This is a genomic window from Agreia sp. Leaf244, assembly GCF_001422695.1.
GTDB lineage: Bacteria > Actinomycetota > Actinomycetes > Actinomycetales > Microbacteriaceae > Agreia.
Genome location: NZ_LMLX01000002.1, coordinates 1,025,101 through 1,078,586 on the forward strand (window position 1 = coordinate 1,025,101; position 53,486 = coordinate 1,078,586).

At 68.0% G+C, this 53,486-nt stretch carries 62 protein-coding genes (2 of these 62 only partly in view); 35 read left to right on the forward strand and 27 right to left on the reverse strand.

The features are described 5' to 3' along the window. From ASF06_RS09525 to ASF06_RS09535, 3 genes are all read right to left on the reverse strand, one after another. A protein-coding gene (locus ASF06_RS09525; protein WP_055945924.1) for an aldehyde dehydrogenase family protein crosses the window boundary here: on the reverse strand, positions 1–1,266 show its 5' portion. 189 nt of this gene lie to the left of the window's left edge; 1,266 of the gene's 1,455 nt are visible here — the first part of the coding sequence; the start codon lies at positions 1,264–1,266; its stop codon lies off the left edge, out of view. Between the two features lie 26 nt (positions 1,267–1,292). Then, positions 1,293–2,315: a hypothetical protein gene (locus ASF06_RS09530; protein ID WP_055945927.1), complete on the reverse strand. Its 1,023-nt coding sequence runs from the start codon at positions 2,313–2,315 to the stop codon at positions 1,293–1,295. A gap of 68 nt (positions 2,316–2,383) precedes the next feature. Then, positions 2,384–3,250, reverse strand: a complete 867-nt coding sequence (locus ASF06_RS09535; protein WP_055945929.1) for an SDR family oxidoreductase — start codon at positions 3,248–3,250, stop codon at positions 2,384–2,386. A gap of 88 nt (positions 3,251–3,338) precedes the next feature. Between ASF06_RS09535 and ASF06_RS09540 the strand changes: the two genes are divergently transcribed. Then, a complete protein-coding gene (locus ASF06_RS09540; RefSeq protein ID WP_055945932.1) occupies positions 3,339–4,061 on the forward strand; it encodes a TetR/AcrR family transcriptional regulator in 723 nt (240 codons plus the stop codon). 1 nt (position 4,062) lies between these two features. Here ASF06_RS09540 and ASF06_RS09545 read toward each other — a convergent pair whose 3' ends face one another. Further along, positions 4,063–5,238, reverse strand: coding sequence for a sensor histidine kinase (locus tag ASF06_RS09545; RefSeq protein ID WP_082500822.1), 1,176 nt, complete (start codon positions 5,236–5,238; stop codon positions 4,063–4,065). Between the two features lie 152 nt (positions 5,239–5,390). On the opposite strand from ASF06_RS09545, the gene ASF06_RS09550 reads away from it, so the two are divergent. The 7 genes from ASF06_RS09550 (at position 5,391) to ASF06_RS09580 (ending at position 9,449) form a co-directional block, all read left to right on the forward strand. After that, positions 5,391–5,822: a hypothetical protein gene (locus ASF06_RS09550; protein ID WP_055945936.1), complete on the forward strand. Its 432-nt coding sequence runs from the start codon at positions 5,391–5,393 to the stop codon at positions 5,820–5,822. Continuing rightward, positions 5,819–6,127: a winged helix-turn-helix domain-containing protein gene (locus ASF06_RS09555; protein ID WP_055945939.1), complete on the forward strand. Its 309-nt coding sequence runs from the start codon at positions 5,819–5,821 to the stop codon at positions 6,125–6,127. Before ASF06_RS09550 ends, ASF06_RS09555 begins: the two co-directional genes overlap by 4 nt. 228 nt (positions 6,128–6,355) lie before the next feature. Continuing rightward, positions 6,356–7,108, forward strand: coding sequence for a hypothetical protein (locus ASF06_RS09560; RefSeq protein WP_055945941.1), 753 nt, complete (start codon positions 6,356–6,358; stop codon positions 7,106–7,108). 121 nt (positions 7,109–7,229) lie between these two features. Continuing rightward, positions 7,230–7,478, forward strand: coding sequence for a type II toxin-antitoxin system Phd/YefM family antitoxin (locus ASF06_RS09565; protein ID WP_055945944.1), 249 nt, complete (start codon positions 7,230–7,232; stop codon positions 7,476–7,478). Further along, entirely contained in the window at positions 7,475–7,732 is a 258-nt protein-coding gene (locus tag ASF06_RS09570) for a type II toxin-antitoxin system RelE family toxin (RefSeq protein ID WP_055945947.1), read from the forward strand. The genes ASF06_RS09565 and ASF06_RS09570 overlap by 4 nt, the downstream gene beginning before the upstream one ends. 55 nt (positions 7,733–7,787) lie before the next feature. Next, a complete protein-coding gene (locus ASF06_RS09575; protein WP_055945950.1) occupies positions 7,788–8,612 on the forward strand; it encodes an SDR family oxidoreductase in 825 nt (274 codons plus the stop codon). Positions 8,613–8,663: 51 nt separating this feature from the next. Beyond that, complete coding sequence (locus tag ASF06_RS09580) at positions 8,664–9,449, forward strand: FadR/GntR family transcriptional regulator (protein WP_055945953.1); 786 nt, start codon at positions 8,664–8,666, stop codon at positions 9,447–9,449. Between the two features lie 8 nt (positions 9,450–9,457). On the opposite strand, the gene ASF06_RS09585 is transcribed toward ASF06_RS09580, so the two are convergent. The 3 genes from ASF06_RS09585 to ASF06_RS09595 all read right to left on the reverse strand — a co-directional run bounded on the left by ASF06_RS09585 (position 9,458) and on the right by ASF06_RS09595 (position 15,599). Beyond that, positions 9,458–11,572 carry a beta-galactosidase gene (locus ASF06_RS09585; protein WP_055945956.1) on the reverse strand — a complete coding sequence of 705 codons (2,115 nt, stop codon included), beginning with the start codon at positions 11,570–11,572 and terminating at the stop codon, positions 9,458–9,460. Positions 11,573–11,664: 92 nt separating this feature from the next. Continuing rightward, positions 11,665–14,148 carry a right-handed parallel beta-helix repeat-containing protein gene (locus ASF06_RS09590; RefSeq protein ID WP_235500960.1) on the reverse strand — a complete coding sequence of 828 codons (2,484 nt, stop codon included), beginning with the start codon at positions 14,146–14,148 and terminating at the stop codon, positions 11,665–11,667. 287 nt (positions 14,149–14,435) lie between these two features. Beyond that, on the reverse strand, positions 14,436–15,599 hold the full coding sequence (locus ASF06_RS09595; RefSeq protein ID WP_055945961.1) for a mandelate racemase/muconate lactonizing enzyme family protein: 1,164 nt from the start codon (positions 15,597–15,599) through the stop codon (positions 14,436–14,438). Positions 15,600–15,719: 120 nt separating this feature from the next. Here ASF06_RS09595 and ASF06_RS09600 point away from each other — a divergent pair, with 120 nt between their 5' ends. Beyond that, complete coding sequence (locus tag ASF06_RS09600) at positions 15,720–16,688, forward strand: aldo/keto reductase (protein WP_055945964.1); 969 nt, start codon at positions 15,720–15,722, stop codon at positions 16,686–16,688. Next, positions 16,685–17,548 (forward strand): amidohydrolase family protein, encoded by an 864-nt coding sequence (locus ASF06_RS09605; protein WP_055945969.1) that lies wholly within the window; start codon positions 16,685–16,687, stop codon positions 17,546–17,548. Before ASF06_RS09600 ends, ASF06_RS09605 begins: the two co-directional genes overlap by 4 nt. A 7-nt stretch (positions 17,549–17,555) precedes the next feature. Here ASF06_RS09605 and ASF06_RS09610 read toward each other — a convergent pair whose 3' ends face one another. From ASF06_RS09610 to ASF06_RS09620, 3 genes are all read right to left on the reverse strand, one after another. Next, positions 17,556–18,431: a carbohydrate ABC transporter permease gene (locus tag ASF06_RS09610; RefSeq protein ID WP_055945971.1), complete on the reverse strand. Its 876-nt coding sequence runs from the start codon at positions 18,429–18,431 to the stop codon at positions 17,556–17,558. Between the two features lie 25 nt (positions 18,432–18,456). Further along, positions 18,457–19,299, reverse strand: coding sequence for a carbohydrate ABC transporter permease (locus ASF06_RS09615; RefSeq protein WP_157439133.1), 843 nt, complete (start codon positions 19,297–19,299; stop codon positions 18,457–18,459). A 131-nt stretch (positions 19,300–19,430) separates the two neighbouring features. Continuing rightward, on the reverse strand, positions 19,431–20,804 hold the full coding sequence (locus ASF06_RS09620) for an ABC transporter substrate-binding protein (RefSeq protein WP_055945978.1): 1,374 nt from the start codon (positions 20,802–20,804) through the stop codon (positions 19,431–19,433). A 250-nt stretch (positions 20,805–21,054) separates the two neighbouring features. Here ASF06_RS09620 and ASF06_RS09625 point away from each other — a divergent pair, with 250 nt between their 5' ends. From ASF06_RS09625 to ASF06_RS09655, 7 genes are all read left to right on the forward strand, one after another. Further along, complete coding sequence (locus tag ASF06_RS09625; protein ID WP_055945981.1) at positions 21,055–22,083, forward strand: zinc-dependent alcohol dehydrogenase; 1,029 nt, start codon at positions 21,055–21,057, stop codon at positions 22,081–22,083. Further along, entirely contained in the window at positions 22,080–22,835 is a 756-nt protein-coding gene (locus ASF06_RS09630; protein WP_055945984.1) for an SDR family oxidoreductase, read from the forward strand. Before ASF06_RS09625 ends, ASF06_RS09630 begins: the two co-directional genes overlap by 4 nt. Next, the gene (locus ASF06_RS09635; RefSeq protein WP_055945987.1) at positions 22,832–23,467 is read left to right on the forward strand and encodes a bifunctional 4-hydroxy-2-oxoglutarate aldolase/2-dehydro-3-deoxy-phosphogluconate aldolase; all 636 of its coding nucleotides are present in this window, start codon (positions 22,832–22,834) and stop codon (positions 23,465–23,467) included. Before ASF06_RS09630 ends, ASF06_RS09635 begins: the two co-directional genes overlap by 4 nt. Next, the gene (locus ASF06_RS09640) at positions 23,464–24,417 is read left to right on the forward strand and encodes a sugar kinase (protein WP_055945990.1); all 954 of its coding nucleotides are present in this window, start codon (positions 23,464–23,466) and stop codon (positions 24,415–24,417) included. Before ASF06_RS09635 ends, ASF06_RS09640 begins: the two co-directional genes overlap by 4 nt. 79 nt (positions 24,418–24,496) lie before the next feature. Then, on the forward strand, positions 24,497–25,228 hold the full coding sequence (locus ASF06_RS09645) for a FadR/GntR family transcriptional regulator (RefSeq protein WP_082500823.1): 732 nt from the start codon (positions 24,497–24,499) through the stop codon (positions 25,226–25,228). 50 nt (positions 25,229–25,278) lie between these two features. After that, the gene (locus tag ASF06_RS09650; RefSeq protein WP_055945997.1) at positions 25,279–25,866 is read left to right on the forward strand and encodes a winged helix-turn-helix domain-containing protein; all 588 of its coding nucleotides are present in this window, start codon (positions 25,279–25,281) and stop codon (positions 25,864–25,866) included. Beyond that, on the forward strand, positions 25,863–27,203 hold the full coding sequence (locus tag ASF06_RS09655; RefSeq protein WP_055946000.1) for an MFS transporter: 1,341 nt from the start codon (positions 25,863–25,865) through the stop codon (positions 27,201–27,203). The genes ASF06_RS09650 and ASF06_RS09655 overlap by 4 nt, the downstream gene beginning before the upstream one ends. Here the strand turns inward: ASF06_RS09655 and ASF06_RS09660 are convergent. After that, positions 27,166–28,140, reverse strand: a complete 975-nt coding sequence (locus tag ASF06_RS09660) for a nuclear transport factor 2 family protein (protein WP_055946003.1) — start codon at positions 28,138–28,140, stop codon at positions 27,166–27,168. The genes ASF06_RS09655 and ASF06_RS09660 overlap by 38 nt on opposite strands. A gap of 144 nt (positions 28,141–28,284) precedes the next feature. Between ASF06_RS09660 and ASF06_RS09665 the strand changes: the two genes are divergently transcribed. The 5 genes from ASF06_RS09665 (at position 28,285) to ASF06_RS19490 (ending at position 31,871) form a co-directional block, all read left to right on the forward strand. Next, entirely contained in the window at positions 28,285–28,824 is a 540-nt protein-coding gene (locus ASF06_RS09665; RefSeq protein WP_055946006.1) for a cysteine hydrolase family protein, read from the forward strand. A gap of 104 nt (positions 28,825–28,928) precedes the next feature. Further along, complete coding sequence (locus ASF06_RS09670) at positions 28,929–29,933, forward strand: intradiol ring-cleavage dioxygenase (RefSeq protein WP_055946009.1); 1,005 nt, start codon at positions 28,929–28,931, stop codon at positions 29,931–29,933. A 110-nt stretch (positions 29,934–30,043) separates the two neighbouring features. Then, the gene (locus ASF06_RS09675) at positions 30,044–30,289 is read left to right on the forward strand and encodes a twin-arginine translocase TatA/TatE family subunit (protein ID WP_055946012.1); all 246 of its coding nucleotides are present in this window, start codon (positions 30,044–30,046) and stop codon (positions 30,287–30,289) included. A gap of 68 nt (positions 30,290–30,357) precedes the next feature. Beyond that, positions 30,358–31,158: a twin-arginine translocase subunit TatC gene (gene tatC / locus ASF06_RS09680; RefSeq protein WP_055946014.1), complete on the forward strand. Its 801-nt coding sequence runs from the start codon at positions 30,358–30,360 to the stop codon at positions 31,156–31,158. A 104-nt stretch (positions 31,159–31,262) separates the two neighbouring features. After that, positions 31,263–31,871, forward strand: a complete 609-nt coding sequence (locus ASF06_RS19490; protein WP_157439134.1) for a hypothetical protein — start codon at positions 31,263–31,265, stop codon at positions 31,869–31,871. Here ASF06_RS19490 and ASF06_RS09690 read toward each other — a convergent pair. Next, the gene (locus ASF06_RS09690; RefSeq protein ID WP_055946017.1) at positions 31,820–32,713 is read right to left on the reverse strand and encodes an SDR family oxidoreductase; all 894 of its coding nucleotides are present in this window, start codon (positions 32,711–32,713) and stop codon (positions 31,820–31,822) included. The two genes, ASF06_RS19490 and ASF06_RS09690, sit on opposite strands and share 52 nt — an antisense overlap. Positions 32,714–32,885: 172 nt before the next feature. Here ASF06_RS09690 and ASF06_RS09695 point away from each other — a divergent pair, with 172 nt between their 5' ends. Next, complete coding sequence (locus ASF06_RS09695) at positions 32,886–33,179, forward strand: hypothetical protein (protein WP_055946020.1); 294 nt, start codon at positions 32,886–32,888, stop codon at positions 33,177–33,179. A 42-nt stretch (positions 33,180–33,221) separates the two neighbouring features. Here ASF06_RS09695 and ASF06_RS09700 read toward each other — a convergent pair whose 3' ends face one another. The 4 genes from ASF06_RS09700 to ASF06_RS09715 all read right to left on the reverse strand — a co-directional run bounded on the left by ASF06_RS09700 (position 33,222) and on the right by ASF06_RS09715 (position 36,182). Further along, the gene (locus tag ASF06_RS09700) at positions 33,222–34,025 is read right to left on the reverse strand and encodes an anti-sigma factor (protein WP_082500824.1); all 804 of its coding nucleotides are present in this window, start codon (positions 34,023–34,025) and stop codon (positions 33,222–33,224) included. Continuing rightward, a complete protein-coding gene (locus ASF06_RS09705) occupies positions 34,012–34,566 on the reverse strand; it encodes an RNA polymerase sigma factor (RefSeq protein ID WP_235500961.1) in 555 nt (184 codons plus the stop codon). The genes ASF06_RS09700 and ASF06_RS09705 overlap by 14 nt, the downstream gene beginning before the upstream one ends. Before the next feature lie 51 nt (positions 34,567–34,617). Further along, positions 34,618–35,271, reverse strand: coding sequence for a class F sortase (locus tag ASF06_RS09710; protein WP_055946029.1), 654 nt, complete (start codon positions 35,269–35,271; stop codon positions 34,618–34,620). 80 nt (positions 35,272–35,351) lie between these two features. Continuing rightward, complete coding sequence (locus ASF06_RS09715; RefSeq protein WP_055925632.1) at positions 35,352–36,182, reverse strand: DUF4397 domain-containing protein; 831 nt, start codon at positions 36,180–36,182, stop codon at positions 35,352–35,354. Positions 36,183–36,339: 157 nt separating this feature from the next. On the opposite strand from ASF06_RS09715, the gene mgrA reads away from it, so the two are divergent. After that, positions 36,340–37,365 (forward strand): L-glyceraldehyde 3-phosphate reductase, encoded by a 1,026-nt coding sequence (gene mgrA, locus ASF06_RS09720; RefSeq protein WP_055946032.1) that lies wholly within the window; start codon positions 36,340–36,342, stop codon positions 37,363–37,365. Here mgrA and ASF06_RS09725 read toward each other — a convergent pair. Next, positions 37,362–38,201 carry an HpcH/HpaI aldolase/citrate lyase family protein gene (locus tag ASF06_RS09725; RefSeq protein WP_055946035.1) on the reverse strand — a complete coding sequence of 280 codons (840 nt, stop codon included), beginning with the start codon at positions 38,199–38,201 and terminating at the stop codon, positions 37,362–37,364. The genes mgrA and ASF06_RS09725 overlap by 4 nt on opposite strands. A 157-nt stretch (positions 38,202–38,358) precedes the next feature. Here ASF06_RS09725 and ASF06_RS09730 point away from each other — a divergent pair, with 157 nt between their 5' ends. After that, positions 38,359–38,739 carry a hypothetical protein gene (locus tag ASF06_RS09730; RefSeq protein ID WP_055946038.1) on the forward strand — a complete coding sequence of 127 codons (381 nt, stop codon included), beginning with the start codon at positions 38,359–38,361 and terminating at the stop codon, positions 38,737–38,739. Positions 38,740–38,840: 101 nt separating this feature from the next. On the opposite strand, the gene ASF06_RS09735 is transcribed toward ASF06_RS09730, so the two are convergent. Beyond that, positions 38,841–39,287, reverse strand: coding sequence for a MarR family winged helix-turn-helix transcriptional regulator (locus ASF06_RS09735; protein ID WP_055946041.1), 447 nt, complete (start codon positions 39,285–39,287; stop codon positions 38,841–38,843). Between the two features lie 58 nt (positions 39,288–39,345). On the opposite strand from ASF06_RS09735, the gene ASF06_RS09740 reads away from it, so the two are divergent. Both ASF06_RS09740 and ASF06_RS09745 read left to right on the forward strand, forming a co-directional pair. After that, positions 39,346–39,711 (forward strand): VOC family protein, encoded by a 366-nt coding sequence (locus ASF06_RS09740; protein ID WP_055946453.1) that lies wholly within the window; start codon positions 39,346–39,348, stop codon positions 39,709–39,711. Between the two features lie 3 nt (positions 39,712–39,714). Next, positions 39,715–40,554: a DNA-3-methyladenine glycosylase family protein gene (locus ASF06_RS09745; protein WP_055946044.1), complete on the forward strand. Its 840-nt coding sequence runs from the start codon at positions 39,715–39,717 to the stop codon at positions 40,552–40,554. A 12-nt stretch (positions 40,555–40,566) separates the two neighbouring features. Here the strand turns inward: ASF06_RS09745 and ASF06_RS09750 are convergent, their stop codons facing one another. Both ASF06_RS09750 and ASF06_RS09755 read right to left on the reverse strand, forming a co-directional pair. Beyond that, on the reverse strand, positions 40,567–41,244 hold the full coding sequence (locus ASF06_RS09750) for an NADPH-dependent F420 reductase (RefSeq protein WP_055946047.1): 678 nt from the start codon (positions 41,242–41,244) through the stop codon (positions 40,567–40,569). A gap of 11 nt (positions 41,245–41,255) precedes the next feature. Beyond that, entirely contained in the window at positions 41,256–42,284 is a 1,029-nt protein-coding gene (locus ASF06_RS09755) for an LLM class flavin-dependent oxidoreductase (RefSeq protein WP_055946051.1), read from the reverse strand. Positions 42,285–42,333: 49 nt separating this feature from the next. Between ASF06_RS09755 and ASF06_RS09760 the strand changes: the two genes are divergently transcribed. Continuing rightward, positions 42,334–42,936 carry a MarR family winged helix-turn-helix transcriptional regulator gene (locus ASF06_RS09760; RefSeq protein ID WP_235500962.1) on the forward strand — a complete coding sequence of 201 codons (603 nt, stop codon included), beginning with the start codon at positions 42,334–42,336 and terminating at the stop codon, positions 42,934–42,936. 29 nt (positions 42,937–42,965) lie between these two features. Here ASF06_RS09760 and ASF06_RS09765 read toward each other — a convergent pair whose 3' ends face one another. Further along, positions 42,966–44,711 (reverse strand): alkaline phosphatase family protein, encoded by a 1,746-nt coding sequence (locus tag ASF06_RS09765; protein ID WP_055946053.1) that lies wholly within the window; start codon positions 44,709–44,711, stop codon positions 42,966–42,968. A gap of 161 nt (positions 44,712–44,872) precedes the next feature. After that, positions 44,873–45,565, reverse strand: coding sequence for an SDR family NAD(P)-dependent oxidoreductase (locus tag ASF06_RS09770; protein ID WP_055946056.1), 693 nt, complete (start codon positions 45,563–45,565; stop codon positions 44,873–44,875). Positions 45,566–45,667: 102 nt separating this feature from the next. Here ASF06_RS09770 and ASF06_RS09775 point away from each other — a divergent pair, with 102 nt between their 5' ends. Next, positions 45,668–46,525, forward strand: a complete 858-nt coding sequence (locus ASF06_RS09775; protein ID WP_055946059.1) for a helix-turn-helix transcriptional regulator — start codon at positions 45,668–45,670, stop codon at positions 46,523–46,525. Positions 46,526–46,604: 79 nt separating this feature from the next. On the opposite strand, the gene ASF06_RS09780 is transcribed toward ASF06_RS09775, so the two are convergent. Further along, the gene (locus ASF06_RS09780; protein WP_055946061.1) at positions 46,605–47,351 is read right to left on the reverse strand and encodes a DUF429 domain-containing protein; all 747 of its coding nucleotides are present in this window, start codon (positions 47,349–47,351) and stop codon (positions 46,605–46,607) included. 89 nt (positions 47,352–47,440) lie between these two features. On the opposite strand from ASF06_RS09780, the gene ASF06_RS09785 reads away from it, so the two are divergent. Further along, the gene (locus ASF06_RS09785) at positions 47,441–47,980 is read left to right on the forward strand and encodes a DUF4870 domain-containing protein (RefSeq protein ID WP_055946065.1); all 540 of its coding nucleotides are present in this window, start codon (positions 47,441–47,443) and stop codon (positions 47,978–47,980) included. Here the strand turns inward: ASF06_RS09785 and ASF06_RS09790 are convergent. Both ASF06_RS09790 and ASF06_RS19845 read right to left on the reverse strand, forming a co-directional pair. Beyond that, positions 47,977–48,915 (reverse strand): aldo/keto reductase, encoded by a 939-nt coding sequence (locus ASF06_RS09790; protein ID WP_055946068.1) that lies wholly within the window; start codon positions 48,913–48,915, stop codon positions 47,977–47,979. The two genes, ASF06_RS09785 and ASF06_RS09790, sit on opposite strands and share 4 nt — an antisense overlap. A 46-nt stretch (positions 48,916–48,961) precedes the next feature. After that, complete coding sequence (locus ASF06_RS19845; protein ID WP_055946071.1) at positions 48,962–49,162, reverse strand: hypothetical protein; 201 nt, start codon at positions 49,160–49,162, stop codon at positions 48,962–48,964. 170 nt (positions 49,163–49,332) lie between these two features. Here ASF06_RS19845 and ASF06_RS09800 point away from each other — a divergent pair, with 170 nt between their 5' ends. The 5 genes from ASF06_RS09800 to ASF06_RS09820 all read left to right on the forward strand — a co-directional run bounded on the left by ASF06_RS09800 (position 49,333) and on the right by ASF06_RS09820 (position 52,231). Continuing rightward, positions 49,333–49,743 (forward strand): DoxX family protein, encoded by a 411-nt coding sequence (locus ASF06_RS09800; protein ID WP_055946074.1) that lies wholly within the window; start codon positions 49,333–49,335, stop codon positions 49,741–49,743. Positions 49,744–49,784: 41 nt separating this feature from the next. Further along, positions 49,785–50,192 carry a PadR family transcriptional regulator gene (locus ASF06_RS09805; protein WP_055946077.1) on the forward strand — a complete coding sequence of 136 codons (408 nt, stop codon included), beginning with the start codon at positions 49,785–49,787 and terminating at the stop codon, positions 50,190–50,192. Next, positions 50,189–50,929 carry a hypothetical protein gene (locus tag ASF06_RS09810; protein WP_055946081.1) on the forward strand — a complete coding sequence of 247 codons (741 nt, stop codon included), beginning with the start codon at positions 50,189–50,191 and terminating at the stop codon, positions 50,927–50,929. The genes ASF06_RS09805 and ASF06_RS09810 overlap by 4 nt, the downstream gene beginning before the upstream one ends. Further along, a complete protein-coding gene (locus tag ASF06_RS09815; protein ID WP_055946084.1) occupies positions 50,926–51,429 on the forward strand; it encodes a hypothetical protein in 504 nt (167 codons plus the stop codon). Before ASF06_RS09810 ends, ASF06_RS09815 begins: the two co-directional genes overlap by 4 nt. Before the next feature lie 169 nt (positions 51,430–51,598). Then, positions 51,599–52,231 (forward strand): esterase/lipase family protein, encoded by a 633-nt coding sequence (locus tag ASF06_RS09820; RefSeq protein WP_055946459.1) that lies wholly within the window; start codon positions 51,599–51,601, stop codon positions 52,229–52,231. A gap of 3 nt (positions 52,232–52,234) precedes the next feature. Here the strand turns inward: ASF06_RS09820 and ASF06_RS09825 are convergent, their stop codons facing one another. Further along, a complete protein-coding gene (locus tag ASF06_RS09825; protein WP_055946088.1) occupies positions 52,235–52,783 on the reverse strand; it encodes a PadR family transcriptional regulator in 549 nt (182 codons plus the stop codon). Between the two features lie 52 nt (positions 52,784–52,835). After that, on the reverse strand, positions 52,836–53,486 hold the 3' portion of the coding sequence (locus ASF06_RS09830; RefSeq protein ID WP_055946461.1) for a low temperature requirement protein A. Its footprint extends 579 nt past the window's final position; the window shows 651 of its 1,230 coding nt (coding positions 580–1,230); the start codon falls outside the window, past its right edge; its stop codon occupies positions 52,836–52,838.

Consider the following 53,486-nt stretch of genomic DNA (forward strand, 5'->3'; position numbering starts at 1 on the left):
AGTCCACACTCCGGCGGCGAGCCCATAGCTCTGGTCGTTGGCGATGGCGACGGCCTCGTCTTCGTCGTCGAACGGGATGATGCCGACGACCGGTCCGAAGATCTCCTCGCGGGCGATGGTCATGTCGTTCGTGACTCCCGTGAAGAGCGTCGGCTCCACGTAGTAGCCGGCTCGATCGGGCACGCCGCCGCCCACCGCGATAGTGGCCCCCTCATCCTGCCCGCGCGCGATGTAGCCGAGCACCTGCTGGCGCTGCTCCTCAGACACGAGCGGTCCGACGGTCACGCCGCCCGCGAGGCCGTCGCCGAGCGACACGCGCCTCACGGCCTCGGCCAGGCGCGCCGTGGCCTCCTCGAGGATCGACCGCTGCACGAGCAGGCGGCTGCCCGCGGTGCACATCTGGCCGGAGTGCCCGAACGAGGCGCGCATCGCGGTGAGCACGGCCGCGTCGAGGTCGGCGTCTTCGAAGACGATGTTGGGGCTCTTGCCGCCGAGCTCGAGCGTCAGGCGTTTGAAGTCGGCGCTCGCCGCGGTCATGACCTTGCGGCCCACCTCGGTGCTGCCCGTGAACGAGACCTTGTCGACGCCCGGATGCGCCGTGAGAGCCGCGCCGACCCGGCCGTCACCGGTCAGTACCTGCACGACGCCCACCGGAACGCCGGCCTCCTCGCAGATCGCCGCGAGACGCAGCATAGTGACCGGGGTCTGCTCCGCGGGCTTCACGATGATCGCGCACCCCGCCGCCAGCGCGGGCGCGACCTTGAAGCTCGCCGTCATGATCGGGAAGTTCCAGGGCAGGATGAGGGCGGCGACGCCCACGGGCTCCATCGTCGTGTAGACGTGGTGCTGGCCGCCGTCGATCGGGATGACCGTTCCGGTCAGCCGCGACGGAGCTCCCGCGTAGTAGCGGAAGACGCGGGCCGAGGTCGCGGTGTCTGCGCGCGAGCGCTCGATCGGCTTGCCGTTGTCGCGGGTCTCGAGCTGCGCCAGCTCTTCGAGCCGCTCCTCGATCAGGTCTGCGACCCGGTTCAGGATGCGGCTGCGATCGTGCGGGGTCATTCCGCTCCACCGGCGATCGTCGTGCGCACGCCTGGCCGCGGCGACCGCGGCGTCGATCTGGGCCGCGTCCGCCTGCGGCACCCGCGTCAGCAGCTCCTCGGTCGCCGGGTCGATCACGTCGATCAGTTCGGCGCCCTCCGGCGTCACCCAGGCACCGTCGAGAAGATACGGCTCGATACTTGCGAGCGGGGAAAGCTGGTCTCTCATGGGGTCCTCCGGGTGGTGGGTTCTGGTCAGTCGGAAAGGTCGAGGAGCCGGGCCGGCTCGAGCACGGTCATGCGATGGAGCACATCGTCGGAGACTCCGAGAAGCCTCAGCGCCGGCACGACCCGCGCGCTCAGATGGTCGAGGCCGTGTCCACCGAACCGGCGCAGCTGCCCCTTCGTCCAGGTGCTGTGCCCGAGCACCCAGCGCGTGTCGGGGGCGTCCTCGAGAAGCGAGCCCAGGGCATCCAGTCGTTGCGGGTCGCTCGCATTGCGGATGCGGCCGACGTGCGAGCCCTCGTTGCCGAAGCACATCTCGAGAACCGCGCCGGCCTGACCGAGGTCGCGCAGATAGGGCAGGTCGAGGAACTCGTCGACGGTCGTGAACACCACGCTCTGCGGCTCCACGCCCATGGATGTGAGGTGCTCGAGCACCGCGAGCCCGTTGCGCGCGTCGGCGGCGAGCCGCACGCTGATCGCAGAACCGGTCGCGAGCGCTGCCCGGCCCGCGGCGGTGAGGCTGCGACGCTCCTCGTCGCCGTCGGGGGTCGAGAACGCGCCGGTCGTTCCCATGAGGCCGAGGATGCCGGCGCGATAGTCGGCGCCGGGCACCGCATCGGTCAGGGCCCGCTCGAACAGTGCCGTGCGCCCGTCTTCGTCGAGGGCCAGGTACCACTCGGGCAGCAGGCGGGGAAGGTACGCGCCGTAGCCGGCGACGACGTGCATGCCGCCCCGGCGGGCGAGCTCGGGAAGGCGCGCATGATCGGGCCCGAAGCCGAGCGAGCTGAGGTCGACCACGGCCCCGAGTCCGGCGCGCGCACCGCCCGCCACCTCGTCGGCCAGCAGATCGAGGTCGTCGAGCCGCAGGTTGTCGGCGAGCGCCAGCTGGCTCCAGCGCAGGGCGGCGGCGAGGTCGGCCGTGACGGGCTGGTCGGGGTCGAGGGCCTCGACCCCGGGGCGCTGCAGCGCGCTGGCGTCGGTCAGCAGGTGCTCGTGCATCGAGACCGAGCCGAGCGCGGCCGCTTCGACGGGCCCGAGTACGGTCTGGATCACTCGGGCTCCTCACGTCGGAGGCGCGAGCCTCACTGAATAGGATCCAATCTACACGATTATGTATCCGACTAGTGAGCGTTCTGCCCGCCGTCGAGGCCGAGCACCTGCTGAACTGTCCGCGGCTCCCGACCGAGCAGAGTCGCGAGAAGGGGGTCGGTCCCGGCGAAGAATCCCCCGTGCGCGGCCTGATACATGCCCAGCATGAAGCGCGCCACGAACTCCGGCTGACCGGCCGCCACCTGCGCGGCGACCCAGGCGTCGTCGCCGATCTCGCGAATGCGCACGGGCCGACCCGTCGCATCCGATGCCATCGCCGCGATGTCTGCGAACGTGGGCGCCGCGCTCGCCGTGAGGGTCACGACTCCGTCGTAGCCGCCGTTCGACGCGAGGATCACCGCCGCCGCCTCGGCCGAATCCTCGCGCGCGGTCCACGACATCGGGCCGTCGACGGGAACGGTGACGACGCCGGATTCGCGCCAGTCGCCGAGGCTCCACGCGAGGGAGTGCGCGTAGAAGCCGTTGCGCAGCGAGGTCCAGGCGATTCCGGATGCGGCCAGCAGCCGCTCGGTGGCGGCGTGGTCGCGGCCCGGCCCGAAGGGCGTGTCGGGTGCGGCGCCCTGGTGGCTCGTATAGAGGATGCGCCCGACTCCGACCTGCACGGCGGCGTCGACGGCGGCGCGATGCAGGCTCACCGCGTCGGCCTTCTGGTCGCTCGACGAGACGAGCAGCAGCTGGTCCGCCCCGTCGAAGGCCGGCGCGAGCGAGGCCGGGTCTGCGTAGTCGGCGCGCCGCACCTCGATGCCGAGGTCGGCGAAGCGCTGGGCCTTGGCGGTGTCTCGCACCGCGACGACGATGTCGCTTGCCGCGACGCGCTCGAGGAGGTGGTCGACGGTTGCGCCATTGAGGGCTCCGGTTGCTCCGGTGACGATGATCATGGGTGAGCCTTTCGTGTTATCGATGAAATCGGTTAAACAGTAACACCGGAAACACTTCGTGATAACATCCGACTGTTATCGTCGTTACGTGGAGAAGACGACCCGAGCGAGCGGCCAGGCCGACACGCGCGCCCGCATCATCGACGCCGCGGCTCATCTTCTGCAGAACGACGGGCCGGCAGCGGTCACGACTCGAGCCGTCGCAGTGCGGGCCGGCGTTCAGGCGCCGGCGATCTATCGCCTGTTCGGAGATAAAGACGGGCTCCTCGAATCCGTCGCCGAGCACGTGATGAGCGAGTTCGTCGCCACGAAGGCCGCCATCGTGCAGGCGGCCGCCGACGACGACGTCGACCCGCTCGACGACCTGCGCCACGGATGGGACACGCAGATCGACTTCGGACTCTCGAATCCGGTGCTGTTCCGCCTGCTCAGCGACCCCGCTCGAGTCGAGGGCTCCCCCGCCGCACAGTCTGGCCGGCGCGTTCTCGAGGCCCGCGTGCACCGCGTCGCCGCCGCCGGCAGGCTGCGCGTCGGCGAGAACCGCGCGGTCGGAATCATTCAGGCAGCGGGCATCGGCACGATTCAGACCATGCTCGCGACTCCGCCGGAGTTCCGCGATGCCGGCCTGCCCGACGCCATGTACGACGCCGTGCTCAGCCATATACTCACGGATGCGCCGGGGCCGGTCTCCGACGATCGCCTCACGGCCGCCGTAGCATTCCGGGCGGTCGCTCCCGACCTCGACGCCCTGAGCTCGGCCGAGCGACAGGTGCTCGTCGAGTGGCTCGACAGGGCCATCGCCCAGGCCTGAGCTACGCCGAGCGCGGCAGCAGCACCCACACGCTTGCGCCACCCGACGGCGACCGGTCGATGCCGATCGTGCCGCCGTGAGCATCCACGATGCGTCGGCACGTCGAGAGGCCGATGCCGAGACCCGGGGTGTCGCCCGACGTGTTGCGTTCCATCAGTCCGAACACGCGCTCGCGCTGGCCCTCGGGAACGCCGGGGCCGTTGTCGTCGACCGTGATGCGCCAGGCGCCATCCAGCGCGTGAGCCCGAACCTCGACGCGCGGGTCGACACCCGCCGCGTGACTGAACTTCACGGCATTGGCGATGAGGTTCTGGAACAGGGCGCCGAGCAGGGTCGGATCGCCGGAGATCTGCGCGTCGGCATCGACCGAGACGACGGACTCGGTGATGCGGATCGCCTGGTCGAGGTCGTCGAGCACGGCGCGGATGAGTTCGCTCAGCTCGAGCTGCTGTCGGCGCGGACGGGCGCCCCCGAGCCGCGCGAAGTCGAGCAGGTCGGCGATCATGCTGTCCATGCGGGTGGCGGCCGCATCCGCTCGGAAGAGCGCGGCGGCGACCTCGGGCGCGGCGACCACCGCGGGGCTGTCTGCTGCGAGTTCGATGAACCCGGCCACCGCCGTGAGCGGATTGCGCAGGTCGTGGCTGACCTGGCCGGCGAAACGCTCGAGCTGCTCGTTCGACGACTCGAGGTCGCGGGTGATGCGGCGAAGCTCGAGAACGTCGACGATCTGATGCGCGATCAGGTCGAGGCTGTGCGCGATGTCGTCGGTGAGGTCGCGGGTGATCTCGTCGAAGATGCAGATGGTTCCGATGGGCACGCCCGCCGGGGTGATCAGCGGGCTCGACGCGTAGAAACGCACGTTGGCCAGGTCTCCCGTGACGAACGGGTTGGATGCGAAGCGCGCGTCGAGGGTCGCGTCGGGCACCACGGTCAGGCCGGGCGTGCGCAGGGCCACCGCGCACATCGACTCCTCTATCGTGCACACCGACGGCTCGAAGCCCGTAGCCGCCACCTGGTACTGGTTCGTGTCGTCAATGAGGTTGATGACGGCGGTCGGGACAGCGCACATGAGCGCGGCCAGCTCGGCGAGCCCTTGCAGGTCGGCCTGCGGGGATGCGCCGACGATGTCGTACTGCGCGATGGCATCGCGGCGGGTCACGCTCTGGACTGATGACACTGAATTCCCCCATGCACGATGTGCGATCGTCGCTCCATTGTTCCAAGGATCCGAGAATTCCGCTCAGTTCGCTGCGTTGTCGAGAATCTTGGAAAGTACTTGCTTAAATGGAAAGTACTTGCGAGACTCGAGGCAACGACAAGGAGATCACCATGAGCGACACCACCCCCGTAGCCCCGGCCGAAGCACAGGCACTTCTCGATCGCGCGGAGCACCTCAGCCGCTCCGCCCACAACGCGACGCGCTGGCCGTACATCACGTTCATCCTCGCGCTCGGCGTGGCGACCTCGATGGGCACGCTCGCCATGGGCCTCACGAGCGGGAACGCGTTCGGCCTGGCGTACTTCGGCACGCTGACCGCCACGTTCGCGCTCATCATGTTCTTCATGATCACCATCCGCGGTCGTTCGGCGTTCGCGCGCGGACGCCGCTGGACCGCATACATCGCGACCTGGTTCGTGACGTACGCCGCAGCGATCTCCGTGGTGATCTGGGCTCACGGTTCCGTGCTCGCGTCGGGCATCACCTCGGCACTCATCCTGGTCGTCACCATGGCGTGCGCCGCACGAGAGGCTCGCTCGTGACCGCGATCGAGCAGCACCCGCGGCACCGCCTCGACGAGCTGCTGCAGAACCCGGTGCGGTTCTCGATCGTGGCCGCGCTCGATCGGGCGTCGACGCTGTCATTCAAAGAGGTTCGCGACGCCGTCGAGATCACCGACTCCGCCCTGAGCAAGCAGGTCTCGCTGCTCGAGGGGGCCGGATACCTGGCGGTGGGCAAATCGTTCGCCGGAAAGATGCCGCGCACCTCACTCACCCTCACCAGGCAGGGCCGCACCGCGTGGAAGGCACACCTGGCGACCCTGCGCGAGATCGCAGGGCTCTCGTAGCTGAACGAGGGATACGGTCCTCGATTTTGGAACACCGAGTTCCAAAGAAATCGATCTGCCCCCCTAAGTGGGCATTATGACAATCTCTCACGTCTGCGAGGCTCAGGTCATATGACATACCAAGAGCCGGGGGCGGGCTCACAGCAGGTCCCGCCCGCATACGCACAACCTCCCATTCCCCAATCGAACCAATTCGAATCAACTCCGCCGCCGAAGCCGGGGCGCAATGTGCTCGCGCTCGTAGCGTTGATCACGTCGATCGTCGGCTTCATCTTCGCGTGCATCCCCGGGGCTCTCGTCGTCGGATGGATCCTGCTCCCGATCTCCTTCGTTCTCGCCATCGTCTCCCTGTTTCTCAAGGGATCGGGCAAGGGCCTCGGAATCGCGGGCCTGATCATCTCAGTGGTTGGCACGATCGTCGCCGTCATCGTCTTCTTCGCGGTCGTCGCCACGTCGTTCAGCAACGCCTTCGGCGATTCGACGGTTGTCGTCGAGGACCCCGCCGAGTCGAGCCAGGCACCCGCGGCGGAAGAGGAACCAGTTCCATCCGAAGCCCCCGCCGCCGAAGCTGGCACTAGGGAGAACCCCGTTGCCGTGGGCTCGACCATCTCCGGCGACAAGTGGACCATCGTCATCAACTCCTTCAATCCGGATGGCACAGCCGTCGTCGCAGAGGCAAATCAGTTCAACGAGGCAGCACCCGCTGGGTCGCACTACGCAGTCGTCAACTACACGGTCACGTACACCGGCGCGGATTCCAGCTACGCGGCCGAAGTCGGAGTCGATTACGTCACCGCGTCAGGCAACGTCGTCAACACGTATGACAATTTCGTCATCCTGACCGATGCCGTCGGTCTCGACGAGCTCTTCACCGGCGCATCCGCAACCGGCTCCGCGGCATTCGTCATCCCGGATGGAGACGCGGGACTCCTGCGCGTGACGCCCGGAATCCTGGCCGACGACATCTTCGTCAGGCCGTAGCAACGTCAGCGAGACGGGCCTCCGATCACCTCGGAGGCCCGTTTGCTTCGCCGTCGACTCCCCACCGCTTTGGTTTTCTATGACCCCGTACAGATTTCTTGTAGAAATGTACACTTGGCCCATGTCGACCATCAACGTCACCGAGGCTCGCGCCAACTTCTCCGAACTGGTCGCGCGGTCGCATAACGAGGCCGTGTTCATCGAGAGGCACGGACGCACCGAGGCCGTCGTCATCAGCCCGGAACAGTATGAGCGCCTGATGGACGCGCTCGAAGAGGCCGAAGACCTGCGCGCCTTCGACTCGGCCATAGCCGAAGAGGGCGACAACATTCCCTGGGCGCAGGCGAAGGCCGACCTCGGCTGGCAATGAGCCGGTACCGCATCGAACTGCGCCCGGCAGCCCTGAAGGCGCTGCGCAGAATCGACCCGCAAGATCGCCCACGAATCCAGGGAGTGATCGCGCTCCTCGGTGAGGATCCGAGGCCTCCGCAGGCGAAGGCCCTCCAAGGTCGGCCTGGCTATCGAGTGCGAGTCGGAAACTATCGGATCCTCTACACGATCGACGACGGAGTTCTCCTCATCGTCGTCGTCACCCTCGGCCACCGTCGCGACGTCTACGAGTAGCCTCGGGCGGCCACAGGAGCGGAATAGCATCGGCCGCTGACGCGTTTGTGAATGCATGACTCAGAAGACGTGGTTCATCACAGGTACATCACGAGGATTCGGACGGGAATGGACGGCGGCCGCCCTCGAGCGGGGCGATCGCGTCGCAGCGACAGCGCGCGACACGTCGTCTCTCGACGACCTGGTCGAGAAGTACGGCGACGCGCTCCTCCCGATCGCCCTCGACGTCACCGACCGAGAAGCCGATTTCGCCGCAGTGCAGCAGGCCTTCGACCACTTCGGTCGCCTCGACGTCGTCGTCAACAACGCCGGCTACGGCCAGTTCGGCATGGCGGAGGAGCTGAGCGAGCAGGAGCTCCGCGACCAGATCGAGACGAATGTCTTCGGCGCGATCTGGGTCACCCAGGCCGCACTCCCCCTCCTGCGGCAGCAGGGCTCGGGCCACATCATCCAGGTCTCGTCGATCGGAGGCGTCTCGGCCTTCCCGAACCTGAGCGCCTATCACGCGTCGAAGTGGGCCCTCGAGGGCTTCTCTCAAGCCCTCGCACAGGAGGTGGCCGAGTTCGGCATCCACGTGACACTGGTCGAGCCCGGAGGCTTCGCCACCGACTGGTCCGGCCCGAGCGCTCGCACGGCGCAGCCCAACCCCGCCTACGACGGGGCTCGTGAGCGCCGAGCGCAGCAGCGCGCCCGTCTGGCGGCTGGAGCGGGCGACCCCTCCGCCTCCGCGACGGCCCTGCTGCGCGTGGTCGACGCCGACGAGCCGCCTCTGCGCGTGTTCTTCGGCGCGTCGGCGTTCGACATCGTGCGCCCCGACTACGAGTCGAGGCTCGCGGGCTGGGAGAAGTGGGACGACGTCGCGAAGCTCGCCCAGGGCTGAGCCTCATGTCGGCCGTACGAAAAAAGCGGGGGCGCAGCTAAAGTCATACGTATGGTGCCCGAACTCTCGCCCGCGTCGCAACTCATTCCCACGCGACTCCCGGCAGAGCGCCTCGGAGTCGCCGTCGTCGCCGAATTGGTGGAGCTCATCGTCACCGGGCAGCTCAAAGAAGGCGACCTTCTGCCGCCGGAGGGACCGCTTAGCGAGCGGTTCGGAGTAAGCCGCACCGTGCTGCGGGAGTCGGTGAAACGCCTCGAGGAAAAGGGCCTTGTCATCGTCTCGCAGGGGCGAGGCACGCAAGTGCTCGCTCCCGGATCCTGGAACATGCTCGATCCGGTGGTGCTCTCGGCGCTCATCGACAACGACCAGAGCCTCGGCGTACTCGACCAGCTGACCGTCGTGCGGGCCAGCCTGGAATCCGCGATGGCCGGCGCCGTGGCCGCGCGGCGCTCGCCCGAAGAGCTTCGACGTCTGGAGAACGCGCTCACCGCGATGCGGGAGAGCGAGTCGGAGACCGACTCGTTCCGGCAGGCCGATGTCGTGTTCCACTTCGCGCTGATGGAGATCTCGATGAACCGGCTCGCCGAGAACATCGCCAAGCACCTCTACAAGCGAGCGGTCGAATCCAGTCGCTACCAGGGCATCAATCCCCCGGATGCGGTCTCCCGCACCCTGCAGGAACACGCGGACATCGTCGACGCGATCACGCGCGGTGACGTCGCCGGTGCCGAGAAGGCCATGCACGATCACATCCACATCTCGTGGGAGCGACGTCGGCTCCCCGACCACGCGCCGCACGAGCGGGGCGGGGCCGGGGCGGCTCAGTCAAGCGAGTAGCAGCTCGCCTACTCGAGAAAAACGCGCACGTCCCACGGTCCCAACTCGATCACCGCGCCGGCCTTGAGAGGCTCGGATGCGAGGAGATCGGTGACGTCGCTCGGCAACGTCTCCGAGCAGGCCTCCCACGACCAGTTGTGCAGGACTCGCAGCCGACGACCCGCGGCCGTCGTCGCCGACGTCGCCGTGACCGATCCTGTCGTCAGAGCGGTCCAGGCGTCGCTTCCGGCCGGCACCGCCCAGGACACCAACGCAGCGGATAGTTCGGCGTTGGGCACGGTACCGACGACAGTCACACGCCCCAGCCCCGCCCCGACGGTGGTGATCGCGGGGTACGGACCGAATGCAGGATGCTCGTAGCGAGCGAGGATCTGGACGGAATCATCCGAGACCCGCAGGTAGTCGACCCATGCCTCGCCGGCGGCGGCAGCGGGCAGCTCCAGTGCGCCGGCCGAGCCCGTCACGCGCACCGGCGCCGCCAAGTTGCTGAACTCCTGGTAGCTCACCCCGGCGGTGGCGGCGAGCCGCGCCGGCTTGATCTCCGTGCGCGCCCGGGCTTCGGTGTCCGCATACCCGGTCCGCGGTCCGAGCACCAGATGTCCGCCCGCCTCGGCGTAGTCGCGCAACCAGTCGAGCAGCGCATCGCCGGCCACGTAGAGGGCCGGCACCAGCAGCACGGGCAGCTCGGCGGCAACGTCGGCCGGCTCACGAAGCCGCGTGCCGTCGGTCTGTTCGACCAGCTGAACGTCGTGGACGATTCGCACAGGCGCACCGGCATCGAACGCTCCTCGATAGAAGGCGTGCACGATTCGCTGGTAGCTGGCGGGGTCGGCCGAGCCATCCTCTCGGGCAAGTGCCGGCTGACCTTCGAGGCCCCACATCGACTCGTTCGACCACAGCAGCCCCACCGTGGCGTCCGGCACGAGTCCGACCAGGTGATCCTCGGCCGATGTGATCTCCGCACCCAGCGCGGCCAACTGCTCGTAGACGCGCCCCGGCCGCTGGTCGTGCGGGAGGATTCCGACCCAGAACGTCTCGGCTCCGAAGTGCAGCGTGTGCCAGTGCCAGTACTCGATCATTCGTGCGCCGCGGGCGATCATCGCCCAGGCGGCCTGTCGCCACTGCCCATCGAACGCGGGCGCGTTCATGGCTGGCCCGCCGATGGCGCCGGCATTCGTCTCGGTGACCAGGAACCGCGCCTGCTTCGACGAGTACATGCGGTCTGCGCTGTGGAATATCGACCAGCTGCCGCTTGTCGTCCAGCCCGGCGTGGGAGTCTCCGTGGCTGGAAGCGCAAGACCGTCCTGCATCGCGTAGTAGGGATTGCCCGCGGTCACATCCAGAGCTGCCGTCAGCTCCGGGTCCTGCACTCCAGGCCTGTCGTAGGCGATGCAGGTGGTCACGAACTTCTCGGTGCCGACGATCTCGCGAACGATCCCGGCCTGCCAGGCGATGAACTCGGTGACCATCCGGGCCTGGAACTTGCGCCAGGCGAGGTCGTACTGGGGTTGGGCGTTGTTGTCCGGCCTCCAGAGGTCGGCCCAGGTGGCGAGTCGATGCGACCAGTAGACGAGTCCCCACTCCCGGTTCAGGGTCTCCACGTCACCGTAGGTGCGGCGCAGGTCGTCGACGAAGGCCTGGAACACACCCTCGTTGTACAGCAACTCGAGACCGGGTTCGTTGTCCACCTGGAACCCGACCACCGCGGGGTGGTCGTGGTAGCGACCGACGACGGCACGGATCACGCGCTCGGCGTGGAAGCGGTAGGCGGCGTGCGTCAGATCCATCTCTTGGCGGGCGCCCCAACCGATGCGCTCTCCGGTGCGTCGCTCTCCGGCGATCTCGGGATACTTTCGCGTCAGCCACGGGGGCACGGCGTAGGTGGGCGTACCCAGCACGACGGCGATGCCGCGCGAATGAGCCCCGTCGAGGACCGGCTGCAGCCAGTCGAGGTCGAATACTCCATCCTCCGGCTCCCAGGTGGCCCACGTGGACTCGCCCACCCGGATCACCGAGAACCCCGCTTGCTGCATGAGGTCGAGATCTTCGTCCAGCCGAGGGGAGGGCTGGTATTCGTGGTAGTAAGCGGCGCCGAAGAGTACGCGGTCGTCGATGTCTGTCAAAGCAACAAGATCCTCATCTGGAGTGGTGGGTGGGGCGGCGATGTGCCCCCGCGCCGGTGACGACGCGGGGGCACATCGGTCGTGCTGGAACGTTAGCTCAGCGTGAACGTGAGCGTCGTGGCGTTGCCGGCGACGTCGTAGACGACGAGGGTGTTCGTCCCCGCAACACCACCGAACGCACCCGGCTTGACGTAGTTGAGATCAGACCACGCGTTATTCACGAGATCCTTCTCGACGCCGTTGAGGGTGAGCTTGTCGATCTTGCCCGCGTCGTTGAGCTTGAAGCTCACGAGCGAGTAGGTGCCGTCGGAGCCCACCGTCTCTTTCGCGCCGTTCTTGATCGTGACGGTCGGTGCCGTGGTGTCGATCGTGAATGCGAAGGTGCTCGTTTGCGAGATGTTCCCACTCAGATCCTGCGCGTTGTACTTGATCGTGTAGTCACCCGCGGGAAGATCGACCGTCGCCGAGTGAGTGCCCGTCTTGGCCCCGCCGACCGCGGTCTGCGTGGACTTGACGAGAGTCGATCCCTGGTAGATGTTCGCGACGATCCTCTGCAGCCCGTAGTCGTCGGTCGCGTCGACCTGCACGGCGAGCTGCTGGAACGGACCAGCCGTGGTCGGCGACACGAGCGTCACCTGCGGCTTGGTCACATCCGTCGGGCACCGCGGGTCGATACCACCCAGATTGACATTGAGCTCCGTGCGGTACTCGGGGGCGACGCCTGCCGCGCAGATGACGTCCCACGCACCGCTCGGCCAGTCGTCACCGCTGACCTTCACATTGTCGATCAGCCGGTTGTTGCGCGCCTCGGCGTTCGGCATCTGCTCTCCGCCGGTGTGCCAGTTCTCCTGCAGCGTGTTGTCGTTCGTGCCGTTGCCGGCGCTGTACGCATTGGTGAACACCCACGGGTTCGCGTCGCCCAGGACGTTGTGCCGGGAGAGCGTGTAGCGGCTGCCCTCGTCCAGATAGATTCCGACGCCCGAGACGTTGTACATGTAGTTGTTCTCGATGATCGTGCCCGGGCTGGCCGAGAGGTTGTAGATGTTGCCGGAGTCGGCGAAGTCGGCCTTGATGTCGTGCACGAGGTTGCCCGCGATCAGGTTGTCCTTGAGCGTCGTCGGCGTCTGGTACAGCGGGTTGTACTGGTAGTACCCGCGGTTCTGGTACTCCTGCGAGCCGCCCGGGTCGTTGATGCCCCAGCCGTAGCCGGTGTCGATCGCGTAGGCGAGGTCCCTCACCTCGTTGTGCACGATCTGCGCCCGGGTCACGTAGGTGCTGAGGATGCCCGAGGTGTCCTGGTACTCCACGGCGACGTGACTGATGGTGTTGTTCTCGATGAGGATGTCCTGGTTCGTCATGCGGGGATCGCTGGGATGATGCGCGTCCGCCCGAATGCCGCCCACGAAGAGGGCGTGGCCACCGACCTGGGTGAACACGTTGCCGGTCACGTCGATGTTGCTGGCGCCGAGCCCGACCCCGGTGAGCATCGCGTTGTCGTCATTGCCGATGCCGAGGGCCGACGACCCGAGGTTGCGGAAGGTGTTCCCGGCAAACGTGATGTGGTCGGCGGCCGACACCTGCACGGCGGAAGGGATCTGGAACCAGGTGTTGCGCGTGCGCTCATACGGATCGCAGCCGCGGCTGCAGTTGTCGAAGGCGTCGGCGGGGCGGTAGTCGTACACGCCCTTGATGTAGCCGCCGTTCTGCTGGCTGACGTACCCTTCGGCCGAGGACGGGCCGAGCCAGGAGGTGCCATCGAAGGTGAGACCGCTGAACTCCAGGTTGGAGACGGGAGCGTCATACGTGCCGCCCACGCTGATGAGGGTCTCCACCCGCGGGAGCTCGATGTCGAGGTCCTCGGGGTTCACACCGTCTGCGGGCTTGTAGTAGAGCTTCCCCGCTTCGGGGTCGACGTACCACTCCTCAGCCTGGTCGAGGAAGCCGAGCGAGTTGGCCATGAACCACTTCGAGTCGGCGAGCAGCGAGTTCTGCACCGTGTCCCAGCCCCACGTGTTGTTGTCCCAGGCGGGCTGAGTCATCGTGATCGTGTCGCCTGCGATGCTCTGCACCGGGGAGTAGCGGTCGGTGAAGTCGCCAAGCGACTCGAATTCGATCCGGTCCTGATCAGGCAGATCCGCCAAGTAGGCGAGCTCGGGATTGTTGATCGTCATGCCCGTCGGGGTGAGCGTCAGGTCGGTCAGCGCCAGGCTGGTGGCGGCGCGCGGCGCGGCGATGCCATCGACGTAGAGCTGCCGGGTCTCGAAACCGGCCGGCGTGTCCGCAACGTAGATGTTCGCGGCCTCGTCATAGCTCTGCCAGCTCGTGAGTCGGGTGGAACCCGTGATCTCGGGGTGTGCACCCTCGGCAGCCGTCCAACGCACGGTGTGTCCGTCCCGTCCGCCGTCCTGCGCACGGAACTCCAGGGGGCGGTCGATGCGGTAGGTGCCGTCGGCGAGCACGGCGGTGACATCGCCCGTGCCTTTCGCGGCTTCGTCTCGCACGACGCCCTGCGCGTACTCGAGCGAGCACGGCTGCTGCTCCTGGCAGTCGCCCTGGCCGTCACCATCGGGAGACACGTAGAGGACGCTGCCCGACTCCGGTGGGGCAGCCTGGGCGACCGATGTGCCCAGACCGGTCAGGACAAGGGCGGCCGCACCGGCCAATCCGACAGGCGCCCTCCACCACCCTCTCTTTCGAACAGAGACTTCTCGCGTATGTGACATCAGTGTCATGGCTATTCGCTTCCGTGAGATCAAACGGGGCGGCTTTGCCCCCGACTCTACGAAATCATACGTGTGACGTATGCGCAATATATGCGAGGGAATTCGACCGAGGTCTGCCTCACCTGCGAGCGCATCCGGCCTTACAGAGCGCGTTCCGCGCGGTCGTCCTCCGCGACGAGCCGCAGGCCCGCCCGAGACGGACGCACGTGAGGCCCCGCAGGCACGAGCCAGCTCGCCGACCGCTGGCTCGCCAGGATCGCGTCTTCGTCGACACTCACCCCATGACCGGGCTCATCGCCGAGCACGATGCCGCCGTCTGTAATCTCCTGGTCGATGGTCAACCCGAACGGCGCGCCCAGATCCTGCACCTCGGTCACCATGTGGTTCGGGACTGCGGTCGCGGCATGGGCGACCGCCTGATTCGACGTCAGCCCGACCGGACTGATCGGGAGGTCATGGGCATGAGCGAGATTCGCAACCCGGAGGAAATGCGTGACACCCCAGACGCAGCCGACCTGCACGATGTCGACGCCCCCGGCATCCAGCAACGGCCTGAACTGCTCGAGCCCTGTCAGGTTCTCACCCGTGGCCACGGCCGCTTTCACCGAACTGGACAGTCGAGCGTGACCCGGAGCATCCCACCGTCGCAGCGGCTCCTCGACCCACGTGAGATCGATGTCGCCCTCGAGCGCCGTCACATAGCGCACCGCTTGCTTGAGGTTCCACGACTCGTTCGCGTCGAGCATCAGAGCGGGGTGACGCGTGTTCGACCGGAGCTCGTCGCCGATGATCTGCAGTCGGCGCCGATCGGCCTCGAGGTCGCGGCCGCCCTTGAGCTTGGCACTCGTGAATCCGAGTTCGGCCATGTTCTTGTAGAAGGCCGCGAGCTTCTCGTCGTCGAGGGCGATGTCGAGCCCCGAGGCGTACCCGCTGACGAACCTGTCCCTGCCGCCGAGAAGTCGCCACAGCGGCTCGCCCGCGATCTTCGCCTTGAGGTCCCACAGGGCCATGTCCAGCGCGCCGATGCCGCCGAAGGTCGCCCCGGCGTGACCCGCCTTGAAGACGCGTGCGAGCATGCGGTCGTAGAGAGCCGTGACCGCACGCGGGTCTTCGCCCTCGAGGGCCGGGAACAGCCGGTCGATGTCCTGGTCGGAGCCGGTGCCGATGCCCGTGATGCCTTCGTCGGTCTCGAGGATCACGATGGGCACCTCGGTCAGCCCGCTGTCGATGTACCCGTTCACGTCACCGATCGGACGCCCCCAGTCACGGTAGGTGCGGATGCAGCGGTAACCAGTGATCTTCATTTCGTCCTTGTCTTCCCCTACAATAAGCTACAAAGAGCATACATCACATGTTCAATCTGCCCAGGTCGCATTGCGCACCGGTCGGATCGAGAATCGGGCGACCACGCCGGAGGAGCACTCATGAAGTCTCGACGCATCGGGCGCGACCTCTCCCTGACGGAGATCGGCTTCGGCGCCGCGCAACTCGGCAATCTGAATCGCGCGATTTCAGACGACGACGCTCGCGCCGCCGTCGACGCCGCGTGGGATGTCGGCATCCGGTACTTCGACACCGCGCCGCACTACGGCCTCGGCCTGTCCGAGAAACGCCTCGGCGCCGCGCTCCGCCACCGCGACCGCGACGCCTACGTCCTCTCCACCAAAGTCGGACGCCTGCTCGAACCCCACCCGGCGGGGGCGGGCAGCCTGGATGACGACGGCTTCATCGTGGAGGCGAGCACCAAGCGCGTGTGGGATTTCTCGCGCGACGGCATCCTGCGCTCCGTCGCGGACAGCCTCGACCGCCTCGGGCTCGACCGCATCGACATCGCGTACCTGCACGACCCGGACGATCACTGGCAGGCCGCCTCGACGACTGGGATCTCGGCGCTCATCGAACTCCGCGACCAGGGCGTCATCCGCGCGGTCGGAGCAGGCATGAACCAGGCGGCGATGCTGACGGAATTCGTCCGCCGCTGCGATGTCGACGTCATGATGGTGGCCGGCAGATACACGCTTCTCGACCAGTCGGCGGCAGACGAGTTGCTTCCACTGGCGGAGGAACGGAACGTCGCGCTTGTCGCTGCGGCTGTGTACAACTCCGGCCTGCTCAGCACCGACCGGCCTGCGCAGGGTGGCCGCTTCGATTATCGCGAGGCCGACGAGCAGACGCTCGCTCGCGCGCAGCAGATCGCAGACCTGTGCGATCTGCACGGCGTCACGCTGCCCGCCGCCGCAATCGCCTTCCCCCTGCTTCGACCGCAGATCGCATCGGTCGTCGTCGGCATGCGCAGCGCGGCCCAGGTCGCCTCCACACTCGAGCGCTACCGGGCGCTCGTTCCACCGGCGCTGTGGGAGCAGCTCCACGACCTGGAGCTCCTTCACGCATGAACCGCATCGTCGACGCCCACCACCACGTCTGGGATCTCACGGCAGCAGACTACCCATGGCTCGGCCCGGATGCGGGTCCGCTCTTCCGCTCGTTCGACCTCGACGAGACCGCAGGGGCGAGGCAGAGCCGGGGCATCGACGCGGTCATCCTCGTGCAGGCGGCAGACAACGGCGAGGACACCGCGCACCTGCTTTCGGTGGCCCGAGCTCAGTCCGACGTCGCGGGAGTGGTCGCGTGGACTCCTTTGGACGACTCCGAGGGCACCCGCCGCCGCCTGAGCGCGTGGGCCGACCAAGGTGCTCCCGTGGTCGGCATCCGGAGCCTGCTCCATGAGCGGCAGGACACCCGGTGGATTCTGAGTCCGGCGGTCGAGGATGGCCTTCGCGCGATGGCCGACGCGGGGATGCCGCTGGATTACGTGACCGCCGACCACCACGCGCTCGCCCATCTGCCGGAACTGACGGCGCAGCATCCGGATCTCGTCGTCGTCATCGACCACCTCGGCAAACCGCCCGTCGGCGGAGATCGGCACGCGTTCGATGACTGGCGGCGCCTGCTGCTGGCAGCGGCCCGCTCTCCTCTCGTGCGCGCAAAGCTCTCGGGCCTCTACCCTGCCGACGGCCCACTGGACGCGTGGCGGGAAGACGACATCCGCCCTTTCATCGACACGGCACTCGAGATCCTCGGGCCGTCCCGACTCCTGATGGGAAGCGACTGGCCGATCGCGGAACTCGCGGGAGGGTATGAGCGAACGTGGGATGCGCTGGCTTCGGCAGTCGCGTCGCTGAGCGAGGGCGAGAGGCGCGAGGTGATGGGCGGCACCGCCGATCGCGTCTATGTGCCGGCGGGCCGCCCGTAGCGCTGCATCAGCCCTTCGTTCCTCCTGCGGTCATGCCGGTCACGAGGAATCGTTGCGAGAACAGGAAGATGATCAGCACAGGCGCGACCGAGACGATCGTCGCGAGCGCGAGTGTCGGCACCTCGATCGTCACCGAACCGGCCGACGTGGGATTGAACAGCGGAACATTCGAGAGCAGCTCCGCCAGTCCCACCTGAATCGGTGATTTCCTGCCTGGCACCATCACGAAGGGCAGGAAGTAGTTGTTCCAGTTGCCGACGAAGTTGAAGAAACCGACCAAGGCGATGACGGGCGTTGCCAGAGGCATCGCGACTCGCCAGAACACCCGGAACTCGCTGGCCCCGTCGATGCGGGCGGCATCGAGCAGATCTCGGGAGACGCTGGTCGAGAAGTAGATATAGGTGAGGTAGACCCCGAACGGGAAGAACGCGAACGGCAAAATGACCGAGAGCGGGTTGCCGATCAGCCGCACGGCGCTCAGCTCGAGGAAGATCGGAAGCACCAGGGCGGTGTTGGGAATGAGCATCACGACCAACGTTGTGACGAGGAGCGTGGAACGCAGGCGGAAGTCGGTCAACGCCAGGGCATAGCCTGCCGGGATACTGACGACGAGTGCGAGCACGAGCCCCGCTCCGGAATAGAAGGCGGCGTTCCCCAACCACGTCCAGACGATGCCGTCCTGGAACGCCGACAGGCTCTGCCAGTTCTCGACGAGCGAGTCGAAACCTCCGAACGAGAACGGATTGCCGGTCAACAACTGCAACGGTGTCTTCGTCGGCGCCAGCAGAAGCCAGATCAACGGCAGCACGAAGAACACCACGAACACCAGGGCGACGACGACCGCGAGAGCGCGACCGATCCAGCCGCGGGGCGAACTCGCCATTCGGCGATCGCGAGTCAGTACTGCATCAGTCGCGCTCAAAGAGACCTCCACGGAAGACGAAGAACGCGGCCAGTCCGAGAGCGACCACGAGAAGGATGAGTGAGATAGCCGCGGACCCGTTGAAGTCGTTCTGTCGGAACGCGTACAGGTAGGCGAGCTGGTTGAGTGAATAGTCGCCGGGCACGACGCCCTTGCTGGCCTGCGAGAGAATTCGCGGCTCGACGAAGAGCTGCGTTCCAGCCGCAAGCGTCATGATTCCCATGTACGAGATCCATTTGCGCAGCAGGGGAAGTTGGATGAACCAAGCCGTCTTGACCGTGCCGGCGCCGTCGACGCGTGCGGCCTCCATGACTTCCTGGCTGATGTTGTTGAGCGCTCCGTACATGATGACGATCCACCCTCCGGCGCCGGTCCAGAAGGCGATGATCGTGAAGATCACCGGCAGATTCTCGAGAGCGACGGTCTCGACGAAACTCTCCATGCCGAGAGCCCGCAGGATGCCGGAGACCGGACTGACGGACGGGTCGAGGACGAACAGCCACAGCATCACGCTGGATGCGCCGGCCAGGGCACCGGGGACGTAGTACAGGAACCGCGTCGACACCGACAGCCACCGGGAGCCGAACGCATGCACGATCAGAGCGAGGAGGACGACGAAGAGCGTCTGGAAGGTCAACCAGATGACCAGGTACAGCGCGACGTGCTGCACGGCGGGCCAGAACCGATAGTCGTCGAACACCTTCACGAAGTTGTCGATGCCGGCGAAGGCGCCTTCGCTGGTGAAAGCCAGGAAAACGGCGTACAGGGCAGGGAGCAGCCCGAAAAGGATCAGCAGGATGCCGTAACCCGCGCTGAAGGTGTACCCCATTCGCGACTGTGCGCGGTTCGGGTTCTTACGTCTGGAGCGCGGCTCCGGCCGCCGGCCATTCGACTGGCCGACGGCGGGAGCCTCCGCGGTGGAGATAGCGATGAGCTTCTTCTTTCAGTGAGGAGCGGTCGTTACTTGGCGACGGTGTAACCCTGGACCTGCGCCTCGTTCTCCATCTCCTTCTGCCACTCCGGCGCGACCGATTCGATCGTGTCACCGGCGGCCAGCGCGGGCAGGACGACCTTCGAATAGGCGGTCTCTGCGCTGAAGCTGGGGTAGCCCCATCCAGTCCAGACCTGGCTCGACGCATCCACCACCGTCTGCTCGAAGTCTCCGACGAAGTATCCACCGGTGGCCTGCTTCGCGATCCACTTCTCAGCGGCGGCGGAGTAGGCGGGGTAACCGCCGGCCAGCTCCACCTGGTACTCGTCCGCACTCGTCACGAACTCCATCAGGGTCTTGACCGCATCGAGGTTCTTCGTGTGGCTGGATGCGAACCAGGTGCCGCCACCGACATTGCCGGTTCCGATCTCTTCGCCTTCCCAGGCCAGAGGCGCGCCGGCACCGAGCTGACCCGCGGGAACGTTGAGGCTGTCGGGGTTCTGGAAGAGGGCGCCGATGAACCAGACCGGTCCCGGCATGCCCAGGGCCTTGCCCTGGTACTTCTGCACGAAGTCCGAGCTGAAGACGCTGTCTGTGGTCAGGGTGCCGTTGGCGACCATGTGGTCGAGCAGTTCGGTCATCTTCTTCGAGTTCTCAGCCGAGGTGTCGCTGCTGAACGTGTCGCCGTCGAGCTGGAAGACGGGAGCCTGCGCACCCCAGTAGTAGACGAGCATGCCCAGGAAGGCGTCGCCGACCGAGCCAAGGATGTAGCCGGGGTGCTCTGCGGCGAGCTTGTCACTCAGCTGCTCGTATTCCTCCCAGGTCGTTGGGATCTCGTAGCCGAACTGGTCGAACAACGTCTGGTCGTACCAGAACACCGACTGGGCCAGGTCGTTGCGCAGGCCGTACACGGTGCCGTCGACCGTGAGCGGGTCGAGCGAGCCCGGAGTGAAGCCGTCGAGGAAGTCCTGATCGAGCCACCCCTTGTTGACCGGGGCCGCGAAGGCCTGCTGGCCGTTGGTCTCCTTGGAAGCCCACGACGCGTCGTTGTTCTGTGTGGAGAAGACGACGTCGGGCCACCCCTCGCCCGCCTGATCGAAGAGTGAGATCTTGGTCTGGAAGCTGCCCGAGCCGCTGGCGTTGCCGTCATACGTCTCGACGTTGAGCTCGATGTCGGGGTACTTCGCCTGGAAGGCCTCGACCGCCGGCTCGCGGGAAGCGTCGACCCACACGGTGATGGGGCTGTCCTTGACCTGTTCGGCCGGAGTGAATCCGAGGTCCGAATCCCCTGCGCCCCCACCTCCTCCTGCGCTGCACGCGGTCAGGGCGATCAACGCGGTGGCGGATACCGCGACTGCGATGGTCCGGGCGAAACGAGTGAAGCGGCGTTGCTGTGTAGCCATTTCGAGTCCTTGTCTGGTCGACGACGTTGACGACGAGCCGCGGTGCGCGGCCCTAACGGAATTAGATCATACATGTGACCTATGCACAACGACGGGCTGCCTGAGCGTCAGCCCACCATAGCGAGAGGAGACAGCAAATCGATGTACTTCATTTATTAGATTTAATTGACGATCATTTGCTTCACGTGCAACATAATGAATGACGACCCGTTTATCAACCGTGGATTTCCACGCAGGAGAGTGAGACCCAATGAGGGGTGCTGCATACGTCGGCGATGGCCGAATCGAGACGATCACAACGGAGCAGGTCGATCCAGGTCCGGGGGAAGCCCGCATCCGCGTGGCCTACAGCGGGCTCTGCGGAACCGACCTCCATATCGCGCACGGCAACATGGGTGCGCGAGTGACGACCCCGCTTGTGTTCGGCCACGAGGCATCCGGCACCATCGACGCCGTCGGCGACGGAGTCGGCGACTGGCAGGTCGGCGACCGGGTCACGGTCATGCCCCTGCTCTGGGACAACACGTGCGCCGCGTGCCTCGCCGGCAACCAGCACATCTGTCAGAACCTCACCTTCGTGGGCATCGACTCGCCGGGCGCGCTGCAGGAGTGCTGGACCGTTCCCGCCTCCACCCTGGTGCGCCTGCCCGACGACATGGACCTGCGCGACGCCGCCCTGGTCGAACCGACTGCGGTCGCGGTGCACGACGTGCGCCGCTCCGAACTGCAGGTCGGCGACGCCGTCGTCGTGCTCGGCGGCGGGCCGATCGGCGTGCTCATCGCGACCGTCGCCCGGCACGCCGGCGCACGGGTCGTCGTCGTCGAACTGGATGCCGCGCGCCGCGACCGCGTCGCCGCTCTCGGTTTCGAGGCGGTCGCCCCGAACGACATCGAGTCGACCGTCGCCGACCTCACCGGTGGCAACGGCGCCGACGTAGTCTTCGAAGTGTCCGGCGCCGCCGCAGCCGTGCGACAGGCCACCGCCCTGCTCAAGGTGCGCGGCACTCTCGTCGTCGTCGCCATCCATTCGACCCCTCGCGAGGTCGATCTGCAGCGGGTCTTCTGGCGCGAGCTGCGCATCCTCGGCGCCCGCGTGTACCAGCGGGCCGACTTCGAGCGGGCGGTCGAACTGATCGCGACCGGCGTGATTCCCGTCGACGCCCTGGTGACCTCCGTCGTTCCGCTCGAGCAGACGGGTCGAGCCATCGACGAGCTGGCATCGGGCCAGGCCCTCAAGATCCTGGTCGATGTGGCGTCGGAGCAGGGGTCGCACGCATGACCGGCCTCTTCGACCTCGCAGGCAAGCTCGCGGTTGTCACGGGCGCTCGTCGAGGAATCGGCCGATCCATGGCGCTCGCCCTCGCCGAGGCGGGAGCCGATGTCATAGGGGTCAGCGCGAACGCCGCACCCGACGACGCGGTCGCCGGCGAGATCGAGGCCCTGGGGCGTCGTTTCGACGCCCGCACGGTCGACTTCAGCGACCGGGCCGCCGTCGTCGCGTTGGGCGAGGAACTCGCGGAACGCGCGCCGGACATCCTCATCAACAACGCGGGGACCATAGAACGCGCGCCCGCCATCGACCACCCGCTGTCGTCGTGGGACAGGGTCATCGAGGTCGACCTGTCGAGCCACTTCGTGCTCTCGCAGGCCGTGGCGAGGCCCATGCTCACCCGCGGCTCGGGCAAGATCGTCTTCACCGCGAGCCTCCTGAGCTTCCAGGGCGGAATCAACGTTCCCGGGTACGCGGCCGCGAAGTCGGGCATCCTCGGGCTCACGCGGGCCCTCTCCAACGAATGGGCGGCATCCGGCGTTCAGGTGAACGCGATCGCGCCGGGCTACATCAGCACCGACAACACCGAGGCGCTGCGAAACGACGAGCAGCGGTCGCGATCGATCCTCGAGCGCATCCCCTCGGGGCGCTGGGGCGACGCCTCCGATCTCGGGGGCGCCGCCGTCTTCCTGTCTTCGCGCGCGTCCGACTACGTCACGGGAATCGTGCTGCCCGTCGACGGAGGGTGGCTCGCCCGATGACCTCGACCGCGAGCGACGTGCTCGACGAGTTGGCCGCGATCCGGGTTCTGCCCGTCGTCGTCATCGACGATCCCGCCCACGCCGTGCCCCTCGCCGAAGCCCTGCTGGCCGGCGGGGTGGCGTGCGCGGAGATCACCCTTCGCACGCCCCGCGCACTGGAGGCGCTGGAAGCGATGTCGACGGTTCCCGGATTCCTGGTCGGAGCCGGCACGGTCCTCTCCGAGCGGCAAGCCGAGGAATCGGTGGCCCTGGGCGCCCGCTTCCTCGTCAGCCCGGGCGCCTCGACTCGCGTCATCCGCTCCGCCGCGGCGCTCGGTGTCGCCTGCGTGCCCGGCGTCTCGACCGCCACGGAGGTGATGGCGGCTCGAGACGAGGGTCTCCGCACGCTCAAGCTCTTCCCCGCGGCGCAGCTGGGCGGCGTGGCGATGATCTCCGCCCTGCGCGGTCCGTTCGGCGATGTCGAGTTCGTGCCCAGCGGGGGCATCGGCATCGACAACGCGGCGTCGTTCGCCGTCGACGGCGTGGCGTCGGTGAGCACCAGCTGGATAGCTCCGCGTTCCGAGATCCGCCCCGACCGGTTCGACGCGGTGACCGAGCGTGCCCGCAGGTTCAGGCACGAGGTCGCCCGATGATCGACCGGCTGGTGACTGTCGGCGAGGGCCTGGGGGTCTTCCGCACGGACTCCCCCGACGGCCTGCGGCGCGCTCCCGACGTCGCGGTGAGCACAGGCGGGGCCGAAGGGAACGTGGCGATGGCTGTCGCCCGACTCGGCCTTCCCGCGGTCTGGCTGGGGCGCGTCGGCGCCGACGGGCTCGGCGAGCGCGTGGCGAGGGAGCTCAGGGCAGAGGGCGTCGAGGTGCACGCCATCGTCGACCCGGGCCATCCGACCGGCCTGCTCGTGAAGCAGATCTCCTCGGCCGGGCGCACCGACGTCGGCTACTACCGGTCGCTCAGCGCCGGCAGCACCCTGTGCGCGGCCGACGTCGAGCAACTCGAGCTCACGGGCCGAACGCTCGTTCACGTCACCGGCATCACCGCAGGCCTCTCGTCGACTGCGCACGAGGCGATCGACCGCCTGCTCGAGCGTGCCGATGAGGCGGAGTGCACGGTCTCGTTCGACGTCAACCACCGCAGCCGCCTCTGGTCGACGCGCAGCGCGAGCACCGTCTACCAGCACATCGCCCGGCGAGCCGACATCGTCTTCTCGAGCGTCGACGAGGTCGACCTCCTGCTGCCCGGCTGGCACGGCGAGGGGGCAACGGCCGCCGAGGCCGCCGACGCCCTTGCCGCGAATGGCCACCACCACGTGGTCGTCACCGACGGCGCCCGCGGATCCGCAGCCCGCATCGACGGCACGACGACGCTCGGCTCGGCCGTGCCCGTCACGGTCGTCGACACGGTCGGCGCCGGCGATGCCTTCGTCGGCGGCTACCTTGTGGCGCTGAGCCGGGGCGACGATGTCGGCGAGCGCCTGAGGCTCGCGTCGCAGCTCGGGGCCGCCGCCTGCAGGCACGCCGGCGACTGGGAGGGCGTGGCCGGATGGTCGCTCGACGAGACGGGCCGGGAACCCGTGCGTCGGTGACCTTCGACAGCGTCGCCGCAGGAATCCCTCTCCGGCACGCTGCGTGGGAGAATCCATCAATCAGCTTTAAGGAGCGCTCGTGTCGACTCAAGAGGAATACCGGCCCGCGTATGAGCGGGTGGTCGACGAGATCATCGTTCTGATCTCGACTCGCGATCTGAGGCCGGGCGACCGCCTGCCGACGGAAACCGAGCTGGCCAAGGAACTCGGCACGAGTCAGAGAACCGTGCGCGAAGCCTTGAAGATGCTCTCGGCGATCGGCCGCGTCAAGGCCGAGCGCGGGCGGGGCCTCTTCGTGGGGCGTGGCACCGAGTCTCTCCGGGGCGCGCACCCCGTTCCGTTCCGACCGACGGACATGGACCAGATCGCCGCGCTGTTCCGCTTCCGCGCGGTACAGGAACGCGAGTCGGCCACCCTCGCCGCCCAACATGCCACTCCCAAAGAGGTCATGGCGCTCGACGAGGCCGTCGAGCTCGGCCGCACGTCTGCCGCGAATCACGACTGGGAGGCATTCACCCGTGCCGACGAGAAGTTCCATACGACTCTCGCCGAGAGCTCGCACAACATCTTCTTCGTCGACGCCGTCGTGCGCATCCGCGAGCTGCAGGCCCAGGTGAGCTTTCTGGAACTCGGCCAGGAGGTTCACGATGCCGAACGCGCCATCCGTGAGCACGCCGACATCCTCGACGCGATCCGGGAGGGCGACTCCGAGAGCGCGGGCGAGCGTGCCGCCCACCATGTGCGACGCGCACTTGAGGACTACCGCTTCGAGATCGAGCGTCGCCTGCTCGCGCTGAACTCCGCATCCTGATAAGCACAAGAACTGTTGCGCAATAGTTCTTGTGTTTATAGTCTGAGGTCGTGACCCCCACCGACCCCACCCGCAGCACGCTCACGTCCGCCGCCTCGATGCGGGTGCTGGCGCATCCGACCCGCCTGCGGCTGCTCGGCCTTCTGCGCGAGCGCGGCCCGCAGACCGCGGCGCAGCTCGGAGACGTCGTCGACGAGGCGCCGGGCACCGTGAGCTACCACCTGGCCAAGCTGGCATCCATCGATCTCATCGAGCCGGCCGAGCCGCAGACGCGTGACCGGCGAGAAAGGTGGTGGAAGGCCACGACTCCGCTCACCAGCTGGGACACCGCCGAGCTGCTCGACGATCCCGACAAGGCTGCGGCATCGTCGGCGCTGCAGAAATCGGTCGGGCAGGCCTACGCCGCACGCTTCTCCGACTACGTCGACTCGCTGCCCTCTCTTCCCCGCCGGTGGGTCGAGGCCGGCACGAGCAGCGACAGAATGCTGAACCTCACGGTCGACGAACTCGCCGCTCTGACTGCCGAGCTCGAGGCGGTCGTCGCCCGTTATGCCGAGGTGAGCGAGGCAAACGGCGCATCCGAAGACCGCGGCGCCGAGGCCGTGTCGGTCGTCTATCAGACCTACCGTCGGCCGTGACGACGACCGCGACCGAGAGGCGCCGCGACGTCGGCTCCCTCTCCGCGCTGCTCGCCGCCCACGCCATCTCGCAGACGGGCAACGTCATCACAGCGTTCGCCATCCCCTTCTACGTGCTCGGCCTCGGCGGCACGGGCGTCGAGGTCGGAGTCGCGGCATTCTTCTCCACCATTCCGGTCGTGGTCGGCGGCGCGCTCGGAGGCGTGGTCGTCGACCAAGTCGGACCCCGGCGCGCGGCGATCGTCGCCGACATCATCAGCGGGGCGACGGTGCTGTCGATCCCCGTGCTCGCGCTCACCGTCGGCTTGCCGTTCTGGGCACTGCTGCTGCTGGTCTTCGCCGGAGGCCTGCTCGACACCCCCGGCCAGACCGCGCGCCGGGTGACGCTGCCGCGGCTCACCGAGCGGGCAGGCATCCGGCTCGAGCGCAGCGTCGGCCTGCTCGACGGCTCGGAACGCCTCGCCCGCATGATCGGCGCCACGGTCGCCGGGCTGCTCGTCGCCCTCATGGGCCCGATCGCGGCACTCTTCGTGAACGCCGCCACCTTCGCCGTCTCCGCCCTGCTCACCTGGCTCTTCGTCGCGGCGGTACCCGCTGCTGCACGTGCTGCTGCCGGTGCCGCTGCTGCCGCTGCTGCCGCTGCGTCAGCCGACGCGGAGTCGCCCGAGGAGCCGAGCGGCTACTGGCGCGACCTGGCCGCGGGGCTGCGGTTCGTCATCCACGACCCGCTCATGCGTCTGATCGTCGGCCTCGTGCTGATCACGAACCTGATGGATGCGGCGCGCGGCTCGACCCTGCTGCCCCTGTATGCGAACGATCGGCTCGGCGGCGCCGCCGCGCTGGGCGTGCTCGTCGCGGTGATGGGCGGATGCGCGCTGCTCGGCAACATCGCCTTCGGATTCGTGGCGCATCGCGTCGGGCGTCGGGTCACCCTGGCCGTGTGCTTCGCGATCGCGGGCGGCCCGTCGAGCGCCGCCTTCGCGCTCGGGGCTCCCCTGCCCGTGCTGATCGGGGTCACCGCCCTGGCGGGGCTCGCCGCCGGTTCGCTCAACCCGATCCTCGGAACGGTCGAGCTCGAGCGCGTTCCCGAGCACATGCGCGGCCGGGTGTTCGGGCTGGTCAACGCAGGGGCCTGGGCCGGCGTGCCCTTCGGAGCGCTGCTCGGAGGGATTGCGGCCGACACCATCGGACTCTCCTGGGCCTTCGGCATCATCGCCGTCGTGTACACGGTCGTCACCCTGAGCCCCCTGCTCGGAGGCCCGTGGCGGCAGATGGAGAGGCAGCCCGCCGCCTCGGAGGTCAGCTCGTCGGCACCACATCCCAATGCTCGCGAATGAGCTTGTCGTCTACCCGGAAGATGTCTGCGGCCAGGAATGGATCGCTCGCTGTCGCACCGGCGCTCTGCGAGAAGGTCCATACGAGGTCGCCATCCGATAGCGAGATCGAGGACTCCTGCGGCGGGAAGGTCGCGGAGCCCGAGAAGAAACCCTTGAGCGCAGCCGTGCCATTGGGAGCCACGGAATTGTGCTGCAGGTAGTTCGGATCGAACGAGGTGTCGAGCACGGATACGTCCTGATCGCGGAAGAGGGTGTTATAGGCGCCGACGGCGAACGTTCTGTTGCTCTCCTCCTGCGCTTCGGTCACCGAGCCCGGCTCGGCTGCGTTCGCGTAGAGGTCGCTGAACATGGTGTTCGTATTGCCGCTCGCCGGGGTACCCGTCGGGATCGGCTGCGAGAACGACCACCGCTCGACGATCGTGCCGTCGGTCACGCGGAAGAGGTCGACGGCGGCCTCTCCGCTTCTCTCGTCGTTCGGGTCGGAGGCCACCTGCCAGTGCACGGCCACGAGGTCACCGTCTGCCGCCTCGTGCTTGACGACCGCTTGGGCATTGGCGACGCGCGTGTGCGTCGCCGCGAACTGGTCGAGCAGGCCAGAGGGTCCGGCCGCGAGGCCCGTTCCGTGTGCGACCGCGTCAGGAGCGACGACAGCGTCGGCCTCGGTCTTCGCCGATGCCGACGTCGGATCCGGGAAGACATCCTCGATGAGGGTGAGCACCGTTTTCTTGTTGGCGGCTTCGACATCCGAATCCGCGCGGTCGGCACTCGTACCGCCACTCGAGGCCGTACCGGCCACTGCGGTCTCCGTCGGGCCGGCCGCCGTCTCGTCGGCAGATGAGGCCGACGAGACCGATGAGCATCCGGCGAGAATCGCGACGCCCGCAACGGCCGCCGCCACCCGTGTGACCATACTGAGGGTTCCTCCATTAGTTGTCATGACAAGTATTTTGCGGATCGCAACTGAGAAGGGGCCCCAAGTCGAGTGCGGGTAACCCGACAAAGCTCACGGGCACGGAGAACAGTCAGGTTCATGCCTGGCGCACCCGCGCACGCACGACGCGAGGAGCGGCATACTGGGCGAATGACTCGCGCACTGCTCATCGTGGACATCCAGCTCGACTACTTCCCTGGGGGCGCGTTTCCTCTCGTCGGACCGGATGCGGCCGCCGCCGCCGCGCGCTCCGTGCTCGACGGCTTCCGCGCGTCCGGTGAGACCGTCGTGCACATCTTCCACGTGTCGACCGAGCCCGACGCCACCTTCTTCCGCCCTGGCACGCCGGGCGTCGGCATCCACTCGCTCGTCGCGCCGAGCGGCGACGAGATCGTGCTCGAGAAGCACGAGCCCAACAGCTTCATCGGAACGGGCCTTCAGGAGCTGCTCGTCGACGAGGGCGTCACCGAGCTCGTGATCGTGGGCATGATGAGCAGCATGTGCATCGACTCGACGACGCGCGCCGCCAGCGAGCTGGGCTTCGAGGTCACGGTGGTGAGCGACGCGTGCGCCGCGCCCGTTCTCAGTTTCGGCGAGACCGTCGTTCCGGGCGCCACGGTGCACGCGTCGTTCATGGCCGCGCTCGACGGCAGCTTCGCCACCGTCGTCTCGAGTAACGAACTGCGCTAGCTTCAGCTCATACCCACCCCCTAGCCGCCTCATAGGAATCGCATAGCACCGCCCCGAAGACTGACGTTTCAGAACGAACCGAACGTCACATCCGAGAGGCAGTCATGAGCAGGATCCCCGAACCAGAACTCACCCCGCAGGGGCCGGCCTACGAGGGCCGACTCCTCGACCGCGCAGACGAGGAGGTCGTCGACCAGGGCGTCGCCTTCGACATCCGCACGCTCGTCAGCCGCCGCGTCGTTCTGAGCATGCTCGGACTCGGCGCCGGAGCCGTCGCCCTCGCGGCCTGCTCCACGGGCGACTCCGGCTCGAGCGCAGCAGGCACCGCGACGGCCACCGCCACCCCGACGACCACGCCCACCACGAGCAGCACGGCCGCGGCATCCACAACCGCGGTGCCCGCCGGCGAGATCCCCGACGAGACCGCCGGACCGTACCCCGGCGACGGCTCGAACGGCGCCGACGTGCTCGAGCAGTCGGGCATCGTGCGCAGCGACATTCGCTCGAGCCTCGGCAGCGGCACCACCGCAGCCGGCGTTCCCATCGCGCTCAGCCTGACCATCCTCGACATGGCGAACAACGACGCCCCGTTCGCGAACGTCGCCGTCTACGTGTGGCACTGCGATGCCGACGGCAACTACTCGATGTACTCGTCGGGCGTCGAGAACGAGACCTACCTGCGCGGCGTGCAGGTCGCCGACGGCAACGGAACCGTGTCGTACACCTCGATCTTCCCCGCGTGCTACTCAGGCCGCTGGCCCCACATCCACTTCGAGGTCTACCCCGCGATCGGCGACATCACCGATTCGGCCAACGCCATCGCGACCTCGCAGGTCGCCCTGCCGCAAGACGCGTGCGACACCGTGTACGCCCTCTCGGGGTACGACGGCTCGAGCTCGAACCTGTCGAAGGTCAGCCTCGACAGCGACAACGTGTTCGGTGACGACGGCGGCGCCCTGCAGCTCGCGACCGTGACGGGGGATGCGACGAACGGCTACCAGGTCGCGCTCACCGTTCGCGTCGACACGAGCACCGCACCCACCGCGGGCTCCGCGCCCAGCGGCGGTAGCGGCGGCGGTGGCGGTGGCGGCGGTGGCCCGGCGAACTAGCCGCATCGGCGCCCGCTCGGCGTGTCCGCGGCCCGTCGACCGGGCGCATATGACCCCCCCAGGGCGCGGACGCTCACACCCTCCACCTCACACACGAAAGAAGGCCCCTCATGGGACTGCTCCAGAACCTCACCGGATGGCACGCGCTCATCCTCCTCGCCGTCGTGCTGCTCTTCTTCGGAGCAAGCAAACTGCCGGCGCTTGCGAAGAGCGTCGGACAGTCGGCCCGCATCCTCAAATCCGAATCCCGCGACGGGTCCGCCGCCGCAGACGCCGTAGACGCCCCCGCGACCTCGGCGACTCCTGCGACCTCGGCGACGACCGTGGATGCGCCCGTTCCCGCAGACCGGCTCTGACCGTGCGCGGCTCACGCCGCTCACGCGGCAGCAAGGCGGGCCGGGCCGGCCGTGACGAGAGAGGCCGGATGACGCTCATCGAGCATCTGCGCGAGGCGCGCACGCGTCTGTTCCGCATCCTGTTCGCGCTGCTCGTCGGAGCCGCCGCGGGGTACTTTCTCAGCGACCGGATCCTCGAGATCCTGCGCACGCCCATCGAGGCGCTGGCCCTCTCGCGCAACGCCAGCCTGAACTACGACAGCATCAGCGCGGCCTTCGACCTGAAGCTGCGTATCGCCCTCTTCGCCGGGGCGGCCATGTCGAGCCCGGTCTGGATGCATCAGGTCTTCGCCTTCTTCCTGCCAGGGCTCACCCGCCGCGAGAAGAACTACACGCTGGGCTTCTTCGTCGCGGCCGTGCCGCTCTTCATCATCGGATGCGTCACGGGCTTCCTCCTGTTCCCGCACGTCGTCGAGCTGCTGGCCGGAATCGCATCGACCGACGACAGCTCGGTGCTCGTGGCCTCGTACTACGTGGACTTCGTGATGAAGCTCGTTCTCGCCGTGGGCGTGGCCTTCGTTCTGCCCGTGTTCGTGGTGCTGCTCAACGCGGTCGGTGTGCTGCCGGGAAGGTCTGTCGTGTCGAGCTGGCGGGTCGTGATCCTCGGCATCCTGGTGTTCAGCGCCATCGCGACGCCCTCCGCGGACATCGCCACGATGTTCCTCCTGGCCGTTCCCATGGCGGCCCTGTTCGCCGCCGCAGCGCTGATCGCGGTGCTGCACGACCGCGTCGCCGCGAAGCGACGCGCCCGACTGCTGACCGACGACACGGCTCACGATCGCGACGTGGACGTCGACCGCGACATCGACCGCGAACTGGTCGACGCCTGACAGGCGCCGACCCCCGCCTGCCCCGCCGCCCGACCACCCGACCGGCCGCCTGACCGCCTGACCGCCTGACCACCGACCGCCCGCCCGCCCGAAAGGAGCACCCCGTGTTCGGACTCACCCTCGACAAGCTGATCGTGATCGGCATCATCGCCGCGATCATCATCGGCCCTGAGCGCCTGCCCCACTACGCCGAGAAACTCGCCTCGCTCGTCACGAGCGTTCGCGCGTTCCTCGACGGCGCAAAAGCTCGGGCCGTGGAGGAGCTCGGCCCCGAGTTCGATCCGGCCGAGTGGAGGAAGCTCGACCCCCGACAGTACGACCCTCGCCGCATCGTGCAGGAGGCGCTGGCCGTCGACCCGGCCCCTGCCGTCGACCCCGCCCCTGCCGATGACCCGGCCCCGTCGGTCGGATCGGAGCCGGCATCCCAGCCCGCCCCGGCCGAACCGGCGTCGGATGCCCAGCCCGAGGCATCCACCCCGCCGCCGCGACCGGCCGCACCCGCGATCGGTTGGCAGCAGGCGCTGATAGACCGCGTCAATGCGGCGCAGCCACCCCGGCGAGCGAGCGAGTTGCCCGAGTCCGCCGCGTCGCATCCACTCGAGGCGGCGGAATCGGGCAACTCGGCGCCCGCCCGAGAGAAGCCGACTCAGACCCAGTCAGCTCACGGAGTGGGCTTGCCTCCGTTGACCGTGAGCGTCTCGCCGACCACGTAGCTCGACTCCGGCGACGCGAGGAACACGTAGGCCGGAGCGAGCTCGGCGGGCTGCCCGATGCGGCCGATGGGCGTGTCCTGGCCGAGCTCGGGAAGCTCGTCGATGACCTGGCCGCCCGCCGTCTGCAGGGGCGTCCAGATGGGTCCGGGGGCGACGATGTTCACGCGGATGCCCTTCGGAGCGAGCTGCTGCGCCAGCGCCTTCGAGAACGTGTTGACCGCGGCCTTCGTCGTCGCGTAGTCGACCAGGTTCTCGCTCGGGGTGTACGCCTGGTTCGACGAGGTGGTGATGATCGTTGCGCCGGGCTGGAGATGCGGGAGTGCGGCCTTGGTGATCCAGAACGTGGCGTAGACGTTGGTCTTCATGGTCTCGTCGAACTGCTCGTCGCTGATGTCGACCAGGGACTCCGCGTGCTGCTGCTTCGCCGCATTGTTCACCACGATGTCGAGGCCGCCGAGCTCGTCGACCGCCTGCGCGACCAGGGCGCGGCAGTGTGCGGGGTCGGTGATGTCGCCCGGGATGCCCACCCCGGTGCGCCCGGCCTCGCGCACGAGCTCGAGGATCCTGTCGGCATCCGGCTGCTCTTCGGCGAGGTACGAGATGACGACGTCGGCGCCTTCGCGGGCGAAGGCGATCGCCACGGCCGCACCGATGCCCGAGTCGCCGCCGGTGATGAGGGCCTTGCGTCCGATGAGTCGACCGGATCCCCGGTAGCTCTGATCGCCGTGGTCGGCCCTGTTGTTCAGCTTCACGTCGAGTCCGGCGCCCTGCTGGTACTGGGCCGTCGTGTCGATGTCGGAGTACATGGCGGACGGATCCTGGAAGGTGTACTGGTCGGTCATGGCGATCCTTTCGGGGGTGAGACGCGTTCCAGCGACGCTACCCGCGGCATCCGATTCACCCCGATGGGGTTGACGCCGCGCACACCGACCTTCGGAACCCGGATTCGACCCAGATGTTCTGCGGCCGTGCAAGCCACCCGTGCCCGGGAGCACCCGGACGTACGATTCGGATATGACTGACAACAAGAAGACCCAGGACGCGCCCATCATGGACGGCGCCACCGAAGCGACCGAAGAGGAGAAGGAGGCCGGACGCCGCGACCACGCCGAGGCGGATGCGAACCGCGACGCGGGACTCGACGACGACCTCCGCAGCATCCGCGCCGTCGACGAGGGCAAGACGCGCCCCCGCACCGAGGGCAACGGCAACGGATCCGACGGCGCCGTCGACATCTCGAACGCCGGCGACACAAACAAAGACACCGACACCGACACTGCGGGCGACGTCGACCGCACTGCCGAGTAGCACGGACGGGGCCCGGCTCCCTTTCAGGAGCCCGGGCCCCGCTCAGATGCTGCGCAGCTCGCCTCGCACGATCGAGTCTCCCGAGTGCGTGGCATCTCCGTCGTCGGGCTCGGCCGAGACGTCGACCAGGGAGTACGTCGCGAGATCGACGCCCGCCGGCAGCTTGAATCTGCCCTCGGCCCCGTCGAGGAAGCCGATGCTCACGAGCGCGGTTCCGTCTGTCGAGATGAGCCACACCTCGCGCTGTCGGTCGTCTCCGGGTCCGCTCTGCCCTGCCGGGTCGATGTCGACCACGACCTGACGCGTGCCGTCGGCCAGAACCTCGACCACCGCGCTGCCGTGCGCATCCGCCCAGTCGGGGAACGGGTCGAGCTCGGCGCCCGCGACCACGACTCCGGTGTTCGCGCTCTGGGCGGACTGCCACCAGATCCCGACCCCTGTTCCTGCGACGAGGCCCACCACGAGGGCGGCGACGGCCAGCGGAACCACCATGCGCGTGCGCCAGCGTCTGCGAGCGCGCTCGGAGGTCGGCCGAGATGTCGCAGATGGCGACTTCTCGGCGCGCGCAGCAGCCCTCTGTGACATCTCTGAGCCCGTCGCGGCCTGAGCGTCGGCGGCGACATCCGCATCGGCGACGATCTGCGTGCGGATGCGCTCCCACACCGCGGGCGACGGTTCGGCGAGCGACTCGCCCTTCGCAGACCGGCCCCGGTGCACCACCGTCGACAGCTCGCGCAGTTCGGCGGCGCACGAGGCACACGAGGCCAGGTGCTCGGCCTCGACGGCGCTCGGCGCCACCTCGCCCAACGCGATCAGCGCCAGTTCATCGGCATCAATATGTGTCATCGTTCACCTCCAAACGTATTCGTAGCCGAGACAGACTTCGACGGATATGACTTTTCACGGTTCCGAGCGGAAGCCCGAGCCTGTCGGCGATCTGGGCATGAGTGAGGTCGGCGAAGAAGGCCAACCGCATGATCGTGCGCGGCACAGGGTCGAGTCGCGCGAGCTCGTCGGCCATCATCAGCCTGTCGGCCACCTCCGCCGTGTCGTCGACCGTCGCGGCGACGCTCTCGAGGGTGTGCGCCTCGTCGGCCCGGCGCATCCGGCTGCGCGCCTCGTGGGCGTCGGCGATGCAGTGCCGTGTGATTCCCACGAGCCAGCCGCCCATGCTCGCCCGGTCGGGGTCGTAGCCCGAGCGCCCGCGCCACGCGGCGACGAACACCTTCTGGGTCACGTCCTCCGCATCGCGCGCGTCGCCCAGCGAGCGCAGCGCCAGCGTGTAGACGAGCGACGACCAGCGCTCGTAGACGCCGGCCAGAGCCCGGTCGTCACCCGAGCAGAAGGCGTCGACCAGCGCGCCCTCGTCGATCGATGTGTCGGTCACGTCAGTGTGCGGCTTCCTTGTGGGCACCTCGAGCATACGTCGCCACCCCCATCACGCGATCGGTACCGCGGTGACGATCACGTTGCTGAGGTAGTGACCCGTATCGTAGTTGAACTCTCCCCCACAGGTGATGAGCGCCAGACGGTGCGGGCCGGTGCGGTCGAAGACGGCGTTCCAGTCGACGCCGGTCTTGTCGATCATCGACACCTCCTGAACCGAGAAGCGGGCGACCCGGCCATCGACCGAGGTGGTCACGATCTCCGTGCCGACCGGGGCATCCAGCAGTAGTGCGAACTGGCCGATGCCGTAGTCGAACGAGTCGACGTGCGCGGCGATCACGGCGGTTCCGGCCGTGCTCCACGGCGTCGGTCCGTAGCGGTACCAGGAGGCGATCGCGGGGTCGTCGGAGAGCGCGAGCGCGCCGGTCGCGTCGACTCCCTCGGGTGACACCGTCACGTCGATGCCCAGCGACGGCACCTGCACCCTGGCCGGCTGCACGACGGGCTCGGCAGGGCGGGCCCCCAGGCTCGCGTCGGTCAGGGGCACGACGGATGCCGCGGGCCCGGCCGGCGCGCCCGTCGCGCTGGGCGTAGGCGCGGGTGTCGCCGTGGGTGTCGCCGTGGGTGTCGCCGACCGCGCGACGCCGGCCGGCATCGGGGTGGCGGGGGCGTCGGCGGCGACGCCGCATCCGGTGATCAGGAGCATCGAGGCGCACGCGAGCGCGCCGATGACCGCGGCCCGGGCTGCGTGTGCCCGAACCGCGGTCGCGAGGGAGTGCCTGCCGGTCAGCGCTCGACCTTGGCAAGCGCCCGGCTGCGCACGGCGGTGATTGCAAGCGCCGCGAGCAGCAGGGCGAGCGCCCCGCCGACCAGCAGACCGGTGGAGTCTCCTGGCTGGTTGGTGGCGACGAGGCCCGCGTTACCGGCGGGAACACCGCCCGGGTTCGAGTGCAGTCCGCCGATGGTCTGCACCGCGAGCGCCAGGTTGCCGTCGGCGAGGCTGCCCCACGCGTAGACGATGGTGTTCGTTCCCTCGGCCACGTCGACGTCGGCCGGGCCGATCACAGGGTCGGTGGTTCCTGTGGCGGCGACCGACGCCGACACGGTGCCGGCGGGAAGTGTGAGCACGGACTCGCCCGGGTTTGCGAGGTTCGTGATCACGGGGCTGCCTCCGGCGAGAACGTCGACCGCGGGAGCGGCGGCGACGTGGCGCACGGTCAGGCGTCCCTCGCCGGCGGCGAGGGTGGCTGTGTCGTTCGTGAACAGGGTTGCGGTGGGGTTGCCCGACGCGTCGAGGTGGGCCACGGCGGTGTAGTTGCCGTTCGCCGCGAGGGGCAGGTCGACCGGTCCGATCACCGGGGCGCTCGCGTCGGCGGCATCCGATGCCGTGATGGCCACCGAGTAGGTTCCGGCCGGCAACGGCAGGGGTCCGGCGAGCGTGCCGGGCGTGAAGTCGTCGAGGGTCAGGGCTCCGTTCACGTAGACGTCGACGGTGACACCCGGAACCGCGTGCAGCACCGAGAGCTGTGCGTCGCCTTCGGCCGCGGATGCGGGAAGAGCGGCTGCGGCTGCGATGAACGCACCGGCTGCGATGCCGGCGATGAGGGTCTTGCGCATGGATACCTCCTGGTCGAGCCCCGGTCAGGGGCGAAGAGAAAACTGCTTACACAGACCACTTCTGTCGAACCCATGCGTTTGGATGCACCTCTTCAGAACTTTTTTCCGACATCGCAAGCGGTAGCGGCTTTCGCGTCGGGTGACCCATTATCGAGTAATGACCTACCTCGCCTCAGACTCCCGCTACGACAGCTTCCCTTACCGACGCACGGGGCGAAGCGGCCTCAAACTTCCCGCCGTCTCGCTCGGACTCTGGCAGAACTTCGGCGACGACGTGGCCATCGAGACGCAGCGCGCGATCCTCCGCCGCGCGTTCGACTCCGGCGTGACCCACTTCGACCTGGCCAACAACTACGGCCCGCCCTATGGCAGCGCCGAGACCAACTTCGGCCGCATGTTCGCAGAGGACTTCGCGCCCTACCGCGACGAGCTCGTGCTCTCGACGAAGGCCGGCTACGACATGTGGCCCGGACCCTACGGCGACCACGGATCGCGCAAGTACCTGCTCGCCTCGCTCGATCAGTCGCTCGCCCGCATGGGCGTCGACTACGTCGACATCTTCTACAGCCACCGCGCCGACCCCGACACTCCCCTCGAAGAGACGATGGGCGCCCTGCACACTGCGGTGCAGTCGGGTCGCGCCCTCTACGCCGGCATCTCGAGCTACTCGCCTGAGCGCACGCTCGAGGCGGCGCGCATCCTGGCCGATCTCGGCACACCGCTGCTGATCCACCAGCCCTCGTACTCCATGTTCAACCGCTGGATCGAGGACGGCCTGCTCGACACCCTCGGCGAGCTCGGCGTCGGCTGCATCGCATTCTCTCCGCTCGCCCAGGGCCTGCTCACCGACCGCTACCTCGACGGCATCCCGGCCGATTCGCGCGGCGCGCGAGGCGGCTCGATGCAGAAGCGGATGCTCACCGACGAGACGCTCGGGCGGGTTCGGGCCCTGAACGACATCGCCTCGGGCCGAGGTCAGACCCTCGCCCAGCTGGCGCTCTCGTGGGCGCTGCGCGACGAGCGCGTGACCTCGGTTCTCATCGGAGCGTCGTCGGTGGCGCAGCTCGACGACAACCTGGCCGCCGTGCAGAACCTCGCGTTCACGAGCGAGGAACTCGCGAAGATCGACGAGCTGGCCGGCGACCGCGACATCAACCTCTGGGCGAGCTCGAGCGCGGTCTAGCGGCGCGCGATCGGCACGATGCCGAAGGCCTGCGCGAGGCGGTCGATCTTCTCGGCGCGGCCGAGCCTCGGCAGGTCGCTGCCGTCGCGGATGACCCGGCCCCGAGACTCGAAGTCGTCGAGGAAGTCGCGCGCCCACGTCGCATCCGACACCGTCGGGCTGATCGTCTCGTTGATCACCGAGAGCTGGTCGAGGTCGAGGCAGAGCTTTCCGGTGAGGCCCATGGCCACCGCGTGCTCCGACTTCTGGCGCAGCACCGGGTGGTTGCTGCCGACCGTCGGGCCGTCGATCGGACCGGGCAGGTTGCCGATGCGGCTCGCCACGACGAGGCGCGAGCGCGGATAGGCCATGGCCAGGTCGTCGGCGCTCGTGCCCGTGTCGCGGCGGTAGTCGCCGCTGCCGAAGCCGAGGCGGAACGCGCCCCGGGCGCGCGCGATGGCCGGCGCCTCCTCGATGCCGAGCGCCGATTCGACGAGGGCGAGAACGGGCACGGTGCCGCCGAGTCGATCGAACGTCTCGGTGACCTGTTCGGCCGACTCCGTCTTGGCCAGCATCACGCCCGACAGCCCTGGCACGCCCTTGAGGCCGTCGACGTCGTCGGACCAGAACTCGGTGGTGCGGTCGTTGATACGCACCCAGCCGGCGCCGCCGCCGCTGAGCCAGTCGATGACCGACGTTCGCGCATCCGCCTTCAGTTTCGGGTCGACGGCGTCTTCGATGTCGAGGATGATCTGGTCGGCGCGCGAGTCGGCGGCCGGGTCGAAGTCCTCAGAACGGATGCCCGAGACGAGCAGCCAGGAACGCGCGATCTTGGGGTCGATGGTCGATGCTGTCATGTACTTTCAACTTCTCTATCGGCATGGAGGACGCAGGCCCCGGTCGGTGAGGATCGGCGCTGGCCACACGACGGCGCTCCGCTGCGCGTGCCTCAGCATCGTATCGAACCCGGCCTGACCATGGCGTGAGACCACCCGATCGGGAGAGGATGGGCGCATGCCCGCGACCTCGAACGCGCCCGACAGCCAGCCCTGTGCTCCGGAGCCCGTCTCGCGCGGACCCCGTGGGCCGCGCGGACCCCGCGGACCGCGGCGGCTGCGCGCCGGTGCGATCGCCGTCGGAGCCATCGTCGGCGTTGCCGGAGTGCCCCTCTGCTACCTGCTGCTGCAGCTGCTCGGCGTGATCGTCTCCGACACCGGGCTCATCGTGTGCCTGGTCGCACCGACGGCGGTGCTGCTGCTCGTGTGCCTCGTTCCGCGTGCGCGTGCGTGGTCGCTGCAGGCGGCGGTGGCGTCGGCCCTCGCATCCGTCGCCCTGGTGGTGTTCGTGTTCGGCGGCATCACCCTGATCACAGCGATGCTCTCGGACCCCGCCTAGGCGTTCTCCGGATTATAGGACAGAACAGCCAGGTCGCGGTGTGTCGTCGAGGGAAACGCCGCACTCGGTCGAGATCGTCCTGTAATACGGGGAACGGCCGCTCAGGTCGCCCGCAGCGATGCCGCGCAGGTCGACAGCATCGTGCGCAGCGCGACCTGTTCGGCCGGAGCGAGGCCCGACTTCATGCGGTCCTCGACTCCCCTGACCGCGGCGCTGGCCGTGGCGAGCTGGGCCCTTCCGGCCGGCGTGAGCTGCGTCGGCAAGGCGCGCCCGGAGGCAGGCTGCTCTGATCTCGTGACGAGCCCGTCAGCCTCGAGCGCCTGCAGCAGCACGTTCATCGCCTGCCTCGTCACGAAGGTGCCACGAGCGAGCTCGGAGTTCGACAGGCCGGGCCGCTGGGCGAGCAGTTCGAGACAGGAGTAGTGCGTGACGCTCATGCCGAGCGGACGCAGCACGGCCTCCATGGCGGTGCGCAGCGCACTCGAGACCTCCTTCATCAGGTACCCCAACGACGTCTCCAGCTCGATTCCCGCACCGTCTTGACCCATGTCAATATTCTGACATACTGGGTATGTCAACAAACTGACATCAATGAAGGAGAACATCATGACCGCATCCGGCCCCGGCTTCATCTCACTGCAGGTCCGCGACATCGAGGCGTCCGCCGCCTTCTACGAGAAGTACCTCGGTCTCTCCCGCCAGCCCGGCCCGCCCCATGCCATCGTCTTCGGCACGTCGCCCGCTGCTTTCGCCGTGCGCGATGCGATGCCCGGCGTCGACCTGAACCCGGGCGCACAGCTCGGCCTCGGTATCGGCGTCTGGATGCACGCGCCCGACGCCCAACAGATCCACGACACCCTCATGGCCGACGGATTCACCATCACCTCGGCACCCGTCGACGGCCCCTTCGGCCGCACGTTCACCTTCGCCGACCCCGACGGCTACGCCATCACTCTGCACGATAGGGTCTGATCCATGACTCGCCTCGAGACCGTTCACGAGGTTGTCGGGCCCTGGTCGCTCGCCACCACCAAGCAGTTCTGGGAGGGTTTCGCCCCCGGTGGACTTGCATCCCAGACGCAGGCCGAGGGCATCCGCACCGCCTTTCTCTGCGACACCGACTGGCAGCGAGTCGATGCCGTGATCACGCAGGAGGGCGCGTCGGCCCGCATCGTGGTCGATGGCCAGGGCGATCTGGATGCCGCGACCGAGCAGGTGCGGCGGCTGCTGTCGATAGACATCGACGGTCGTGGGTGGCCGGATGTGGCGGCACGCGACGTGGTGATCGCGGACGCGCAGCGACGGCTCCCGGGGTTCCGGCCCTGCGGCTTCTTCTCGCCCTATGAGGCGGCCGTGTGGTCATTGCTGTCGCAACGCATGCAGAGGCGGCAGGCGGCAGCGATCAAGACGCGGCTCACGCAGCAGCTCGGCGACGACGGAGCCTTTCCGTCTCCGGCCACCCTGCTCGGGGCGTCGCTCAACCTGCCCGGACGCAAGGCGGAGTACCTGCATGCGGTCGCCGAGGCCGCTCTCGACGGCCGCCTCTCCGGCTCGTACCTGCGTTCGTTGCAGCCGACCACCGCGTTCGCCCAGGTGCAGAGCATCCTGGGCATGGGACCGTTCTCGGCCGAGCTCGTGGTGATCCGCGGTGCGAACTTCCCTGATGTGCTGCCACGCAACGAGGGCCGACTGAGCGACGAAGTCACGAAGCTCTATGGCGCCGACCGCTCGATCGACGAGGTCGCCGAGGCGTGGAAGCCGTTCCGCTCGTGGGCCTCGGTGCACCTGCGCGCGCTGCAGGAGGTGGCGGCGTAGCCGCTCGAGCCCTCAGGCGGCGGCCTGCTCCACGACGTCGCGGATCTCGGCGGCGCTGAGGTTCGCGCCGAAGAGCTCGCGCCCCGGCTGCAGCACCGCGCCCTCGGCCAGCGCACCCAGGTCGACGGGGTCGAATCCGAGAGAGTCGATCAGGTCGGCCACCACGTCGTTGGCCGCCACGTCGTCTCCCGACAGCGCGATCGCCTTGCGATCCGGGTCGCCCGCGGGCCGCGCACCCTCGTCGAGATCGTGGTAACCCATGTGATTGAACGCCTTCACCAGACGTGAGCCGGGCAGGGCCGCCGCCACGAGCTCGCTCGTCGTGACGTCGTCACCGGTGAGATCCGGGCGAACGCCGTCGACCTCCCACCAGTAGTTCATGGCGTCGATCACGATCTTTCCGCGCAGCTCGTCGGCCGGCAGGGTCTCCGCCCCGTCGAGGGGCACGGCCTTGCCCAGCGGAAGAGCCAGGATGACGATGTCGGCCCGTCCCGCGGCATCCGATGCCGTCGTCGCCTCGGCGCCGTGCGCCAGCACGTCGATCGTGAGTTCGATCGCGGCGGGCGGTCGCGAGCTCGCGATCAGCACGGGGTAGCCGGCTGCAATCGCGAGACGGGCTAGCACGGTGCCCACTTTTCCGGCACCGAGGATGCCGATGGTCGCCTTCTTCGGGTCGGTCAAGGAATGCATGGGCGCGCCTCTCAGGCCAGGATGTCGCGGACGAGGGGAACGACCTCGGTTCCGTAGAGCTCGACCGCACGCATCCGGTCGCTCATCGGGGTGGTGCCGGCCGAGTAGATGAGGTCGAATCGCCCGGCCCCCAGCGTAGCGATCGCGCTCGCCATGCGACGGGCGACCGTGGCGGGCGAGCCCACGTACATCGAGCCGTGCTCGACCTCGTTCTCGAACTCGGCACGGGTCACGGGCGGCCACCCGCGCAGGGCTCCGATACGGTCGCGCATCACCTTGTAGTGCGGAAAGAAGATCTCTTTGGCCTCGTCGTCGGTGCGGGCGATGAACCCCGGCGAGTGCATGCCGATCGGATGCGCCGTGGTGCCGAACTGCTCGGCCGCGCGTCGGTAAAGATCGGTGTAGGGCGCGAACCGTTCGGGGCTGCCGCCGATGATGGCCAGCATCAGGGGGAAGCCGTACTGCGCGGTGCGCACGACAGACTGGGGCGAGCCGCCCACGCCGACCCAGGTCGAGAGGTGCCCCGACTCGGTCTTCGGAAAGACGTCGGCGTCGTGCAGCGCGGCGCGGGTCGTGCCGCTCCAGCTCACGGGCCGCTCGGTGAGCAGGCGCGAGAAGAGCTCGATCTTCTCTTCGAAGAGGGTGTCGTAGTCGTTCATGTCGTAGCCGAAGAGGGGGAACGACTCGGTGAACGAGCCGCGGCCCAGGATCACCTCGGCGCGCCCGTTCGAGAGGGCGTCGACGGTAGCGAAGCGCTGGAACACACGAACAGGGTCATCGGAACTCAGAACGGTGACACCCGAACTCAGTCGGATGCGCTCGGTCTGCGTGGCGATACCCGCCAGCACGGTCTCGGGGCTCGAGATGGCGTACTCCGGCCGGTGGTGCTCGCCGACGGCGAAGACCTCGATGCCGAGCTGGTCGGCCAGCACGGCCTCGGCGACCACGTGCCTGATCGCCTGTGCGTGGGAGGCGAGTTCTCCCGTGTCGGTCTGCGGAATGTCTCCGAAGGTGTCGAGCCCGAATTCGATGTCAGCCATGATCGCGTCCTTTGATGATCTAATTGACATGTCAAATGAATGGAGTGTCGTGAATATTCCCGAGGACGACGGCGAGGGTGGCGCCGGGCGCCGAGCCGGCCGCCGATCCGCCGATCGGTCCGCTGGTCGGTCCGCCGGTCGGAAGTCGCCTACCCGCGACGAGCTACTGGCCTGGCGCACCTTCACCGAGACGACCGATCTCGTGAAGCGGCACATCGAGGCCGAGCTGCAGCAGGCATCCGGTGTCTCGTCGGGCGACTATGCGGTTCTGCTTGCCCTCTCGGAGCAGCCCGACCACCGGCTGCGCTCGTCGCCGCTGGCCGAACAGATCGGATGGGAGCGCAGCCGCCTCTCGCACCACCTCGGGCGCATGGAGCGGCGCGCACTGATCGCCCGGGAGCGCGCATCCGACGACAGCCGCGGTGCCTGGGTCGTGCTCACCGACGAGGGAGCCCGCACCTTTCGCCGCGCGTCGTCACCGCACCTTCACTCGGTGCAGCGGCTGTTCGTCAGCGCCCTGACATCCGAGCAGCTCGCGGCCCTCGACGACGCGATGCGCGCGCTGGCCGCCCACCTCGAGGAGTCTCCGACCGTTCGACAGGACGGATCGACGACACTCCGGCTATCGACCGACGACACACCGACCGACTGACAAAACGTCCTGTAGTCCGGAGAACGACCTCAGTCGCGCACTCCGAACAGACCGTCTCCATGCTTCACGAGCACGTCGTAGGCGTCGGCGTAGTTGTCGGGCAGGGGCGCACCCGGCTCGTACTTCGCGAGCAGAATTCCGATCAGCCCCAGCGCCGGAGGGGTCAGCGGGCGGGTGCGGTCCTTGTCTTTGTCCGCGCGCGGATTCGCCTCGGGGTTCGGCGGAACGTATGCCGGCGTGACCGTCGGCCAGAGCGCGGGCTGCCGCGGCTTCGTGAGATTCACCGCGTTGAAGATCGGGGTGGCGGATGCGTCGCGCTCGGTGAGCGGGTCGAGTCCGTGGAGCTCGGCGAGGGTCTTCGCAAGCGACCCGTGGTGCATCTCGTCATTGATCACCGAACCGGCCTTCGTGTAAGCCGACACCACGATCGTGGGAACCCGCAGCCCGAGGCGATCGAAGGTGAAGCCCATCTCGCCGGGCTTCTCGTTCTTCACCGGAGGAGCAGCGGTCGGCGGCGCGACGTGGTCGTAGAGTCCACCGTGCTCGTCGAAGGTCACGAGCAGCACGGTGTTCATCGCGTTCGATCCGGTGGCCGAGGCGCCATTCTTGACGGCGGTGTAGACCTCACCGAGCAGCTGCTCCCCCGCACGCATGTCCGAGAAGGCAGACGCCATCTCGGGCGTCTCCGGGTCCGCCCTATCGTGAGAGGCCCTCACCACCGGCGGGTGCATGTCGTTGTGGTCGAAGACCATTCGCGGCTCGACGAAGGCGTAGTCGGGCAGGTTGCCCTTCGCGGCGTCGTCGTGGAACTGCTCCATGCTGCGGAAGTTGCTCCTCCAGTACTTCTCGATCGACGGCGCGCTCAGCAGCCCGGTGAGCGAGACCACCTGCTGGGCGTCGTAGTACACGCGCCACGACTTGCCCGCCTCCTCGAGCCGGGTGAACACGGTCGGCACGGCCGGCGCATCCAGCCATTTGCCGATGCCCGTACCCTCGGCGTTCGTGACATAGCCGTGCGATGTGCTCGCGTGAAAGAACGAGCGGTTGCAGAACGTCTGCGACGGAACCGCCGCGTGCCAGTGGTCGTAGACCCCGAAGTTCTTCGCCAGGGTCGAGAGCACCGGCAGCATCGTGGGCGAGAATCCGCCCATCACGACCGCGTACTCCTCGGGGGTGGGCTTGCGCCCGCGCGCGAGTGTGGAGTTGACGATGTAGTCCTTCACGAAGCCGTTGTTCTGCGGCTTCGACGTGTCCTTCGGAAGGTTCCACGGCTCCCTGAGCGGGTTCTTCAGGTCGGCGTTGCTCTCGGGGTCGATCGTGCCGAAGAGCTGCGTGTTGACGTGCGGGTAGAACTCGCCGGGGTCGGGATCGGGCTGCGCCATGATCTGGTCGGTCGGCCCGCTGTAGACGTGGGCCGGCACGGCCTCTCCCGACTCGCCCGGGTTGCTGTACGACCCCTGGTGCAGGCCGTCGAAGGTCTGCCCGGCAGGCTCCTGCCCCGACTCGTAGAGCCATCCCAGCATGTGGTCGAACGAGCGGTTCTCGAACATGACCACCACCACATGGTCGAAGCCCGGCTCGCTGCGAACGGGCAGCGGCGTGAAGCCGAGATCGTCGGCATCGGCCTCAGACGATCGGATGCCGGCGGTCACGCCGCCGACGGCGGCTCCGCCCACTGCAAGGCCGGCGACCCCGATGCCGGCCGTTCGCAGAAAGTTGCGACGCGACGCGCCGCGCTCGGTCAGCCCCTCGTTCTTCTTCTTGTCGTCGGCCATGGCGCGACCCCCTCCCGATCCCGCCAGATTACAGCGATCTGGCGGGATGGTCTCGATACGCCGGCTCGTTCCTCGCGCGACTACTCGACCGGCGCGTCCACTGCGCTGGTCGGGGAGGCCGCCCTTCGACAAGCTCAGGGAACGGCGCAGCGGCGCGGCTCCTAGAAGGCTGCCACTCCGTCTCTGTTGATGAAGGTGCCCGTCGGCCCCTCGCCGCCGCGGGTGGCGAGCTCCACGATCGCGTCCGTGCCCTCGGTCACGGTCTGCGGGCCGCTGTTGTTGTTGAAGTCGGTGGCCGTGTAGCCGGGGTCGGCCGCGTTGATGCGGATCTCGGGGTACGCCTTCGCGTACTGCACCGTGAGCATCGTGACCGCCGACTTCGACGACTGGTAGATCGGCGCGATGATGGTCGATTCGATGTGATCCGGGCTCAGCACCGACGCGAACGAGCCCATTCCGCTCGAGACGTTCACGATGGTCGCCTCGTCGGAGCCTCGGAGCACGGGCAGGAACGCGCGGGTCATGCGCACGATGCTCACGACGTTGGTCTCGAACACGCGGGTCGCGTCGTCGGGGGTCAACTCCTCGGCGGGCACGAAGGGCTGCGAGATGCCGGCGTTGTTCACGAGCACGTCGATTCCTCCCGCCTCGACGATCGCGTCGACGGCGGCGGCGACCGATGAGTCGCTCGTCACGTCGATCGGAATGAACCGGCCGCCCAGCTCGTCGGCGGCCGTGCGGCCGCGGGTCTCGTCACGTGCGCCCATCCACACGGTGTGGCCGGCCTCGATGAGTCGGCGGGCTGTCTCGTAGCCGAGGCCCTTGTTGGCCCCGGTGATCAGTGTTGTTGTCATGCCCAGAAGTCTGCGCCGACCGTGCGCGGCTGTCGTGGCCCGTCTCAGCGTACGGACGCCCAGTACCACCCAGCCCGGGCAGACCGCTGGCACACTGAGTGAATGCAGGATGCGCACGGCGATCTCGGGTCCCTCCTTCGTGCGTGGCGCGATCGGCTCTCGCCCCTCGACGTCGGCTTCCCCGCCGGCGACTCCCGCCGCGCTGCGGGTCTGCGGCGTGAAGAGCTCGCCTCGCTCGCCGGGCTCAGCGTCGACTACATCGTGCGCCTCGAGCAGGGCCGTGCGCGCAGGCCGTCGGAGCAGGTGGCCTCGTCGCTGGCCCGAGCCCTTCAGCTCACCGATGCGGAGCGCGACCACCTGTTCGTTCTGGCGGGCCTGCTTCCTCCGTCACCGCACCAGGTGCCGGCGCACATTCCGCCGGGCGTGCAGCGGCTCGTGGCCCGGCTCGGCGAGATTCCCGTCGCCGTCTTCACCGCATCGTGGGATCTGCTGAGCTGGAGCCCGCTGTGGACCGCGCTGCTCGGCGAGCCCGTGCGCCCCGCGTCGGGCCGGCCGAATCTGCTTCGCGCGCACTTCGGCAACCTCATGCTCGGCGACGGCGGCGGCAGAATCGTGAGCCGTTCCGGCAGCGTGGATGCCTTCGGCGCGTCTCTCGTCGCCGACCTGCGTCGGGTGGCGGGCCGGTATCCCGAAGACCGCGGGGTGCGGGCCCTCATCGCCGAACTGATCTCGACGAGCGCGGAGTTCCGGGTGCTGTGGGAGAGCGGGATCGTGGGCGAGCACGAGTCCGAGAGCAAGGTCGTGAGCAACGAACTGGTGGGCGACATCGCCCTCGACTGCGATGTCTTCAGTGTCGCCGGAACCGATCTGCGCATCGTCGCGTACACCGCACCCGCTGCGTCGGAGGCCGCGGCGAAGCTCGACTTCCTGCGTGTGACGATGGCCGCCGCGCTTCACTAGTTCGCCCCGCGCCGCATCCGCTCCCCCTGGGGGCATCCGCGCCCGGCCGTCCGGCAGCGGATGCGCCGGGCGAGCGCGGTTACGCAGGGCGCAGTGCGGAGAGCGGTGCTGTCGGGAGGGCGGTCCAGCCCTCGCGGCGCGCACGGGCGAGCTGCTCCGGCGCCGGAGCGTCGTAGTGGCCGAGCGCCGCGCTCCGCGAAGCGAGAGCCGCGATCACGGCGTCGAAGGCGTCGCCCGACCGCACCATGAGATCGGCGGAACCCTGCAGATCGAGCCAGGGGGCGGCATCCAGAATCTGCGCCAGCAGCAGCTCGCGCGCCGGCGCGCCCACCCGGTACCCGGTGGTGTCGAACCCCCAGAGTCTGAGGCTCGCGCCGGGATAGATCTCGACCACGACGCCGGCGCCCGAGCGGTCGACCTCGACGCCCCGAGCCTGGATGCGGCCGAGCAGGCCGGCGCAGCGCATCGCGGTGAGTCCGAGTCGGTCGGTCGATACGCTGAGCGGCCAGCGGCCCGTCTTGGCTCGCACCTCGCGATCGGTCTCGCGGTAGGCCAGGGTGCGGCGCCAGTCCATGCCTCCGTCGACCTCGAGCCCGTCGACCAATTCGTGGTCGGAGTGGGCGACGACGAAGCTCACGAACTCGTCGGGCCAGCCGAAGGCGCAGTCGATGCCGAGCTTGTCGACCGTCGTCGCAGCGTCGGCGATCTCCGCGTCGCCGACGCCGAGCCGAAGCTCCGCGAGCGTGGCCCGGGCGCCCGACCACTCGATCACCGCGAGCGCGGTCCCCTTGTTCTCGGCGGCGAGATCGACCCCGGCGGTGAGCATCCGTCCAGCGTAGTCGCGACCGCGGACCGCCTCACGGGTGGGGACTTCTCCCCATTCTCGATGCGCAGGCCGATCGATAGCGTGGAACCATGACAACCGGATCCTCCTATGAATCCCTGCCACCCCAGACTGCCGGCCAGCCCGAGCCGGCGCCCAGCTCGTACCAGTCGGCGTACCAGCAGCCGTATCCTCAGGTCGGGCAGCAGCCGAATCCGCCGGCGGGCTATTCGCAGCCACTCGCGGCTGCCCCCACGGGCGCTCTTGCCTACGGACTCGGCTTTCTCGCCTACATCCCGATCCCCTATCTGAGCCTGCTGGTCGCCGGAATCGTGATGGCGGCGGTGTACCCCTCGCAGAAGACGAAGGGCGAGCTCGCCGCGGAGAACGCGCGCCAGGCCGCGAACTGGGGCCTCAGCCTCATCGCGTACATCGTGCTCGACTTTCTCTTCTTCGCCATCATGCTCGCGACGCGCGGCGACGACAGCACGGGATTCTTCCCCATCGGCATCCCTGTCGTGCTCTTCTTCGCCCTCGGCATCGCGCACCTCGTGGTGATCATCATGGGACTCGTCGCGGCGAACAAGCGCACCGTGCTGCGCAACCGCATCGCGATCCCGTTCATGCGCTAGGGCAGCAGAGCGCCGCCCGCGACCAGGAGGCGATACCACTCCGGCCTGGTCAGTTCGATCTCCGAGCCGGCGGCCGCCTCGCGCACCCGCGAACCCTTGGTCGTTCCGAGCACGAGCTGAATGCGCGCCGGATGCCGGGTGATCCACGCGGCGGCGATGGCGGTGGGCGTCACCCGGTAGACGGCGGCGAGGTCGTCGAGCACGTCGTTCAGCTCGGGGTAGTTCTCGCGGTCTCCGATGAAGACGCCGCCGGTGCCGCCCGACTGGAACGGCGACCACGCCTGCACGGTGATGTCGTTGAGGCGGCAGTAGTCGAGAACGCCGTTGTGCCGATCGACCGACTGCTCGGAATGCGCCATGTTCATGGCGAGCCCCGAGGTGATCGACGGAGCGTGGGTGATGCTCAGCTGCAGCTGGTTCACCACGAGCGGCTGCGCGACGGACTTCTTGAGCAGCTCGATCTGGCCTGGCGTGTGGTTCGAGACGCCGAAATGCCGCACCTTGCCCTCGGAGTGCAGCTGCTCGAACGCGGCGGCCACCTCATCGGGCTCGACGAGCGCGTCGGGGCGGTGCAGCAGCAGCAGGTCGAGGTAGTCGGTCTTGAGCGCCGTCAGCGATCCGTTCACCGAGTCGACGATGTGCTCGGCCGAGAAGTCGAAGTAGCCGGGGCGGATGCCGCACTTGGTCTGCAGCACCATCTGCTCGCGTTCGGCCGAGGTGTAGTTCAGTGCGTCGGCGAAGAGGCTCTCGCACACGTGCTCGGGGCTTCCGCCCGAGCCGTAGATGTCTGCGTGATCGAAGAAGGTGATGCCCTCGGCTCGAGCGTCGCCCACGAGCGTGCGAATCTCGGATGCCGACAGCTCGGGAATGCGCATCAGCCCCAGAATGTGCTGGGAGACGGTCAGGCCGGTTGTTCCGAGAGGCACGTATTTCATGCTTCGCAGGCTATCGCGCCGCACCGACGGCGGGGTCGCGCCCGGATCAGATGTTGTCCGGCTCCGCCGGAGTCGGCGTCGGTGTCGGTGTCTCCGTCGGCGTCGGGGTGGGGGTGGGGGTCTCCGACACCGACGGCGTCGGCGTGGCCGTGCCGATGTAGTCGGTGTCCTGAGCCTCGCCCGTGCATCCGGCGAGCAGGAGCAGGGCGGCAGTCGCGACGAGGGAATGAGCGATGAACTTCTTCATTCCGCCAATGTACGGAGAAGCAACCGATCGTCGCCGACCCATAGATATACGGGCGAAGCGGTGATAGCCGACCCGGCGCATCCGACTGTCGCGCCTGACGGCCCGCCGACCGTCGCCAGGATGCGAGGCGTATCGTCGAGTGAGACCATTCGATTCACCCGAGGAGCCCCATGACGAAACAGCTCGACAAGCCCGCCCCGAAGGGCCGCACCGCTGCCCGCATCGCGCTCGGCGCCATCCTCGTTCTCGCCGGCACCAGCCACCTCACCTTCGCCCGCGACGACTTCCGCGCGCAGGTGCCCGAGTTCGTGCCGCTGAAGGAGGACACGACGGTGCTGTTGAGCGGCGTGGCCGAGATCACGCTCGGTGCGGCGCTTCTCTTTGCTCCGCGCTCGCAGCGCGAGCGGGTCGGCGGCCTGGCAGCGGCCTTCTTCACCGCGATCTTCCCCGGCAACATCGCGCAGGCGATTCACCACCGGGATGCGTTCGGTCTCGATTCCGACGCCAAGCGCGTCGGGCGCCTGTTCGGCCAGCCCCTGCTGATCGCGTGGGCATGGTGGTCGACGCGCACAGCAAAGTAAGACTTCTTGCTTAAAGGAAGATAGCTTCCTATGGTGGACGTATGGCCAAACGTAAACCAGGACGACTCTTTCCCATCGAGTTCGATGTGCTCGAATGCGGCCTCGCGCTGCAGGCCAGCGACGGCAGCTTCTACGGCTTCGCTCTCGCTCGCGCACTGTCCGATCACTCCGGCACCGAGCTGACGGCCCACGGCACGCTCTACAAGGCGCTCGGCCGAATGAAGGACTCCGGGCTCCTCGAGTCGACGTGGGAGGACTCGGCAGCCGCCGATGCCGAGAACCGGCCTCGCCGCCGCCTCTACACGGTGACGGGCGAGGGCGAGAAGGCCTATCGCACAGAGGCCCAGGCACTCGGCGCGGATGCGGTGGCCGAGCGTCGGCGCGCTCGTGCCGGAGGCGTCATTCCCGGCGTGCCGCTGCTGGGCGTCGACGCGGGAGGTCTGGCATGAGCGTCGCACGCACGGCCGACTACCGGCGAATGACCGCGCATGTTCTGCGCTGGGCCGCCTGGTACACCCGGGGTATCGATCGACAGGCCACGAATGATCGACTCGACGAGCTGACCTCCGACCTGTACGAACACGTCGTCTGGGCGGAATCGGCCGGCCTGCGACCCGACGAGGTGGCCCGCAGCATCCGCCGACGCCGCCTGCGCGGCATGGTCGACGACCTCCGCTGGCGGCGTGCGCAACTGCGAGAGGCCCGCGTGCACGACCCCCTGGAATTCCGCCTCAGACGCAGCGACAACGCCGCTCTCGCGATCACGTTCACCGTCGGGTTGGGGGTCGTCGTCTTCGGCGCGTTCACACTGACCCGCGTTCTGTCCTACCTCGCGGTCACGGGCGACACCGTGGTCACCGCGCTCAGCGGGGCGCTCGTCCTGTCGCTTCTGCTGTCGACCGTCGGCCTGATCCTCCTCGTGTGGAAACGCGCCCGGTTCGCCGGCGCACTGGCCCTGATGATCGCGCAGGCGGCCGTCGTGCAGTTCGGATTCCACGGCCTGCTCTACGGCAGCGCGGCGGTCAACTCGTTCATGTACTTCTCCGAGCTCTGGCCTCTTCCGAAGTACGCCCTCGTCGGCGCGTTGGGCCTGTTCTTCGCCGCAGCGGCGCTCTGGTGGTGGCCGAGCAGCAGGGCGGTACGGCCGCCTCTCGCCTCCGCGTCAGAAGAGGGAGATGCACGATGAAGCGCCGGATCGCCGCCATCATCGCAGCCGTCGCGGGGGTCGGCATCGTCGCGACCGCCGTCTTCATCGGAGTCGGAGTCGTCGATTCGCATGCCCTCCTCGAGTCGGCCACGACTCCCGCTCCCCAGACCACGATCGACTCCGCGCTCTCGGAGGACGCACCCACCGAGCCGGTGGTCTCGAACCTTCCGGCGGAGTTGATAGCGGGGTTGCCCGGCTATACCGACGAGCACGATCGAGACACCTACATCCGCGTTCAGACGGCGATCAAGATCTGCATGACCACGCACGGGTACAGCTACCAGTTCGCGCTGGCGCCGGAAACGGGCTCGGTGCTCGGATTCGTCTCGACCGGGTTCAATCCGATGCCCGAAGGCTTCGACCAGAGCGAGCAGGACTCCCTCTACGGCTCTCCCGACAACCTGCTCCCCCAGTACGACTGGACGTCGGGCGGCTGCTACGGCGCGGCCATCCACGAAGCCGGAGTCGCCGGCGCGTAGCCTCCGCGTGAAGCAGACTCCGTCTGACATCGGGCCGTCCTAGTCGCCGGGCCGCGGCCCGTCAACGCGTGGTCGTGTGGGGCGCGACGACCTAGCGTGGGGTCATGCACTCCTGCTCCGCGATCACGTCGGCATCGTGAGACGACTGCGCATCGCCGGATGGTGGGCGATGGACTACGCGTATGCGCTGTATTGGCAGGCGCGGGCGATCCTCGGCAGAACCGACCCCGCCTCGTTCCGGTCGGGAGAGGCGAAGCCGATCGTGGTCATTCCCGGTGTGTATGAGACCTGGCGATTCATGCTGCCGCTGATCCGCGCGATGCACGACCGCGGGCATCCGGTGTTCGTGGTCGACGCGCTCAACTGGAACAACCGACCCGTCGTCGAGGCTGCCGACCTGGTCTCGGCGTTCCTCGCCGAGCACGATCTTGAGGGCGTGGTGCTCGTGTCGCACAGCAAGGGCGGCTTGATCGGCAAGTACGTCATGTCCGTCGGCCGCGAGGCGTCGCGGGTGCAGTCGATGCTCGCGGTCGCCGCCCCCTTCGGCGGATCGTTCTATGCCCGATTCATGGTGCTTCCCAGCCTGCGTATCTTCGCGCCGAAGAACGCCACGATCCTCGCTCTGGCGCACGACGAGTCGGTGAACTCGCGCATCGTGTCGGTGTACGGGGAGTTCGATCCGCACGTTCCCGCGGGCAGCGAACTGGTCGGAGCCAAGAACGTGCGGCTCGACACGGGCGGGCACTTTCGCGTGCTCGCGCACCCGCGCGTGATGGCCGAGCTGGCCGCGCTGGCGGAGTAGCGCTCAGTCCATGCCGTCGAGCCGTTCACGCAGTCCGGCCACGATCTGCGCCTCGCTGTCGTAGTAGGCCAGGCCCCAGTCGGCCACCATCGCGGCGTAGCGAACGCGATGCTCGTCGCCGAGCATGTCTCGCACACCCTGCAGGTCGGCCCGGCGGGCGGCCAGGTCATCCAGGTGCGTCTCGAGCATGGAGCCCAGCTGATCGGGCGTCGACAGCCGACCCATGAGCAGGCGCAGCGCCACGGGGTGCTTGAGAATGGGGAATCCGACCTCGCCGTGGAAGAGCCAGGTCTGCAGCTGTTCCTCGCCGAGCTCGGTCACGCGATAGCGGGTCGGCCCGTCGGAGGGCGCCGTCTCGACGAACTCGGCCTCGGAGAGCTTGCGCAGCTCGGTGTAGATCTGGCTCATCGCCGGACTCACCCAGTAGTAACGCAGGGTGAAGTCGGCGCGCTGCTTGAGCTCGTAGCCCGTCATCCCCTCGGGGTTCTCGCGATCGAAGACGAGCAGGCCCAGCAGCGCGTACGCCGTGGGCGACAGAGCGCGATTCACCATGAATGCAACCTTAGGTTCCCGACACGGACATTCCTGCTAGGAACAAGTTGGGCTATTCTGCGGCGGCGAGCACCCGGGCGAGCTGCGCCGCCTGGTGCCGGTGGCCGATCGTCTCGTAGCCGACGACCACGACATAGGGGCTGAGCGTGACGAGCATGAGGCAGACGCCGATCGATGCACCCGCTGCCGCCGCGATGACACCTCCGGCCAGAAACGCCGCGCTGATGGCGACCAGGACGATGTGGAGCGGGTCGAGAGAACGCATCAGCCAGGCATACAGGGCGAACGACGTGATCATGAACACGAACACCGGAATGGCGACGGAGAGCACGGTGCCGACGATGCCGATCTCCGTATGGTGCTCGATCAGGTACTCCACGAGGTGCAGCCCGGTGCCCGTTGCCGTGATCGACGCGAAGATCAGCACGTGGCCATAACCCCAGACGAACGCGCGTGACCTGAACTTCTGCAGAACAGCGCCGGCATCGAGGATGAAGTAGCTCCACCAGAGACCGAACGCCAGGCCGACCCCCGTGATCACGAGGATGGCGGTCTCGCCGTTCCACCCCGACTCGTCTATCACGGCGGTCGCCGCGGTCACCGTGCCGAGCACCACTTCGCCGAGCGTGATGATCGCCAGCAGTCCGTAGCGCTCCGCGATGTGGTGCGCGTGCCACGGCGTGGAACCCACCCCCGACCGCAC

Excerpts from the sequence above, each read along its gene's own strand:
- ASF06_RS09825 (WP_055946088.1), bottom strand. The coding sequence starts at position 52,783 with ATGGTGAATCGCGCTCTGTCGCCCACGGCGTACGCGCTGCTGGGCCTG.
- ASF06_RS09690 (WP_055946017.1), bottom strand. The coding sequence starts at position 32,713 with ATGACCGACCAGTACACCTTCCAGGATCCGTCCGCCATGTACTCCGAC.
- ASF06_RS09785 (WP_055946065.1), top strand. The coding sequence starts at position 47,441 with ATGACAACCGGATCCTCCTATGAATCCCTGCCACCCCAGACTGCCGGC.
- tatC (WP_055946014.1), top strand. The coding sequence starts at position 30,358 with ATGACGCTCATCGAGCATCTGCGCGAGGCGCGCACGCGTCTGTTCCGC.
- ASF06_RS09570 (WP_055945947.1), top strand. The coding sequence starts at position 7,475 with ATGAGCCGGTACCGCATCGAACTGCGCCCGGCAGCCCTGAAGGCGCTG.
- ASF06_RS09635 (WP_055945987.1), top strand. The coding sequence starts at position 22,832 with ATGACCTCGACCGCGAGCGACGTGCTCGACGAGTTGGCCGCGATCCGG.
- ASF06_RS09535 (WP_055945929.1), bottom strand. The coding sequence starts at position 3,250 with ATGATCATCGTCACCGGAGCAACCGGAGCCCTCAATGGCGCAACCGTC.
- ASF06_RS09640 (WP_055945990.1), top strand. The coding sequence starts at position 23,464 with ATGATCGACCGGCTGGTGACTGTCGGCGAGGGCCTGGGGGTCTTCCGC.
- ASF06_RS09820 (WP_055946459.1), top strand. The coding sequence starts at position 51,599 with ATGGACTACGCGTATGCGCTGTATTGGCAGGCGCGGGCGATCCTCGGC.
- ASF06_RS09675 (WP_055946012.1), top strand. The coding sequence starts at position 30,044 with ATGGGACTGCTCCAGAACCTCACCGGATGGCACGCGCTCATCCTCCTC.
- ASF06_RS09575 (WP_055945950.1), top strand. The coding sequence starts at position 7,788 with ATGACTCAGAAGACGTGGTTCATCACAGGTACATCACGAGGATTCGGA.
- ASF06_RS09695 (WP_055946020.1), top strand. The coding sequence starts at position 32,886 with ATGACTGACAACAAGAAGACCCAGGACGCGCCCATCATGGACGGCGCC.
- ASF06_RS09810 (WP_055946081.1), top strand. The coding sequence starts at position 50,189 with ATGAGCGTCGCACGCACGGCCGACTACCGGCGAATGACCGCGCATGTT.
- ASF06_RS09710 (WP_055946029.1), bottom strand. The coding sequence starts at position 35,271 with ATGCTCCTGATCACCGGATGCGGCGTCGCCGCCGACGCCCCCGCCACC.
- ASF06_RS09615 (WP_157439133.1), bottom strand. The coding sequence starts at position 19,299 with ATGGGGTACACCTTCAGCGCGGGTTACGGCATCCTGCTGATCCTTTTC.
- ASF06_RS09815 (WP_055946084.1), top strand. The coding sequence starts at position 50,926 with ATGAAGCGCCGGATCGCCGCCATCATCGCAGCCGTCGCGGGGGTCGGC.
- ASF06_RS09770 (WP_055946056.1), bottom strand. The coding sequence starts at position 45,565 with ATGACAACAACACTGATCACCGGGGCCAACAAGGGCCTCGGCTACGAG.
- ASF06_RS09730 (WP_055946038.1), top strand. The coding sequence starts at position 38,359 with ATGCCCGCGACCTCGAACGCGCCCGACAGCCAGCCCTGTGCTCCGGAG.
- ASF06_RS09670 (WP_055946009.1), top strand. The coding sequence starts at position 28,929 with ATGAGCAGGATCCCCGAACCAGAACTCACCCCGCAGGGGCCGGCCTAC.
- ASF06_RS09550 (WP_055945936.1), top strand. The coding sequence starts at position 5,391 with ATGAGCGACACCACCCCCGTAGCCCCGGCCGAAGCACAGGCACTTCTC.
- ASF06_RS09660 (WP_055946003.1), bottom strand. The coding sequence starts at position 28,140 with ATGACAACTAATGGAGGAACCCTCAGTATGGTCACACGGGTGGCGGCG.
- ASF06_RS09700 (WP_082500824.1), bottom strand. The coding sequence starts at position 34,025 with ATGACACATATTGATGCCGATGAACTGGCGCTGATCGCGTTGGGCGAG.
- ASF06_RS09600 (WP_055945964.1), top strand. The coding sequence starts at position 15,720 with ATGAAGTCTCGACGCATCGGGCGCGACCTCTCCCTGACGGAGATCGGC.
- ASF06_RS09630 (WP_055945984.1), top strand. The coding sequence starts at position 22,080 with ATGACCGGCCTCTTCGACCTCGCAGGCAAGCTCGCGGTTGTCACGGGC.
- ASF06_RS09580 (WP_055945953.1), top strand. The coding sequence starts at position 8,664 with ATGGTGCCCGAACTCTCGCCCGCGTCGCAACTCATTCCCACGCGACTC.
- ASF06_RS09800 (WP_055946074.1), top strand. The coding sequence starts at position 49,333 with ATGACGAAACAGCTCGACAAGCCCGCCCCGAAGGGCCGCACCGCTGCC.
- ASF06_RS09740 (WP_055946453.1), top strand. The coding sequence starts at position 39,346 with ATGACCGCATCCGGCCCCGGCTTCATCTCACTGCAGGTCCGCGACATC.
- mgrA (WP_055946032.1), top strand. The coding sequence starts at position 36,340 with ATGACCTACCTCGCCTCAGACTCCCGCTACGACAGCTTCCCTTACCGA.
- ASF06_RS09735 (WP_055946041.1), bottom strand. The coding sequence starts at position 39,287 with ATGGGTCAAGACGGTGCGGGAATCGAGCTGGAGACGTCGTTGGGGTAC.
- ASF06_RS09745 (WP_055946044.1), top strand. The coding sequence starts at position 39,715 with ATGACTCGCCTCGAGACCGTTCACGAGGTTGTCGGGCCCTGGTCGCTC.
- ASF06_RS09715 (WP_055925632.1), bottom strand. The coding sequence starts at position 36,182 with ATGCGCAAGACCCTCATCGCCGGCATCGCAGCCGGTGCGTTCATCGCA.
- ASF06_RS09805 (WP_055946077.1), top strand. The coding sequence starts at position 49,785 with ATGGCCAAACGTAAACCAGGACGACTCTTTCCCATCGAGTTCGATGTG.
- ASF06_RS09665 (WP_055946006.1), top strand. The coding sequence starts at position 28,285 with ATGACTCGCGCACTGCTCATCGTGGACATCCAGCTCGACTACTTCCCT.
- ASF06_RS09725 (WP_055946035.1), bottom strand. The coding sequence starts at position 38,201 with ATGACAGCATCGACCATCGACCCCAAGATCGCGCGTTCCTGGCTGCTC.
- ASF06_RS09780 (WP_055946061.1), bottom strand. The coding sequence starts at position 47,351 with ATGCTCACCGCCGGGGTCGATCTCGCCGCCGAGAACAAGGGGACCGCG.
- ASF06_RS09595 (WP_055945961.1), bottom strand. The coding sequence starts at position 15,599 with ATGAAGATCACTGGTTACCGCTGCATCCGCACCTACCGTGACTGGGGG.
- ASF06_RS19845 (WP_055946071.1), bottom strand. The coding sequence starts at position 49,162 with ATGAAGAAGTTCATCGCTCATTCCCTCGTCGCGACTGCCGCCCTGCTC.
- ASF06_RS09625 (WP_055945981.1), top strand. The coding sequence starts at position 21,055 with ATGAGGGGTGCTGCATACGTCGGCGATGGCCGAATCGAGACGATCACA.
- ASF06_RS09755 (WP_055946051.1), bottom strand. The coding sequence starts at position 42,284 with ATGGCTGACATCGAATTCGGGCTCGACACCTTCGGAGACATTCCGCAG.
- ASF06_RS09610 (WP_055945971.1), bottom strand. The coding sequence starts at position 18,431 with ATGGCGAGTTCGCCCCGCGGCTGGATCGGTCGCGCTCTCGCGGTCGTC.
- ASF06_RS09765 (WP_055946053.1), bottom strand. The coding sequence starts at position 44,711 with ATGGCCGACGACAAGAAGAAGAACGAGGGGCTGACCGAGCGCGGCGCG.
- ASF06_RS09620 (WP_055945978.1), bottom strand. The coding sequence starts at position 20,804 with ATGGCTACACAGCAACGCCGCTTCACTCGTTTCGCCCGGACCATCGCA.
- ASF06_RS09790 (WP_055946068.1), bottom strand. The coding sequence starts at position 48,915 with ATGAAATACGTGCCTCTCGGAACAACCGGCCTGACCGTCTCCCAGCAC.
- ASF06_RS09565 (WP_055945944.1), top strand. The coding sequence starts at position 7,230 with ATGTCGACCATCAACGTCACCGAGGCTCGCGCCAACTTCTCCGAACTG.
- ASF06_RS09750 (WP_055946047.1), bottom strand. The coding sequence starts at position 41,244 with ATGCATTCCTTGACCGACCCGAAGAAGGCGACCATCGGCATCCTCGGT.
- ASF06_RS09605 (WP_055945969.1), top strand. The coding sequence starts at position 16,685 with ATGAACCGCATCGTCGACGCCCACCACCACGTCTGGGATCTCACGGCA.
- ASF06_RS09775 (WP_055946059.1), top strand. The coding sequence starts at position 45,668 with ATGCAGGATGCGCACGGCGATCTCGGGTCCCTCCTTCGTGCGTGGCGC.